This window comes from Paenarthrobacter sp. MSM-2-10-13 (assembly GCF_011605365.1).
GTDB lineage: Bacteria > Actinomycetota > Actinomycetes > Actinomycetales > Micrococcaceae > Arthrobacter.
The window spans coordinates 403,098-460,768 of the sequence record NZ_JAAOXO010000001.1 but is presented as its reverse complement, the minus strand read 5'-3'; the positions used below and the strand labels follow the sequence as shown (position 1 = coordinate 460,768).

The 57,671-nt window shown below is 60.4% G+C and carries 46 protein-coding genes and 1 pseudogene (1 of these 47 only partly in view); 20 read left to right on the top strand and 27 right to left on the bottom strand.

Annotated elements, in window-relative coordinates:
* The first annotated feature begins 88 nt into the window (after nucleotides 1–88).
* The 7 genes from HAV21_RS02155 (at nucleotide 89) to HAV21_RS02125 (ending at nucleotide 10,367) form a co-directional block, all read left to right on the top strand.
* Nucleotides 89–1,435 (top strand): hypothetical protein, encoded by a 1,347-nt coding sequence (locus HAV21_RS02155; RefSeq protein WP_142938577.1) that lies wholly within the window; start codon nucleotides 89–91, stop codon nucleotides 1,433–1,435.
* Nucleotides 1,436–1,577: 142 nt separating this feature from the next.
* Complete coding sequence (locus HAV21_RS02150; protein WP_223940533.1) at nucleotides 1,578–2,369, top strand: hypothetical protein; 792 nt, start codon at nucleotides 1,578–1,580, stop codon at nucleotides 2,367–2,369.
* An 84-nt stretch (nucleotides 2,370–2,453) separates the two neighbouring features.
* Complete coding sequence (locus HAV21_RS02145) at nucleotides 2,454–2,981, top strand: hypothetical protein (protein ID WP_142938662.1); 528 nt, start codon at nucleotides 2,454–2,456, stop codon at nucleotides 2,979–2,981.
* A complete protein-coding gene (locus HAV21_RS02140; RefSeq protein ID WP_166840147.1) occupies nucleotides 2,981–6,064 on the top strand; it encodes a chitobiase/beta-hexosaminidase C-terminal domain-containing protein in 3,084 nt (1,027 codons plus the stop codon). The genes HAV21_RS02145 and HAV21_RS02140 overlap by 1 nt, the downstream gene beginning before the upstream one ends.
* A gap of 213 nt (nucleotides 6,065–6,277) precedes the next feature.
* Entirely contained in the window at nucleotides 6,278–7,033 is a 756-nt protein-coding gene (locus HAV21_RS02135) for a glycosyltransferase (protein ID WP_223940534.1), read from the top strand.
* The gene (locus tag HAV21_RS02130) at nucleotides 7,030–8,058 is read left to right on the top strand and encodes a lysylphosphatidylglycerol synthase domain-containing protein (protein ID WP_142938574.1); all 1,029 of its coding nucleotides are present in this window, start codon (nucleotides 7,030–7,032) and stop codon (nucleotides 8,056–8,058) included. Before HAV21_RS02135 ends, HAV21_RS02130 begins: the two co-directional genes overlap by 4 nt.
* A 65-nt stretch (nucleotides 8,059–8,123) precedes the next feature.
* The gene (locus HAV21_RS02125; protein WP_166840145.1) at nucleotides 8,124–10,367 is read left to right on the top strand and encodes a YfhO family protein; all 2,244 of its coding nucleotides are present in this window, start codon (nucleotides 8,124–8,126) and stop codon (nucleotides 10,365–10,367) included.
* 239 nt (nucleotides 10,368–10,606) lie between these two features.
* Here the strand turns inward: HAV21_RS02125 and HAV21_RS02120 are convergent, their stop codons facing one another.
* The 7 genes from HAV21_RS02120 to HAV21_RS02090 all read right to left on the bottom strand — a co-directional run bounded on the left by HAV21_RS02120 (nucleotide 10,607) and on the right by HAV21_RS02090 (nucleotide 18,236).
* Complete coding sequence (locus HAV21_RS02120; RefSeq protein ID WP_142938572.1) at nucleotides 10,607–11,338, bottom strand: ABC transporter ATP-binding protein; 732 nt, start codon at nucleotides 11,336–11,338, stop codon at nucleotides 10,607–10,609.
* Complete coding sequence (locus tag HAV21_RS02115) at nucleotides 11,339–12,196, bottom strand: ABC transporter permease (RefSeq protein ID WP_165450180.1); 858 nt, start codon at nucleotides 12,194–12,196, stop codon at nucleotides 11,339–11,341. It lies immediately after the preceding gene.
* A 2-nt stretch (nucleotides 12,197–12,198) separates the two neighbouring features.
* Nucleotides 12,199–14,205: a glycosyltransferase gene (locus tag HAV21_RS02110; RefSeq protein ID WP_166840143.1), complete on the bottom strand. Its 2,007-nt coding sequence runs from the start codon at nucleotides 14,203–14,205 to the stop codon at nucleotides 12,199–12,201.
* On the bottom strand, nucleotides 14,202–15,386 hold the full coding sequence (glf, locus tag HAV21_RS02105; protein WP_142938569.1) for a UDP-galactopyranose mutase: 1,185 nt from the start codon (nucleotides 15,384–15,386) through the stop codon (nucleotides 14,202–14,204). The genes HAV21_RS02110 and glf overlap by 4 nt, the downstream gene beginning before the upstream one ends.
* 185 nt (nucleotides 15,387–15,571) lie before the next feature.
* The gene (locus tag HAV21_RS02100) at nucleotides 15,572–16,558 is read right to left on the bottom strand and encodes a Gfo/Idh/MocA family oxidoreductase (RefSeq protein ID WP_142938568.1); all 987 of its coding nucleotides are present in this window, start codon (nucleotides 16,556–16,558) and stop codon (nucleotides 15,572–15,574) included.
* Nucleotides 16,558–17,649, bottom strand: coding sequence for a DegT/DnrJ/EryC1/StrS family aminotransferase (locus HAV21_RS02095; RefSeq protein ID WP_166840141.1), 1,092 nt, complete (start codon nucleotides 17,647–17,649; stop codon nucleotides 16,558–16,560). The genes HAV21_RS02100 and HAV21_RS02095 overlap by 1 nt, the downstream gene beginning before the upstream one ends.
* Nucleotides 17,646–18,236, bottom strand: coding sequence for an acyltransferase (locus HAV21_RS02090; protein ID WP_024817358.1), 591 nt, complete (start codon nucleotides 18,234–18,236; stop codon nucleotides 17,646–17,648). The genes HAV21_RS02095 and HAV21_RS02090 overlap by 4 nt, the downstream gene beginning before the upstream one ends.
* Before the next feature lie 209 nt (nucleotides 18,237–18,445).
* On the opposite strand from HAV21_RS02090, the pseudogene HAV21_RS22540 reads away from it, so the two are divergent.
* The 3 genes and pseudogenes from HAV21_RS22540 to HAV21_RS02085 form a co-directional block, all read left to right on the top strand.
* Nucleotides 18,446–18,967 (top strand): annotated as a pseudogene (locus HAV21_RS22540) (FHA domain-containing protein); the annotation flags it as partial.
* Nucleotides 18,968–19,262: 295 nt separating this feature from the next.
* Nucleotides 19,263–19,472 carry a hypothetical protein gene (locus HAV21_RS22115; RefSeq protein WP_243753148.1) on the top strand — a complete coding sequence of 70 codons (210 nt, stop codon included), beginning with the start codon at nucleotides 19,263–19,265 and terminating at the stop codon, nucleotides 19,470–19,472.
* A gap of 416 nt (nucleotides 19,473–19,888) precedes the next feature.
* On the top strand, nucleotides 19,889–22,582 hold the full coding sequence (locus tag HAV21_RS02085) for an FtsK/SpoIIIE domain-containing protein (RefSeq protein ID WP_347877609.1): 2,694 nt from the start codon (nucleotides 19,889–19,891) through the stop codon (nucleotides 22,580–22,582).
* A gap of 38 nt (nucleotides 22,583–22,620) precedes the next feature.
* Here the strand turns inward: HAV21_RS02085 and HAV21_RS02080 are convergent, their stop codons facing one another.
* Nucleotides 22,621–23,001, bottom strand: a complete 381-nt coding sequence (locus tag HAV21_RS02080; protein WP_223942655.1) for a hypothetical protein — start codon at nucleotides 22,999–23,001, stop codon at nucleotides 22,621–22,623.
* A gap of 358 nt (nucleotides 23,002–23,359) precedes the next feature.
* On the opposite strand from HAV21_RS02080, the gene HAV21_RS02075 reads away from it, so the two are divergent.
* Nucleotides 23,360–23,608: a WhiB family transcriptional regulator gene (locus HAV21_RS02075; RefSeq protein ID WP_003804966.1), complete on the top strand. Its 249-nt coding sequence runs from the start codon at nucleotides 23,360–23,362 to the stop codon at nucleotides 23,606–23,608.
* Between the two features lie 110 nt (nucleotides 23,609–23,718).
* Here the strand turns inward: HAV21_RS02075 and HAV21_RS02070 are convergent, their stop codons facing one another.
* From HAV21_RS02070 to HAV21_RS02055, 4 genes are read right to left on the bottom strand one after another with little or no spacing between them, the layout of a single operon-like run.
* The gene (locus tag HAV21_RS02070) at nucleotides 23,719–25,188 is read right to left on the bottom strand and encodes a PAS domain-containing sensor histidine kinase (protein WP_142938564.1); all 1,470 of its coding nucleotides are present in this window, start codon (nucleotides 25,186–25,188) and stop codon (nucleotides 23,719–23,721) included.
* Between the two features lie 31 nt (nucleotides 25,189–25,219).
* A complete protein-coding gene (locus HAV21_RS02065; protein WP_166840137.1) occupies nucleotides 25,220–30,076 on the bottom strand; it encodes an NAD-glutamate dehydrogenase in 4,857 nt (1,618 codons plus the stop codon).
* Between the two features lie 57 nt (nucleotides 30,077–30,133).
* Nucleotides 30,134–31,447, bottom strand: a complete 1,314-nt coding sequence (locus HAV21_RS02060) for a chromosome partitioning protein (RefSeq protein WP_166840135.1) — start codon at nucleotides 31,445–31,447, stop codon at nucleotides 30,134–30,136.
* The gene (locus HAV21_RS02055; RefSeq protein WP_142938561.1) at nucleotides 31,444–32,085 is read right to left on the bottom strand and encodes an SAF domain-containing protein; all 642 of its coding nucleotides are present in this window, start codon (nucleotides 32,083–32,085) and stop codon (nucleotides 31,444–31,446) included. The genes HAV21_RS02060 and HAV21_RS02055 overlap by 4 nt, the downstream gene beginning before the upstream one ends.
* A gap of 155 nt (nucleotides 32,086–32,240) precedes the next feature.
* Between HAV21_RS02055 and HAV21_RS02050 the strand changes: the two genes are divergently transcribed.
* Nucleotides 32,241–32,462 (top strand): helix-turn-helix domain-containing protein, encoded by a 222-nt coding sequence (locus tag HAV21_RS02050; protein WP_142938660.1) that lies wholly within the window; start codon nucleotides 32,241–32,243, stop codon nucleotides 32,460–32,462.
* Here HAV21_RS02050 and HAV21_RS02045 read toward each other — a convergent pair.
* Complete coding sequence (locus tag HAV21_RS02045; protein ID WP_142938560.1) at nucleotides 32,459–33,046, bottom strand: hypothetical protein; 588 nt, start codon at nucleotides 33,044–33,046, stop codon at nucleotides 32,459–32,461. The two genes, HAV21_RS02050 and HAV21_RS02045, sit on opposite strands and share 4 nt — an antisense overlap.
* Before the next feature lie 149 nt (nucleotides 33,047–33,195).
* On the opposite strand from HAV21_RS02045, the gene HAV21_RS02040 reads away from it, so the two are divergent.
* Both HAV21_RS02040 and HAV21_RS02035 read left to right on the top strand, forming a co-directional pair.
* Nucleotides 33,196–33,969, top strand: coding sequence for a hypothetical protein (locus HAV21_RS02040; protein ID WP_166840133.1), 774 nt, complete (start codon nucleotides 33,196–33,198; stop codon nucleotides 33,967–33,969).
* 158 nt (nucleotides 33,970–34,127) lie between these two features.
* Complete coding sequence (locus HAV21_RS02035) at nucleotides 34,128–34,550, top strand: Rv3235 family protein (RefSeq protein WP_223940541.1); 423 nt, start codon at nucleotides 34,128–34,130, stop codon at nucleotides 34,548–34,550.
* A gap of 97 nt (nucleotides 34,551–34,647) precedes the next feature.
* Here the strand turns inward: HAV21_RS02035 and secA are convergent, their stop codons facing one another.
* The 8 genes from secA to HAV21_RS22110 form a co-directional block, all read right to left on the bottom strand.
* Nucleotides 34,648–37,389 (bottom strand): preprotein translocase subunit SecA, encoded by a 2,742-nt coding sequence (secA, locus tag HAV21_RS02030; protein ID WP_166840131.1) that lies wholly within the window; start codon nucleotides 37,387–37,389, stop codon nucleotides 34,648–34,650.
* Nucleotides 37,390–37,431: 42 nt separating this feature from the next.
* On the bottom strand, nucleotides 37,432–38,721 hold the full coding sequence (locus tag HAV21_RS02025) for a crosslink repair DNA glycosylase YcaQ family protein (protein WP_166840129.1): 1,290 nt from the start codon (nucleotides 38,719–38,721) through the stop codon (nucleotides 37,432–37,434).
* 29 nt (nucleotides 38,722–38,750) lie between these two features.
* On the bottom strand, nucleotides 38,751–39,479 hold the full coding sequence (gene raiA, locus HAV21_RS02020; RefSeq protein ID WP_142938555.1) for a ribosome-associated translation inhibitor RaiA: 729 nt from the start codon (nucleotides 39,477–39,479) through the stop codon (nucleotides 38,751–38,753).
* 142 nt (nucleotides 39,480–39,621) lie between these two features.
* The gene (locus HAV21_RS02015) at nucleotides 39,622–40,629 is read right to left on the bottom strand and encodes a phosphoribosyltransferase family protein (protein ID WP_166840127.1); all 1,008 of its coding nucleotides are present in this window, start codon (nucleotides 40,627–40,629) and stop codon (nucleotides 39,622–39,624) included.
* Nucleotides 40,630–40,713: 84 nt separating this feature from the next.
* Nucleotides 40,714–42,432 carry an LpqB family beta-propeller domain-containing protein gene (locus tag HAV21_RS02010; RefSeq protein ID WP_166840125.1) on the bottom strand — a complete coding sequence of 573 codons (1,719 nt, stop codon included), beginning with the start codon at nucleotides 42,430–42,432 and terminating at the stop codon, nucleotides 40,714–40,716.
* Nucleotides 42,429–44,417, bottom strand: coding sequence for an MtrAB system histidine kinase MtrB (gene mtrB, locus HAV21_RS02005; RefSeq protein WP_166840123.1), 1,989 nt, complete (start codon nucleotides 44,415–44,417; stop codon nucleotides 42,429–42,431). The genes HAV21_RS02010 and mtrB overlap by 4 nt, the downstream gene beginning before the upstream one ends.
* Nucleotides 44,389–45,063 carry an MtrAB system response regulator MtrA gene (mtrA, locus tag HAV21_RS02000; RefSeq protein WP_090818324.1) on the bottom strand — a complete coding sequence of 225 codons (675 nt, stop codon included), beginning with the start codon at nucleotides 45,061–45,063 and terminating at the stop codon, nucleotides 44,389–44,391. The genes mtrB and mtrA overlap by 29 nt, the downstream gene beginning before the upstream one ends.
* A gap of 226 nt (nucleotides 45,064–45,289) precedes the next feature.
* Nucleotides 45,290–45,559, bottom strand: a complete 270-nt coding sequence (locus HAV21_RS22110; protein ID WP_243753085.1) for a hypothetical protein — start codon at nucleotides 45,557–45,559, stop codon at nucleotides 45,290–45,292.
* Nucleotides 45,560–45,706: 147 nt separating this feature from the next.
* On the opposite strand from HAV21_RS22110, the gene HAV21_RS22105 reads away from it, so the two are divergent.
* The 6 genes from HAV21_RS22105 to HAV21_RS01970 are packed head-to-tail and all read left to right on the top strand — an operon-like array spanning nucleotide 45,707 to nucleotide 51,711.
* Nucleotides 45,707–46,672, top strand: a complete 966-nt coding sequence (locus HAV21_RS22105) for a hypothetical protein (protein ID WP_243753084.1) — start codon at nucleotides 45,707–45,709, stop codon at nucleotides 46,670–46,672.
* Nucleotides 46,669–47,358, top strand: coding sequence for a DUF4129 domain-containing protein (locus HAV21_RS01990; RefSeq protein WP_142938550.1), 690 nt, complete (start codon nucleotides 46,669–46,671; stop codon nucleotides 47,356–47,358). The genes HAV21_RS22105 and HAV21_RS01990 overlap by 4 nt, the downstream gene beginning before the upstream one ends.
* Nucleotides 47,355–48,548, top strand: a complete 1,194-nt coding sequence (locus HAV21_RS01985) for a DUF4350 domain-containing protein (RefSeq protein WP_166840119.1) — start codon at nucleotides 47,355–47,357, stop codon at nucleotides 48,546–48,548. The genes HAV21_RS01990 and HAV21_RS01985 overlap by 4 nt, the downstream gene beginning before the upstream one ends.
* A complete protein-coding gene (locus HAV21_RS01980; RefSeq protein WP_243753083.1) occupies nucleotides 48,545–49,618 on the top strand; it encodes a MoxR family ATPase in 1,074 nt (357 codons plus the stop codon). Before HAV21_RS01985 ends, HAV21_RS01980 begins: the two co-directional genes overlap by 4 nt.
* Before the next feature lie 32 nt (nucleotides 49,619–49,650).
* A complete protein-coding gene (locus HAV21_RS01975; protein WP_142938548.1) occupies nucleotides 49,651–50,943 on the top strand; it encodes a DUF58 domain-containing protein in 1,293 nt (430 codons plus the stop codon).
* Nucleotides 50,944–50,997: 54 nt separating this feature from the next.
* Nucleotides 50,998–51,711: a DUF4166 domain-containing protein gene (locus tag HAV21_RS01970; RefSeq protein WP_166840117.1), complete on the top strand. Its 714-nt coding sequence runs from the start codon at nucleotides 50,998–51,000 to the stop codon at nucleotides 51,709–51,711.
* Between the two features lie 11 nt (nucleotides 51,712–51,722).
* Here the strand turns inward: HAV21_RS01970 and HAV21_RS01965 are convergent, their stop codons facing one another.
* From HAV21_RS01965 to HAV21_RS01940, 6 genes are all read right to left on the bottom strand, one after another.
* Entirely contained in the window at nucleotides 51,723–52,757 is a 1,035-nt protein-coding gene (locus HAV21_RS01965; protein WP_142938546.1) for a hypothetical protein, read from the bottom strand.
* A gap of 3 nt (nucleotides 52,758–52,760) precedes the next feature.
* Complete coding sequence (locus HAV21_RS01960) at nucleotides 52,761–53,150, bottom strand: chorismate mutase (RefSeq protein ID WP_142938545.1); 390 nt, start codon at nucleotides 53,148–53,150, stop codon at nucleotides 52,761–52,763.
* A 122-nt stretch (nucleotides 53,151–53,272) separates the two neighbouring features.
* Nucleotides 53,273–54,979 (bottom strand): ABC transporter ATP-binding protein, encoded by a 1,707-nt coding sequence (locus HAV21_RS01955; RefSeq protein WP_142938544.1) that lies wholly within the window; start codon nucleotides 54,977–54,979, stop codon nucleotides 53,273–53,275.
* The gene (locus HAV21_RS01950) at nucleotides 54,976–55,989 is read right to left on the bottom strand and encodes an ABC transporter permease (protein ID WP_142938543.1); all 1,014 of its coding nucleotides are present in this window, start codon (nucleotides 55,987–55,989) and stop codon (nucleotides 54,976–54,978) included. Before HAV21_RS01950 ends, HAV21_RS01955 begins: the two co-directional genes overlap by 4 nt.
* 2 nt (nucleotides 55,990–55,991) lie before the next feature.
* Complete coding sequence (locus HAV21_RS01945; protein WP_142938542.1) at nucleotides 55,992–57,083, bottom strand: ABC transporter permease; 1,092 nt, start codon at nucleotides 57,081–57,083, stop codon at nucleotides 55,992–55,994.
* 129 nt (nucleotides 57,084–57,212) lie between these two features.
* Nucleotides 57,213–57,671, bottom strand: partial view of an ABC transporter substrate-binding protein gene (locus HAV21_RS01940; RefSeq protein ID WP_166840115.1) — the 3' portion only. It continues 1,170 nt past the right edge of the window; only the last 459 of its 1,629 coding nucleotides appear in the window; its start codon lies off the right edge, out of view; it ends in the stop codon at nucleotides 57,213–57,215.

Sequence of the window (57,671 nt, the reverse complement as noted above, 5' to 3'; positions counted from 1 at the left end):
GTATTGGCTGTTCAGCGCATTCGGGAAACGGGCTTTGTTTGGGGGCAAACGAAGGTCACCAATGCGCACAATCAAGGAGTGATCTTTCATGGCGTTTACCGTTTCAACGGCCAAGGTCAGCATTTCGCCGCCGCTTGACGTCAATCCCTACATGGCGGGGTACGGGACTCTCGACGGCGGCCGGGAGGCCACCAGCAGTGCACCCTACGAATCATTGTGGGTTCGTGCGATCGTACTGTGGGAAAACGGCTCCCCCAACCTGATCATGAGCGTGGACATTCTTGCCCTCCCCAGGTCTATCCACCAACGGGCCCGGCAACGGATCCTGGCGCTGGCGGGCTGGTCCAACGGCGACATCCTGATCCAGTCCACGCACACCCACAACGGACCGGCCGTGGTGGACACCCTGCATCCGTTCATGTGCTATGGGTTGTCGGATCTGTCCATGGTGGAGACGTACAGCCAGCATTTGGAGAACGATCTCGTACAGGCTGCCAGTGAAGCGCTGAACGCAGCCCAGACGCCGGTCACCTTGGACTACAAAGTCACCACTGCCAGCATCGCGTACAACAGGGTGGGATTGCCCTATCTTGAGAACACTGTTCCGGTCATCGTCGCGCGCAAGCCAAACGGCAACGCCGCTGCGGTTATTTTCAACTACGCTTGCCACCCTGTGGCCGCTGGTATGCGCACGCTTTTCGACGGCGATTATCCCGCCGGAGCATGCAACTACATCGAAAACACCAACCCCGAGTGCTTTGCCTTGTTCCTCCAGGGAGCGGCTGGAGACCAGAACCCCATGGGAGTGCCCAGCTGGGAGCTGAGGGATGAGTATGCCACCACCCTCGGCGCTGCTGTTGACCGGGCCATGCAAACACCGGGAAGGTCCATTGGCAGCCCCCTCCAGACCAGCTATCAGGAAGTGCAGATCCCGCTGGACATCACGCCCACGGCCGGGAACATGGCAGCGGTACGCGCCGCTTACGCTTCCCGTCTGCCCAATCTGGACGGAAACCCGGCGTGGTACGGCCGCCATGCCCAAGTCATGATCGGTCGAATCGATAGCGGCAGCTATGAGACGTCGGTTGTCTGCCCGTTCCAGGTGTGGAAGTTCGGGGGCAGCCCTCAGCTGAGGATCGGAATCGTCGGTGGAGAGCTGGTCAGCGGCTATGCCGCATACTTCCGTGGAAGATTCGGAGGCGCCAACGGAGTGATTGTTGGTGGTTACGGAAACGAGTCCTGCTACTACGTCCCCAGTGCGCAGTTCCTGCCACCCTATTCATCCGGGGGCAGCTACGAGGGCGGCTGGGATCCTGACCATCCGGGCATTGCGGGAGGCTCCATGACCGTTTACGGACACATCGGCCACTTCCGGGGTGGAACAACAGGCGTTGAAGCAACGGTCATCAACACCCTGAACTCGATGTTCGCCTGAAAACCATCACTGTGGAAGGCCCTGGTCCAAGGAGCAGGGCCTTCGACGGTTGCACCATTTTGTAGCGGTATCGATACCCGATTCCGGGGCAAATTCATTGACCGGCACTCGCGGTACGACAACCATGGAGGTGGAGGTCATCATGAGAACCTTGTACCCGGCCGCTGCGGCGCTGATACTGCTGATTGCCGGATGCTCCGGGCCAACAGCACCGCCCGCCCCTACCGCCCCTTCCTCCGCGTCGGCACCTCCGAGCTCAACTCCTTCATCGCCAGCGTCGGATCCCGAACCCACCACAGCAGCTAGTGGCAGCGGCCAGGGTGCCGGTGCCCCTGATGATTCGGGCCGGTTTCTCTATACGTGCTCGAACCTCAACGAGGCTGTTCCGGATGTTACGTACTCAAGCCTTGCCGAGGTGTGGGCTTCGACAGAATATGTGCGGCTGTCTTCATGCACCGCGAGCTTTGAAGGCCCCCTTCCCTTCGAACCCACTGAGGATGAAGCAAGGATCATCTCCCTGGCAAAGCCCGGCATTACTCCGTCAGAAGGTCTCGACACCTACCTGACGGCACTGGCACTATGCACGCGGGTCAGCGATGACGCTGCGTCAGAGCTTTTCGGACGAAGCAGCCGGCAGATGCTGCAGGCCGCCAGTGAGCTTTGCCCGAGGGCACCACAAGGAAGAATCATAGGGCTCTGGGCATCAGGCGAACGGGCTGCAGACGGCGAGTATGCAGTAGCCGACGGCGGCCTGGTTCCGGGGAAGTTCCAGCTCCGGAAGACCCCGCCCGAGGCCTGCACCTGGTCGGTCTCGGCCTCTGATGGCAGCAAAAAGGCCTCGGGCGGGGCAGCAGAAGGACAATCCGGAATAATCCTTGAAGAAAAAGACGTCCTAACTAGTGACAAATGCGGAATTTGGGAGAAGATGGAGTAATGCAGCCGGTAACGGCTGGGGCGAAAATCCAACTGCATGCGGAGCTGGGGAGCATCCGAATGAAGTGGGGATCCCTCGGTGGACATGCCAAGACGCGTTGTCGTCCAGCTTGGCCTAGCCGGTCTCGTTCTTACAGGCTGCTCGGTCAAGGTCGTTGAAAATGTTGAGCCATTCAAACTGGGCGTGACGAATGCCGGCGATGCCGACAAACCACGCGTCGAAAGACCTGAACCAGTAAAGCGCTATCAATTCGAGTGTCGCGGACCCAACGGGAATCCGCTCATCATCTTGTCGAGCCTTCAAGAGGTTTGGGCAAACACCCAATACAAAAAATTCTCCGACGTCGTAGTGACTTATGTGGGCCCTCAGCCCCAAGTATTGGAAGCGGAAGAAAATGCCGCGGTTAATGTCGCTGTAGAAGCCGGAGCCACCGGCGCGCGCACTGACATTTGTCTTGCGATTATCAAAGCCTGCACCAGAAACAATCCGCCAACCATCAGTACCGCACTCTATGGGCTTGGTGGAGTTCCCATTGTTAAGGGAGCGCTCACGCTGGCCCCCATGGCACCTCAGGCCGCAGTCCTGACCAAGTGGCTGAAGGAAGTGGCGTGATGGAACAGCAAAAAAGGAACGACGCCGGTTGGCGGCTTCGGGGACACAAGATCATCACAGCATTGGCTGCGGTTCTTCTGACGGTGGCAGGTATGTCGGCGGTGGTCTCAAGCACCCCAGCCCATGCAGACCAACAGAAACAAATCATTGGGATCGGGCTTACCAAGCCGGCGGGGACGGTGCTGGACCCGATTGGGCGGATGTGGGTTTCAGACAGCGTGGCCGGTTTCTGCCGGATGTCCGAACCAGTGAACGGAAATGCAGGCACCATTGAACAGGACACGTGCCTGGGCGGAACCTCACCCGATGCCGGGCCAGGACCCAAGGTTCCAGGAGTCTCCATCGTCCTTGATCCGACGCCTGGATCCATAGGCAACGGTGATGAGACAGCATTCATCCCCGACTCCGCTGTGGGGAGTTCACATCTTGTCCGGGCAGTGTGGAATCCGCCGCTGGACCTCTTCGAATACAGCAGTACGCTGACGGTCCTCGATGGCGACGTTCGTCCCAATGCAGTTTCCGACGGCCCTGACGGCAACATTTACCTGTCTTTCGCAAATGCCCGCTCCATCATCAAGATCGTTGATCCGACCATCATGCATCCGAGCATCGAATCCATCGCATCGGTCACCACTCGGGCGCTGGGCCTTGTTGCAGCAGGCTGGGACAGCAACGGACACGTCAGTGTCTATGTACTCGAAACCAGTGGCCTCCGGGCATTCTCCGCTCCGGGCAACGGTGAAATGACAGATTACGTACCGTTGACCTCCTACAACGTAGGCGTCGCTTCAGCGATCTTCTACGACTACGACGCCCACGTTATCTACACAGGGACGAGCAGCGGCACCACGGCGGGCGCAGACAAGGTATCGCGGCTAAACCTCAGCACCGGCGCAGTCGACAACCAATGGGCCTTGGGATTCAGCAAAATCAGCGGCCTGGGCATGCGTGGGGGTCAACTTCTGGTCCTGGACGATCCGGGACAACTGGGCTCAACCCCGGGTACCGGCCGGGGCAGTATCAGCATCCTTGGCGGCGCGGTGGCCAAAATTACCTCAGGACCCACGCTGGCCAACGGTGCACTGGCCCCCAACCCCGAATTCACCAATGACACCACACCAACGTTCGTTGTGACCGCTGAACCGGCCGGCAGTGCCTTGGAATGTTCAATGGGCGGCACGTGGGTGAACTGCACAGGCGGAACGTATACGTCAGCTGCACTGCTCAACGGACCCCAGACCTTCTCCGTAAGGCCTGCCCCGGGTGGAGTCCCGGTGTCCAGGAGCTTCACTGTGGACACGGTCGCACCTGCTGCGCCTGTCTTCACCGCTCCAAACAGTGGACAGGTAGTCAACGGTAAACCTGTCCTGGGTGCCACGTTCGAGCCGGGAACAGCGCTCACCTGTTCAGTCGACTCGACGGCCGACGCCGCTTTCCAGGCTTGTGTACCCGGAGACACTTTCACGCTCACCACAGAAGGTGCGCACACTTTGAGGATCCGCAGTACAGACCGGGCCGGCAACGTCAGCCCCGTTGCTGCACAAACAGTGACAGCTGATCTGACCGCCCCCCAGGTGGCCATCACAGCTCCGGCCAGCGGAGCTACCGTAGGTGCTGGCTACCAGTTCCAATTTGGCTCCAGCTCCCCGGACGTGGCGGGATTCCGCTGTCGCTTGGGAACCGATGCCTTTACCGCATGCACCTCGCCGAAGGTCTACGCGGACATCGCGAACGGACCAAAGAGGTTCGAGGTAGAGGCCAGGGACGGGGCAGGCAACACCACTGTTGCGGGCGTCAACTTCACGGTCTTCGTAGCTGACACGACTCCACCGACGGTGACAGCCAGTCCCGTAGGCGGAACGTACGGACCTGCAACCAAGGTCACGCTGACCGCGAATGAGCCCGATGCCAAGATCTACTACACGGACAATGGCACCACTCCCACCGCTGCCAGCACGCTCTACACTGGTCCCATCACCATGGGAAACAAGACCATCCAGTACATTGCCGTGGACGCAGCCAACAATGCCTCCGCACCTCAATCCCAGGTGTACGTACTGGACAACGTCGCCCCAACGGTGACTGCAAGCCCCTTGGGCGGAAAGCTCACCCTTGGTCAAAAGGTCACGTTGACTACGGAGTCCGGGGCGAAGATCTACTACACCACGGACAACTCCACTCCAACCGTTTCAAGCCCCTCCGGGACCACGACGGTGACAGTTACTCCGGCGTCCACTACCACGGTGAAGTACTTCGCGGTTGATGCTGCCGGGAACCAATCCGCGGTGGCCTCGCAGACGTACACACTTCCAGCGGCGCCGGCAAACACTTGGAAGGACTACAACTCCGACGCCAAGAATGACGTCCTCGCCAGGGACGCTGCTGGTACGTTGTGGCTCTATCCGGGCAATGGCACCGGCGGTTGGTTGGGCAAGGTCAACACCGGTACATCGTGGAACAACTACAACCTGATCATCCCCACGCGGGACTTCAGCGGCGATGGACGAAGCGATGTGCTGGCGAGGGATGCGTCGGGCCAGATCTGGCTCTTCAGGGGCAACGGCGCAGGTGGGTGGCAACCTGCGGAAGCTGTAGGTGCCGGCTGGAGCGGCTTCACGGCCGTGTTGGCACCGGGCGACTTCAGCGGAGACGGCAAATCCGATGTCCTGGCCAGGGATGCCTCCGGAGTGCTGTGGCTCTACAAGGGTGACGGACTAGGTAAGTTCAGCGCCGGCCGGACCCAGGTCGGAGCAGGGTGGAACGTCATGAATGCCATCTTCAGCACCGGCGACTTCAACGGTGATTCGAAGACCGATGTCATTGCCCGGGATACGGGCGGCGGCTTGTGGCTCTACCCAGGCAACGGCAGCAGCGGCTGGGGAACGCGCACGCAGATCGGCAGCGGATGGAGTGGCATGACGGCGCTGCTCGGACCTGGCGATTTCAACGGCAACGGCAAAGCTGATGTCCTCGCCCGGGATGCCAACGGCAATCTGTGGCTCTATCCCGGCAACGGTTCCGGCGGCTGGCTGGCCTGGGGCCAGGTCGGCAACGGATGGCAAGGATTCACTTCGCTCCCCTGATAGGGGCCGGACGTAGCTTGCTGTTTCGAGGGGTGCATCGGAGAATATCCGGTGCACCCCTTTTGTCTGCCATGGGCGGCGAAGCTGCTGCCCTTCCACAGAAGGCATCCAACAATGAACTAGACTGAGGGTTTGCAAGGAACTCGTGACACCAGCGTTGCGGGCTGCGGCTGGCGTTCAAGAATTCGTCGGCACGAACTACCGAGGAGAGTCTTGACTTTCGACCAGGCAGGCCAACCGGATCTCTCCGTTGTGATCCCGGTCTATAACGGAGAACGGATTTTGGCGGCAACAATGGCCCGTCTTTCCGGCTACTTGACCAGTGGCACCTCCGAGATCATCATCGTGGAGAATGGTTCTTCCGACAAAACACTCGAGGTCGCCCACAAGCACGCGGTGGACACTCCCCACGTGACGTTCCAGGTTCTCCAGAGCCAAAAGGGCATGGGAAATGCCTACCGCAGGGGCATCGAAGCCAGCTCCGGCCGCCGGGTACTCCTTACGGCCGACGATCTCCCCTTCGGCACGGATGATCTGGACGAAGACAAGAAACTAGCCACCAAACCACACGTTGTCATCGGTTCGAAGGCCCACAAGGACTCGGTCACTGAGCGAAGTGCAATCCGTGGAATCACCACCTTCGGCTTTAAGACCCTGCGTCAGGTCATCCTTGGATCCAAGATCGGCGACTCCCAGGGAACCCTGATTGTTGACGGCGAGTGGCTTCGAAGCATGGTTGACCGCTTCGACGATCCCGGGTTCCTCTTCAGCACCCAAGTCGTCTATGCCGCTGAAAAGCAAGGCTTCCAGATCGTCGAAGTGCCCGTCACTCTGGCACCCGACGACGAACCGGGCGAAACAACCATCCGGACTGCCGACGTCGTGAAGATGTTCAAAGGACTGGTGGCCATGCGTCGCCGCCGGCGGGAGTTCGCCGCGGCTCCCAGCGCGGGAACGCACGCCTCATGACGGATTCAATCGCAGAGACTCCGTCAAACGACAACGATCTGAACCAGGAACAGCCGCCTGCAAAGACCACGAAAGCCAAGCTGGTTGACTTCGCACGGCGCGCGCTGGTGGTCATCGTTTTCGCCGCCGCAGTGTACTTCATTGCAGTCCAATGGCCGCAGGTGCAGGCCACAGTTTTCGCCCTGCAGTGGTGGCAGGTCCTGCTGTCCCTCTTGGCACTCATCCCTGGTGTTCTCCTCGGGATGTTTATGTGGCGCGTCGTCATGGCAAGCCTCCTACGGTCAGTAGACATCGAACCCCAGGGCTTGGTGCTCAACCAGATCTACCTCGTCGGCCAAATCGGCAAATACCTGCCCGGTTCCGTGTGGGCGTTCGTGCTGCAGATGGAGCTTGGACGTAAGAACGGCATCGCGCGTGCGCAGGTGTTCGTTGCATCCCTGGTGAGTACGGGGATCACCATCGGAGCGGCATTGGTAGTTGGAGCTTCGGCTCTTCCGATACTGGTCCAGCGTCAGCCAAATCTGCAGTGGCTGTACGTCATACTCCCTGTAGTGATCCTGGCGATGAACCCGAACGTTGTGACGTTCCTGGTCAATATAGTCCTGCGGGTCTTCCGCCGTCCGCCGCTTCCCGAGCGTATTCAGGCCAACACCATGGTGAAGGCCTTCATCCTTGGCGTTCTGATGTACCTGTGCTTTGGCCTGCACTTGTGGATCCTGGTCGGCCACGAGGCCACCCTGGACCTCGCGACGTTCCTGGTCCTGACCGGCGCTTTGGCGCTTGGCATGACCTTGGGTGTACTCGCATTCCTGCTTCCTGCCGGCGTTGGTGCCCGGGAAGCCATCCTCATCCTTGCCCTGGCCGGAATGATGAGCGCCGGCGCTGCAACAGCAATCGCAGCCCTGTCACGAATCATGTTCACCATTGCGGACCTGCTGTGCGTCGGTATCGCTTTTGTTCACTTCCGGTGGCGGCAGCAGTCCGTCTCCAAGACCCCCGCTGACTCCACCGCCGAGGCCAAGTAGCGGGTTCCGGATGCCCCGGGCCAATATTCAGACTTATGCCGCGCGCTAAGGAGCAAGCCAAGACCATGACAGCAGGAACATCCGGGGCTACTGCCCAGCGCCCGCCGGTTGCCCGGCGGCGCTACTTCTTGCAGCACGACTGGCATTGGGGCATAGTCACTGCCGCCATAGCAGCCGTCGCCTCCATCATCCCCCGACTCTTCAACCCCACGTTCTATTACTGGGACGACATGATGCAGTCCTTCCTCCCTCTGTGGCGGCACATGGGCGAGGAAATACGGTCCGGCCGATTCCCGCTCATGGAGCCAGGCGGCTGGGTTGGCGGGAACATTGTGGCCGAGGTGGGCTACGGTATCTTCAACCCGGTCAACATCGTCAACTCTGTTATTGTTTCGAACTTCGAGAACCTGTCTCTGGCGAGCTATTTCATCATCGTCCAGTTCATCGCGTTGCTCGCATTTGGTACGTTCATGCTGGCCCGCGATTACGGTTCCAACCGGCCGCTTGCCTTGGCCGCCGGCGTAGCCATCCCCTTCAGCGGCTTCACGCTCTTCTACGAAGCAGCCCGCTGGCCGGGAGGCCTCATGGCCTTCGCTTGGATTACCGTTTTCTGGTGGTCGGTCCGACGCTACGCACGTCGCAACACCTCCCCGTTCCTGCCGTTCCTGTTGGGCTTCCTTACCATGACGGCCGGAAATCCCTACGGAGCCATTGGCGTCATCCTGGTCCTGGCAGCAGTCGCCGTCGAACTGATGCTGATGAGGCACTGGCGTCGGCTCATTCCAATCGTCATCGTCGGCGCCTTGGTGGGTCTGACCGCTGTCCTGGTCTATTTCCCCCTGCCACTCAGCTCCGCGGTGACCGTTCGCCAGCAGAACGAAATCCTGAATGACCTCTTTCTCGCTCCGGACATGTCATCGCTGCTAACGATGAGTACATCCTCGATGATGCCTCGGATCAACAACTTCTGGGCCCCCATAGACAACGTTCCCTCAAGTTACTTGGCGTGGTTCGTCCTGCCTTTGCTTCCGTGGCTGGATTTCCGCAGCTTCCGTAACCGCTCGCGCCAAATATTCAGCATCTACATCATCACTGGCATTTACTTCCTGCTGACCTTTGCCCCCTCCCAGGTGCTCGTCTTCCGCTGGCCCATCCGACTCATCGAATACGTCTACCTCGGCGTCATCGTCCTCGTCGCGGTGGTGGCCTCAGCCGGTTTGAAGACCTCATCCTGGAAGAAACGGTTGTTCATCACCGTCGCCATCCTCGGCTTTGGGACCTACCGGGCCTGGTCCATGGTGCCCGGCGGCGGCAAATGGCAGATTTTCACACTGTTCGTGACGCTTGTTCTGGTGGCTTTGGCTGTACTTGGATGGAAACGGTTCGGCTACCGGGGGCTGGCGGCAGTGATGGTGGTGGGAACGATCGCGACGCTGGGCATGCAATCCAGGCAGTTCATCCCTAACAATGCTGTTGCCGGGATCGGTTCCCCGGTGGATGCGGACACGCTCCGTGACGCCACCAGTAACTACAAAGGCAACACAATCCAGATCTTCAACACTATGAAGATCACTGGTCAGGAATTCACTGAGGGCCGCCTCCTCTACGGCAATCAGATCCTCAATGCAGACGTCAACAACAGCATGGGCCGCTATAGCGGAATCAGCTTCACTACATATGTCAATGCCTTGTGCATGAACTACCGGGGCGAGACCTGTCCTCTGGCCTACACTGAGCTGTTCAAACAGGCCTCCGGGGAAATCGACGTAACGTTGGCTGACGTTCTTCAGGTCGAGACGGTGTCCGTCCAAAAGACTCTGATCGCCCCTGACCAACTCACCGTTGCCCCGGGCTGGTCAATTGTGGCCTCGGATGAGACCAGGATCATCCTTCAGCGGGATAACCCGTTGCCCTATCCAGGCACCGTTTCCTGGGCTTCAGATGGCATCTCCGTCAAGGATTCCGTCAGGAACGGCAATGACGAACACATCACCTTGTCCGGAGACGGCACTGCGGGAAAGCTGACGCTTGCCCGTCTCGCATGGCCCGGCTACACCGTCACGGTTGATGGCGAACCGCAGAAGCTCACGCAGGGTCCCGCCGGAGTAATACTGGTGGATGTCCCGGCCAGCGCCACATCCGTGGACGTAACGTTCACGACGCCGGGCCTCACCATGGGTCTCGCCGCTCAGGGCGCTGCATGGTTCGGCATTCTGTTGTTCACGGTATTCCACTATGTTCGTCGGCATCGCCGCACGCGGTCAGAGGCAGACGTTTTACCGGTTTCAGCTGAGAAGGTCGCTGTCTAAGCGGCTGAAAGGCAGTAGAGCCACCCATAAGTCAGAAGAGCGTCCGCCCCAAAGGGGGCGGACGCTCTTCTTTGTGTGGACCCCTGGCAGGTGCCTTCAGCAGCCATTAAGTAGTGCGGCCGGGGCCCCGATCCCGCCTATTGCTACTCACATACGACAAAGGCCACCGCGCATCATACAGAGATGATGTGCGGTGGCCATATTACTGTCCACCGTAGGGTTCAAACAGCCAGTACCTGCTAGTTGCTATCGCGAAGCCATGCCACAGCCTGGTCAGCGGGGCCTTCAAACTGCACCGTGCCGGAGGCAAGCACAACTCCCCTGTCGCAGATGCGCGAGATCATGTCGAGGTCGTGGCTGACCACAACCAGCGTCCGTCCCTCATCCGAAAGCTGCTTGATTTTAGCCAGACACTTCTTCTGGAAGGGTTCGTCGCCCACCGCCAAAATCTCATCCACCAAGAAGATATCGGGCTGAGTGTGGACTGCTACTGCGAAAGCAAGCCTCAGGAACATACCGGAGGAATAGAACTTCACTTCGGTGTCGATGAACTGCTCTATCTCGGAGAACGCAACGATTTCGTCGAACTTCTCGTTGATTTCCTGCTCGGTCATTCCGAGGATAGCGGCATTGAGGAAGACATTCTCGCGACCGGACAAGTCCGGGTGAAAACCTGCGCCAACTTCGATCAACCCGGCAACGCGACCCTTCGTGCGGACTGTGCCTTTGTCCGGCAGGATAACGCCGGAGATGAGTTTCAACAGCGTGGATTTACCCGAGCCGTTGAAACCCAACAAAGCCACGGTCTCCCCTGGCTGAATCTCGAAGCTCACGTCATGGAGTGCATCGAACTTCTTGCTGAGGTCGCTTTTCCGGCCCTTCACCAGCCATACCAGGGTCTCCTTGAGGGAGTGCGAATGGCGGAGATTGAAGGTCTTCTTAAGGCCCTTGACGATTATTGCGGCGCTCATCTAGACCTCCTGCGCAAAGTGGCCCTCAAGTCGTCGGAAGACGAGTTGGCCGATGATAAGGAACAAGGCAGCCATGCCCAAACCTATCAATCCCGTCCACATCAGATGTGGAGGCAGTTCGACTGGACGGTCAACAGTGGGATACCAGAAGGCCCAGTGGAACAACTCGACAGCCACTGTGATCGGGTTGAGCTGGTAGATGAACAACACCCAAGGCGGTGCCAGCCGGCGGATCATGGTCCAGTCATAAAGCACGGGCGATGTCCACGTGACGATCATCATCAACATGTCGACGATGTTCTCAGCATCGCGGAAGAAGACATTGACGGCTCCGGCCAAGAGGCCCAGGCCGGTCGCCGTTACTGCCACAATGACGAAGCCCAGAGCAGCTCCAATGAGCTGCATAATGTCCGGTTTCCACCCGCTGAGCAGCGCAGCTGCCAACAAGACCACCAGTTGGGGAAGGAAATGAACCGCTGCCACCCAGACAGAGGCTACCGGGAACAGCTCCCTTGGCAGATAGATCTTTTTGACCAGCGCGGCATTCGACACGATTGATCTCGTGGCATTCGAGAACGCTTCCGAGAAGAAATTGATGACGATGACGCCGGAGAACATGTACAGCGCGTAATTGGGAATCTGATCCCCTACGCGAAGCACAATCCCCAAAGCGAAGAACAGCACAACGTACTGAACCAGAGGTTTGACGTAGGACCAGGCAAGGCCCAGGACAGAACCCCGGTACCTCACACGGAGTTCCTTACGCACGATCAATTTCAGGAGATAGCGGCGCCGGTAAACATCCAGCAGCCCCGCTCCTACCCCGGGAACAGCATAGGTATCAGTGGAAGTCGTCATCGCTACTTGCTGGGCTCCGAGGCTTCGAAGGTTTTCCGCCACGATTCCATGGAAGTAATCTCAGGAAGCGCCTCCTGGTACTGGGCCCGAAGGGTCTCCCAGTTGGAGAAGAGCTGCGCATGGAGCCTGGCGGATTCGATCAGCAGCTGCCGGGCCATCTTGGGATCCCGCAAATGCCAGGAAGCCCCTGTGCCGTCCGCGTTCGACACAACGGCACTGTCCAAGTGCGCCAAGCTCCACCATTTGCCATCCTGATGAGCTACATGCGCTTCAGGGTTGGCCTTCGCGGTATCACGGACAGGCGCAAGCGTCTGCTTAAGGACAGTCTTCACGGCCCAGGGAAGCAGGCCCAGCGCCCCGGGCTGCTTGTAGGATTGCGGCTTCTTCGGAGGACGCTTGCGGAAAACTTCCGGGAACGCAGCGGGGTCCGTCTTGACCTGGGAGTCCTGGAATTCCTCCCGCATGGCACGGAGCTGAGGCATGGTGGTGGGCAGTTGCTCGTGCAGATTGCCCGGTCCGGCAAGTACATCCCGGAGCGCCATAACGCGGGCCTGCTCGGGGTAATACTGCATTGACACCAGGTGCTTGACATCCGTGTTCAGGCTCTCCCGCAAGATGCGTCCGCCCTTGGGGAACGGCGAATGCAAGAGCGTCGCGATGAGACGATTGCGTTCGTGGTAGTAGGCCTGCCAGTCCACGGAGTCGTCCTTATCGGCCCAAGAGACATGCCAAACTGCAGCCCCGGGAAGGGTGACTGTTGGGAAGCCGGCTGCGCGGCCGCGGAGGGAATACTCCGCGTCGTCCCACTTAATGAACACCGGGAGGGACAGGCCAATGGTCTCCACAACCGTCTTGGGGATAAGGCACATCCACCAGCCGTTGTAGTCTGCATCCCAGCGACGGTGAAGCTGAGGCGTGGAACGCAGACCTGCATTGGAGAAGTCGTGATTACCGAGCCCTTCCACCGGGCCCCAGAGGAACCGGTAGAAGTTGACGACCTCTGAGTAGGCGTGCAGGACCGACTTGTTGTACATGTCGAACATGTGGCCGCCAACAATGGTCGGCTTGCGGCAGAGGTCGGCAAACGCCACCGCACGCATGACTCCCTCTGTTTCCAGCTCGATGTCGTCGTCGAGCAGCATGACGTAGTCGCTCTTGTCAGAAACAACCATTTCGTACATGTTCCGGGCAAAGCCGCCAGAGCCGCCCAGGTTACCCTGGTTGATGATCCGGAGTTGATCACCCATGGACTCTGCAACGGTGTCGAAGCCAGCTTCGTCAGCTACCTTCTTGTTGCCCTGATCCACGATGATGAGCTCGGCAAGGATTTCCCGGAGACCCGCGTCGGCATCGATGGACTTGATGGTCTCGAGGCAGTAATCGGCGCGATTAAACGTTGTGACGCCGAGCGTGACGCGGCCTTGTGCGCGACCCTCATCAGGGACGGCCCAATGAGCACTCTTGAGCGTCATGCCGTCGCCGCCGGCAATGAGATCAAACCAGTACCAGCCGCCGTCGCCGAAGGGAGCCAATGTCAGCTCGAAATCATTAGTGGACGAGCCCTCCACCAAAATCGAATCAACACGCTGGGCCGCACCACGAGCGTTGGAACGGTACACGATGACCGTTCCTTCGCCCTCGGTTTCAATGTGAAGAACGGTCTTGGTAGCAATAGTCCACTTACGCCAGTAGCTGGCAGGGAAAGCGTTGAAGTAGGACCCGAATGAAAGGCGCTCCCCACGGCGGACCTGGACGGAGCCGCGGCCCAGGATGTCTTCGGGGTGGAGCTTCCGTGCCATGCCGATGGCCTGTACATCGGTATTCCCGCCGCTCCTCTGGACCTTGTTGGTGTCAGGATCCACGTACAGCGGCAGAGTGTCGAGGTCACGGTTGGCGGGGAAAATTACGCGCTGGACAATCCGCAGGTTCTCTTCCGTCGGTGCCGGGGTTTCAGCGGCAGTAGTGCCCGTCATGGAGATCTCCTGGCTTTCGTTTGTTGTAGCGGTCATGCGTCCACTCCCCCGCTTTCAAGCTTGGCGCCGCCGGTAAAGTGCGGCTTGATCTTGTTGTCGTACATGGACAAAGCCGAACCGATGGCCATGTGCATGTCGAGGTACTTGTACGTTCCAAGACGGCCACCAAACAGAACCGATTTCTCGCCCTTGGCGAGGTCACGGTACGCCAGGAGCTTCTGACGGTCATCAGAGGTGTTTACGGGGTAGTAAGGCTCGTCGCCCTTCTCAGCAAAGCGCGAGAACTCACGCATGATGACGGTGGCGTCCTTGGTGTAGTCGCGCTCAGGGTGGAAGTGACGGAACTCGTGGATGCGCGTGAACGCGGCGTCAGCGTCCGGGTAGTTCATGACTGAACAGCCTTGGAAGTCCTCGATCGGCAGTACCTCTTCTTCGAGATCGATGGTGCGCCACGAGAGATCACCTTCGGTGTAGTCGAAGTACCTGTCCACCGGACCCGTGTAGATGACCGGCACCTGACCGAGGACAGATGACCGACCGTACTCGCCGTCGTCGAAGAAGTCCGTGTTCAGGACAACCTCAATGTTCGGGTGATCTGCCATGCGCTCAATCCAAGCGGTGTAGCCGTCTACCGGGAGACCTTCGTAGGTGTCGTTGAAGTACCGGTTGTCATAGTTGTAACGCACGGGAAGCCGCGAGATGATCTCTGCCGGCAGGTCTTTCGGGTCAGTCTGCCACTGCTTGCCCGTGTAGTGCTTGATGAAAGCCTCGTACAGGGGACGGCCAATGAGTTGGATGCCCTTGTCATTGAGGTTCTGGGGATCGGTGCCCGCCAGTTCGCCAGCCTGCTCGGCGATGAGAGCCTTCGCTTCCGTGGGGCTCATGGCCGAACGGAAGAACTGGTTGATGGTGCCCAGGTTAATGGGCATGGGGTACACCTCGCCCTTGTGGCTGGTGTAAACCTTGTGCTGGTAGCTCGTGAACTTGGTGAACCTGTTCACGTACTCCCATACACGTTCATTCGAGGTGTGGAAGAGGTGTGCACCGTAGCGGTGAACCTCGATTCCGGTCTGCGCCTCATTCTCGCTGTAGGCGTTTCCACCAATATGGTGGCGGCGATCGAGCACCGCAACCTTCAGCCCCAACTCGGTAGCGGCGCGTTCTGCAATGGTCAGGCCAAAGAAACCCGAGCCGACGACGACGAGATCAGCGTTCACAAACTCTCCTGTGTATTGGCGTGCGGGCACAGAAATGCCCACGTCTACTTGTCAAGGCTACCCGACGTTACGATCGTTCCCCGATTCGGCGGTACGTGGCAGCAAGGCAGCAATTGTCCGGAAAAAACGAACGGGAGGCTCGGCCCTCAGGCAGCCTCCCGTTCAATACTGCAAAAAGAACAACGCTAGAGCGAGATCACGGAGCCCGTATTTGCAGACTCCAGTACGGCCTCAGCAACTCGAAGTGTCTCAAGCCCTTCGGCCATTGTGACAATGTTCATGGACTTCCCGAGCACAGCGTCACGGAATGCCTCGTGCTCCATCTTGAGCGGTTCGCGCTTTGCCAGGGCAAAACGCGTTGACGAGCCCTCGGAAACACCACGGAATGCCGCGACGGAGTCCCAATCGGTCTGGAAAGTGCCGTTCTCGATGAAGGTCAGGTCAGCCGAGATGGTATCCGCGATGTAAGCACCCCGCTCACCCAAAACCACAGTTGTGCGCTCCTTCATGGGCGACAACCAGTTGACGATGTGGTTGGTGACTACACCGCTCTTGAGGTGGCCAATAGCGGTGACCATGTCCTCGTGCTCGCGCCCGCTCCTGGACGTAGTGTGTGCCACGACGTTCACGAAATTGCTTTGCGCAAGCCAAGCCGTGAGGTCGATGTCGTGAGTTGCGAGGTCCTTGACCACACCGACATCGGCGATGCGGGACGGGAACGGCCCCTGACGACGGGTCGAAATTTGGTAGACCTCGCCGAGGTCACCGTTGCCGAGCCGTTCGCGGAGGCTTTGCAAAGACGGGTTGAACCGCTCAATGTGACCTACCGCGCCGATCAATCCCCGTGAGTCGAAAGCCTCGGCAATTCGTCGGCCTGACTCGGAGTCGTTGGCTATGGGCTTCTCCACCAAGCAGTGCACTCCGGCTTCCGCCAATTGCAGCGCCACTTCTTCGTGCAGCACAGTAGGCACCGCGGCTACAGCCATGTCGATACCCTGCTCGATGAGCTGTTCAACCGAGCTGCAAACCTCAAGCCCACTGGCTACGTTGTGAGGATCACCGAAGGAATCAGCGACGGCGACGAGGTCCACGCCTTCAAGCTCGCGAATAACGCGGGCGTGGTGGCGGCCCATCATCCCCAGCCCGATGAGGCCTGCGCGCAGATTTGCCACTAGCTGCCTGCCTTCGCAATGGCGTTGACCGCGGAAACGATGCGGTCAAGGTCGTCCTGGCTCAACGAAGGATGCACCGGGAGCGACAACACACTGGCCGCGGCTTCCTCAGTGACGGGCAGGTCATCTGAAGTCTGGAAAGGTGCGAGGCGGTGGTTGGGGATGGGGTAGTACACGCCACAGCCAACGTTGTATTCCTCACGCAGTGCCTTGGCGAATCCATCACGGTCCTCAGCAATGCGAATGGTGTACTGGTGGTACACGTGCTCGTAGCCCTCAGACACCTTGGGAGTGACAACACCGTCGATGTTGGCGTCGAAGAAGGCAGCGTTCTCCTGACGGGTCTTGGTCCAGGCATTGATTTTGGTCAGCTGCACTCGACCGATTGCAGCGTGGATGTTGGTCATTCGCGCGTTGAAGCCAACAAGCTCATTTTCGTACTGGCGCTCCATGCCCTGGTTGCGAAGCAGCCGGAGTCGACGCTCGACGTCGGGCAGGCCGGTGCTGACCATGCCACCTTCGCCGGAGGTCATGTTCTTGGTGGGGTACAGGCTGAACATAGCGAAGTCACCGAAGGTACCCACCTTCCGGCCGTTGACTGCCGCACCGTGTGCCTGGGCTGCGTCTTCGAATACCTTCACGCCGTGCTTGGAAGCGACCGCGCCGATTCCGTCTACGTCAAAGGGGTGGCCGTAGAGGTGAACGGGCATGATGGCAGCCGTGCGGTCCGTGATTTTAGATTCAACGGAGGCGGGATCAAGGGTGTAGTGATCCAGGTCCACGTCAGCGAAGACAGGAGTCGCACCGGTCAAAGCCACGGAGTTGGCGGTAGCAGCAAAAGTGAACGACGGAACAATTACTTCGTCGCCGGGGCCGATGCCTGCAGCCAACAGGCCGAGGTGCAGACCGGAAGTGCCGGAGTTGACCGCCACGGCAGCCCTGCCATCGAGGAGGACCTGCGAGAACTCCTGCTCAAAGGACGCAACCTCCGTACCCTGTGCGAGTTGGCCGGAGGCCAGGACGGCCTCTACTGCCTTGCGCTCGTCATCACCGATGATGGGCTTAGCGGGGGGAATGAATTCGGGGCTCATGCCTCTACCTCTCGAAGGGTCTCGTTCTGTTCAACATATGTGGCGCCGGTCTCCGGGCATACCCAGTTCTCACCACTGCGCTGCAGCGGGAAACCAGCTTTACCGACCCAACCATGGCGTTTGGCCGGGACTCCGACCATCAGGGCAAAATCAGGGACGTCTTTGGCGACAACAGCACCAGCAGCCACTGTTGCCCATCGACCAATGGTCACTGGTGCGACGCAGACGGCGCGGGCACCGATTGATGCTCCTTCACGAATGGTGACGCCAACGGGCTCCCAGTCGTGAGCGCTCTTCAAGCCGCCATCCGGGCTAACCGCCCGGGGGTAAGTATCGTTTGTGAGTACCACGGCCGGGCCGATAAAGACGCCGGCCTCCAGTACCGCGGGCTCGTAGACAAGTGCATAATTCTGAACTTTGCAGTTGTCCCCCATCTTGACCCCGGTGCCAATATAAGCTCCGCGTCCTACGATGCAATTGACGCCTAATTCGGCCTGCTCGCGGACTTGGGCCAGATGCCAAATCTTTGATCCATCACCAATTACCGCCTTGTCTGAAACATCGGCGCTCTCCGCAACCACTATCACCGGTGAAGGTCCTTCCTCATTGAGCACACGCGACAACGAGATTCATCTTAGCTGAGACACCAAGCCGCGGTGTCAAGGATGCGCGTCGACGGGCTTTGCAAAAGTTGTCCACATAGGCCACAACAGCCCCCGCGCTTGAGTTCGCGGGGCCGTAGCGTGATTCGTATCAACCCCACACTTGATCACCGCCACGACATAGAGGGAGAGCCATGGCCTTGGAGTGCACCTTGGTACGCGCCCCTGGTGCTGCTGAAACGGCGGAGCCTGAAGAACTAAGCATCGCCGTCCCGGTGGGCGCATCCGGTACGCGGGTGCAGCAACTTCTCACCGACGCGCGTGGGACAGGCGTCCTGTCCGTCGGCGGACGCCTCCTTAGCTCTCTGACGGTGGGACAACCGCCTCTCATCACAGGGGCCGTCCTTGTGGATGATGCTCCGCCTCATCGAGGAGGGAGGATCCTGTTTAGGTCCCTGATGCTGCTTACCCACACAGGCCCCGGAGCGGGTTCCATCTTCCGGATTCACCGTGGCCGATACCGAATCGGAAGGGCGTCGCCGGACATTCCTGTGTCTGATCCCGCGATGTCCAGGGAACACGCCATTTTGGAAGTATCCAGTACAGCTCTCGCGGTGAGGGCGGTAAGCGGTGCGAATCCGGTGTTCGTGGACGATCGGTCCACCAATCGCACTTTGCTCTCTTCCTCATCAACGGTGCGATGTGGCAACTCCACCTTCACAGTCGCCATGGACGGCGGTTCTTACCCACCTATATCCGTCGACGCAGGGCTGTCGATTGAAGAACCGCTGGAAGTACGCCATACCCGCCGCCAAGGAAATCGCCGGGCCATGGCCTTGGCTGCCGGCCTGCCCTTGGTAGCGGGAATCGGCCTCTCCCTGGCTACGGGGATGTGGATGTATTTGGGGTTCACCGCCATTTCAGCAATGAGCATTCTCGTCCCGTTGATCGCAGGGCGGAAAGGGCGGCTGGCCGGCAAACTGGCCATATCGCGCGCCGTCCAGGACGACATTGAACGCCGACACCGATGCTCGCCATCGGCCGCCGAGTTGGTTTTGGCAGTTCATCACCCCTCCCCTGTGGAACAACTGGCAATGGAACCTGCCACAAGAGATCCAGCCGTCACCCGGCCTGCGGCTTCGGCGGCAGAATCCCACGCACATGGGCCTGATGTATGGCTTCGTATCGGAGTCACTCAAACAGTGGCAAACATTCGACTGACTCCTGATGATCCAGACTTTCGGCAGCCCACCATTGGGGCGGCGGCGATAACGTTGGACCCCAGGTATCCCGAAGTGGCGCTGTGCGGACAGCCGGACCATACAGATGGCTTGCTTCGTTTCCTATTGATGCAGCTAGCCAGTTTCCCCGCTGCCGCGGAAACGCCTGTCGTTGTTTTTGGACGAGCGGGAAGGTTGCCACTGAGTGCCCGGTTTCTCCCCCGCGTTACGCTGGCAATCAGCCCGGAAACCGTCCTTGCCGCCCTGCACCGCGGAAGCGGGAAGATGGGGGGCAGGCTCTTCATGGTCGATGATTTCCTACCTGATGACGCGGAATTATGGTCATCCCTCCTGAAAGCCGCACGATCCTCCGGGTGGCAGGTGCTACATTGCTGCGTTTCGTTACAACGTTCGGCGGTGGTGGTTGAAATTTCACCCTCGGGAAGTGCCGGCTATGTGGAGACGGATGGCGAGCGCCGATCGTTTGTACCGGACCTGGTGTCAGCGCAAGTTTTCGACAGGTTCTGCCGTAAGTCCTCCGCCACGTCCCTCGCTGAAGACCCGGGGCAGGGCGCAGTGATTCCGGAGGAGTGTTCATTGGCTGAGTTGCTTCCCCACGGGCAACGCAGGGTACTTCGTAAATGGACCGAGACGTCCGGGCGAAACGGGCCAATCGCGACGCTGGGTAAAGGTAACAGCGGCCCAGTGACCTTTGACTTCAGGCTCGACGGCCCCCACCTTCTGGTTGCCGGAACCACCGGCGCAGGTAAATCCGAGCTCCTGAGGACGCTGGTGTCTTCCATCGCGTTGAGCCATTCTCCGGATCACACAACTTTCCTGTTCCTGGATTTCAAGGGCGGGTCGGGACTGCAACCACTTGCTCGGCTTCCGCACTGCGTCGGGCTCCTGACAGACCTCAGCAGGCACCATGTGGATCGCGCTCTTGTTTCACTGCGCGGAGAGATCCGGTACCGCGAGGAGCTGTTCGCTGCCGCCAACGTGTCTGATCTTGCCCAGTATCGGCAAGCGGGCTCCGTCACCGACCCAAATATCCCGTATCTGGTCCTCGTGATTGATGAATTCCGGGTCCTGGTGGACGAGACCCCAAACACACTCCGTGAGTTAATGCGTATCGCGACTATCGGGCGGTCACTGGGCATTCACTTAGTGATGGCTACGCAGAGGCCGCAGGGAGCACTCACCGCAGATATCCGGGCAAATGTGACGTCCAGCATAGCCATGCGAGTGCAAACGGAAGCAGAGTCCATGGACATCATCAATACGAAGGCCGCCGCCTCCATACGGGTAGAGACTCCGGGGCGGGCATACCTTGCCAAAGCTTCGAGTAGCCCCGAAGAATTCCAGACAGCCTCTCTCGCGTTCTCCCCCGACGGTGAAGCATCCGGCGCAGGACCTAATGGTTCGCAGCAGGCCGTGCAATCGGCTTCGCGGGCCTTACAGCATTCCGACGTGCGGTATGCGGCCAATGAGCAAGGCTCTCCCCCGAATACCGGTCCCGATGGGGTCGTCTCAATAGTCCGCGAGGCTTGGCGGGTACTAGGCGAACCCTTCCCCCGGCGTCCGATTGCGGCGCCACTGACCACATCAATTCCGTGGCACGAACAGCTTCTTGTTGATGAAGGAGATGGGTCCGATGAGCAGGACCGTTGGACAGTCGGCCCCTTGGCGATGATCGATAGGCCACTGCACCAAGTTGTGGAACCGCTGGTGTGGTCGCCTTCCGAAGACGGACATCTGGCAATGATAGGCAGCGACTCCAGTGGCATGCGGGAGTCTTTCATCGCTGCGTCCGCGATGCTTGCTACCCGGAGACCCCAACCCTACGTCTATATCCTTGATGCGACGGGCGCGCTTGGGCACCTTGGTGCTGAGGGCCGGATTGGCGCCGTGGTGGGCCTGCACCAATTGCCCTTGGCCACGCGGGTCTTGAAACGCCTGGCCGAAGAAATGGAACGTCGACGAAGCGCTGGTGTCTTCGAGGCAGGCAATTCACCCTTGGTCTTGATCGTGGCCGGTTGGTGCTCGTGGGCTGCAGCAATCCGGAGCGGGCCCTTCGGATACGCAGAAGGAATCCTGCAGGACATCGTCAGGGACGGTGGTTCCCTTGGCGTCACTGTTCTCATTTCAGGGGAAAGGGAACTTGTCAGCTCGCGCTTTTTTGCTGCAATACAGAACCGCGCGTATTTCCCTTTGGGATCCACCGAAGAGTCGCGGTTCCACTGGCCGCGGCTCCCGGATGTGCAATCACATCCCGGGAGGGCCGTCGTCATGGGAAAGTTTGCCAAAGAAGACGGAACCGTGGCTCAGTTTCGCGGGGCTCCGTCCAACGGGCGCTGGCCGTTCGATGATCTCGAGCCTTCCGAACCGCCTTTTAGGGTGCGACCACTCCCCGACCTTCTTCACGTCAGGGACCTTCAGGCCCTAGTGGCCGCCTTACGCGCACGGGAAGTGCCGGGCGGATTCGGCGTCGCGGCTATAGCCCGCCCGGAGAGCGCACAAGCCGCCTACGGTCATTTGCAGGGCCCGCTATGGATCGGCGTCGGCGGAGATGAAGCCGACCCTGTGTCCATGCCTCTCCGCGAAAATGGGGTCAGCACTATCCTTGGCACGCCACGATCTGGAAAGAGCTCCACCTTGGCGTCACTGCTTGCTCTCAACCCTTCGTTTCCGTGGGTATACCCGCCGGACGCGTCGACGGCTGGGACTTTTTGGCTTTCGGTCGCGCGCAAGGCTGCAGCGGGTAGCTTTTCCGCCAACAGCATTCTGCTGGTGGACGACGCGGAGACACTGGATGCCCAAGGGCGCCAGGCTTTGGCTGGCTTGGTCGGAAAAGTCCGCGGCATCATCATGACAGCGACACCTGGGCCGTCCCTGCTTTTACATCTGCCGTTCGCTAAGGAAGCGCAGGCTTCCAGCATGGGATTGGTGTTGGCGCCCGGGACACCCCACGACGGAGATCTCCTTGGCGTCCGGCTTGAGGCCGATCGCGCCGGGCGTCCAGGGCGCGGGTTTCTGGTCAACGGGCAGCAGATAATCCCCTTTCAGGGCGTCTTCACTTCAGGTTTTCCGCCGTCTGGCAAAATGCATTGAAGCCGTAAGCACGCCGCACCGGAAGGGACCGCCGGTCATCACAGTGCCGCGGACGCTCCCCCGGTCCGTGAGGCATAAGCCACAACATCCTTCTGAAATAGGAAGACGATCGCAGCCAGTGCCGGGAGCAACATTGCCAGTCCCTGCCACACCAGCCCGCCGGTCATGGTGGGAAAGCCGATGGTGAGGACAAACAACTGGGCCACGAGCGCAGCCGCCCGCGTCCACCTATAGCCACGGTAGAGGAAGTGGCCTACGGCGAATAACCAGACGGAGAAGGCCAGCAAAAGCCCTAGAGTGAAAACTGCCCCCCAAAAAGTCAGTACAGGAGCACCACGCAGCAGTTCATATGCGTACCATGCGGCGGCACCGAGGAGAGCTAGTGCTTCGAGCAGTACAACCACTGAAATGATCACAATTCCCAACGGCGGTCGAGCTACGCCAGATGAGCTTGAAGCGTTGTTCCCGGTCGCGCCGGAATCATCGCTACCGTCCGGGCCGGACACGGGCTGGGCTGGGTTTTCGGGAGGTCTTGACACACTGGCACACTACCGGACATAGTCATCTAGCAGTGAGGGCACTGGCGGCTGATGTGATGCATCGCTCACGGATTCCGAGCATTTCGACCACTAACACCCCTTGTTTACAAGGCGTTAACATGAAACGCTTGACTCAGACGACCAAGGGGGCCCATGCGGGCCCCTTTCCTTTGGAGCCTCTCGTGAATGTTTTCACAAAAGGCCCTTCTAGTTCTCACGAATGGAGTGACTGATCAGCATGGATTGGCGTAATCGCGCAGCCTGCCTCGACAAGGACCCGGAGCTCTTCTTCCCAGTCGGCAACACGGGACCAGCACTTCTGCAGATCGAGGAAGCCAAGAGCGTCTGCCGCCGCTGCCCCGTTGTGGACACTTGCCTTCAGTGGGCCTTGGAGTCCGGACAGGACGCCGGTGTTTGGGGCGGCATGAGTGAAGACGAACGACGCGCGCTCAAGCGCCGCGCTGCACGCGCACGTCGCGCTTCCTAACCCACGGACCGAAAAAGGCCGCGGACCGTTTGGTCCGCGGCCTTTTCGTTGGCTTATTCGCGCTTCTCGTTGACTCCCGCCCCCGGGAGTCAGTCTCCTGCCCCCGGGGGCTAAGCCCTGGCAAGGTTGAGGACGATTTCGACGGCGGTTCCGCCCCCTTCGCGCGGGATCCACTGGATGGACCCTCCAAGTTCGCTTGTCACGAGTGTGCGAACAATCTGCAAGCCCAGACCCTCGGTGTATTGGCCGTCAGGCAGTCCAACGCCGTCGTCTGCAATAGTCACAGTCAGGAATTCGTCGTCTCCGTCCCCTTCTGCCCTGTCGGCCAGGAGCCATACGGTTCCTGTCCGCCCCTCGAGTCCGTGCTCAACAGCGTTGGTGACCAGTTCGTTGATGACCAAAGCCAGCGGAGTGGCGAAATCGCTGGGCAATTCGCCGAACATTCCTGAGCGTTCCGTCCGCACCTGTTGGGACGGGGAGGCTACTTCCGCAGAAAGCCGGAACTGGCGCCCGATCAGTTCGTCGAAGTCGACGCTCTGCGTCAGCCCCTGAGAAAGAGTTTCATGAACGAGGGCAATGGTGGCTACGCGCCTCATCGCTTGCTCGAGGCCCTGCTTGGCTTCGTCGCTGACCATTCGCCGTGATTGCATTCGCAGAAGGGCTGCCACCGTCTGAAGATTGTTCTTGACCCTGTGATGGATTTCCCGGATCGTGGCGTCCTTGGTAACAAGTTCCATTTCCCTGCGACGCAATTCAGAGACGTCGCGGCACAGGACAAGGGCTCCGAAGCGGTGCTGCTCATCGCGCAAAGGGATGGCTCGGAGTGAAAGGCTGACACCCCTGGACTCAATTTCGCTGCGCCAAGGCATGCGCCCCGTGACCACCAAGGGCAGCGTTTCATCCACCATGCGCCGGTCCTTCAGAAGGCCGGCCGTCACCTCCGCCAAAGAACGGCCTTCCAAGGACTCAACTTCGCCGAGTCGACGGAAAGCGGAAACGCCATTGGGGCTGGCGTATTGGACGATGCCTTCGGCGTCGAGTCGGATGAGGCCGTCGCCGACTCGAGGTGCTCCGCGACGCGAGCCCGTTGGGGAGGCAAAGTCGGGCCATAGTCCCAACGTACCCATCCGCAGGAGGTCATAGGCGCACTGGCGATAGGTGAGTTCCAGCCTCGATGGCATGCGTGAACTGGACAAGTCCATATGCGATGTCACAACCGCCAGAGTCCGGCCGTTGCGCACCATCGGCACAGCCTCTACCCGGAGTGCCATCTCGCTGCTCCAACTCGTTTCGCTGGAACGTTCAATCGACCGGCTGTTCCACGCCTTATCCACTAGGGGGCGCAGATCCGAGCGTATGCCCTCACCCACGAAGTCCGCGTGGAACACCGTATGCGATGTCGACGGACGGACGTGGGCGAGGGCGATGTAGCCAAATTCCGGGTGCGGAAACCACAAAGCGAGGTCCGCGAAAGCCAAGTCAGCGACCATTTGCCAGTCGCCGACGAGGAGGTGCAGCCATTCGGCATCCCCAGGCCCGAAATCAGCGTGTTCCCTGATGGGGTCTGTAAAGATTGCCACTGCACCTCCATTTGCGACGCCGGGACTGACCCTAGCGTCGAACGATTGACCTCAAGAGCCTTAATGCTACCGACAGTGAGGCCATGTCGTCGGCTTCCAGCGCGTTGACCTCGTCAAACATGGTCTTGGCGCGTGCCAGCTGCTCAGCATTTTGCCCTTCCCAGGCCTTAAGGCGTTCTTCAGCCACGGTGCCGGACTCCGTCGACTCAAGGACCGACATCGTCATGTCAGCCACTGTGGAGTACAAGTCGTCGCGAAGGGCTGCCCGTGCCAGGGCCTGCCAGCGGTCATCGCGGGGCAGGGAACTGATGCGTTCCAGAAGTGAATCAACGTGGAAGCGGTTGAACACCGTGTAGTAAACGTGCGCTACATCCTCGACGCCTTCGCTTCCGGTCTCGGCGATTCGCGCGATGTCCAAAAGCGCGTAACTTTCGAACAACTCCGCCCACCTTTTCGCGAGGTGGTCCGGAAGTTCCCAGCCACGGGCTTTGTCCAACCAGCCCGAAATGCGGACCTTGTCCTCACCCCGAAGGTAGTCCAGAAGCTTGGCCCTCAGTGGGGCCAACAAGGGCTTGAAGGATTCCACTACGTCCGAAATAGGCTGCGACGCCATCCCTTGCCCCAGCACCCAACGCACTGCCCGGTCCAGCAACCGCCGGATGTCCAAATGGACTTCACTCCAGTGTTCAGTCGGGAATGATGCGGGAAGCGCATTCAGCTCGGCCACCATCGGATCAAGATCGTAGATTTCACGCAGCGCAACGAAGGCTTTGGCAACGGCTACCTCGTTGGCCGAGGTTTCCTCAATGGCCCGGAAAGCGAATGTGATGCCGCCCAGGTTGATGATGTCGTTGGCAACTACTGTGGCGATGATCTCGCGCCGCAGCGGGTGCGTATCCAGCTCAGCGTCGAATTTCTCCCGCAGCTGTTTCGGGAAATAGTCACGAATAGTGTCCGCAAACCACGGATCATCGGCAAGGTTGCTATCCCGCAACGCTGCAGCCAGTTCGATCTTTGCGTATGCGGCCAGGACCGCAAGTTCGGGAGACGTAAGACCCTGCCCCTGTTCCAGCCTGGACCGGAGAGTCTCTGTGGTGGGAAGTGCTTCCAGATCGCGCTTGAGATCGGCGGACTTCTCCAGCCAGTCCATGAGCCGCTCGTAGCTTGGGCTCCAGTCCGCGACCCGTGTGCGGTCGTTCAGAAGCAAAATGTTCTGGTCAATGTTGTCTTGCAGGACAAGCCGTCCCACCTCATCGGTCATATCGGCCAGGAAGCCGGCCCTTTCCGCCGCGTCAAGCTTGCCGGCCGCTACCATCCGGTCAACGAAGATCTTGATATTGACCTCATGGTCGGAGCAGTCCACGCCGGCAGAGTTATCGATTGCGTCAGTATTCAGGATGACGCCTTGCAATGCGGCTTCGATGCGGCCCCTTTGCGTCAGGCCCAGGTTTCCACCTTCGCCAACAACCTTGACCCTCAGATCCCGGCCGTCCACGCGGATAGCGTCATTTGCTTTGTCGCCCACGGCAGCATGCGTTTCAGTGCTGGCCTTGACGTAGGTGCCGATACCACCGTTGTAGAGAAGGTCAGCCGGCGCCAGCAAAATCGCGCGGAGAAGCTCCGGCGGGCTTAGCTGCGTCGTTCCTTCGGGCAGACCCAACGCCTTGCGTACCTGCTCCGAGACCGGGATGGTCTTGGCCTGACGGGGGTAAACGCCGCCGCCTTCGCTGATCAGCGACCGGTCATAGTCGTCCCAGGAAGACCGGGGCAGTTCGAAGAGCCTTTGGCGCTCGTCAAACGATGAGGACGCATCAGGTGCGGGATCAAGGAAAATGTGGCGGTGGTCAAAGGCGGCGAGCAGCCGGATATGGCGGGAAAGCAGCATGCCATTGCCGAAGACGTCACCGGACATGTCGCCGACGCCAACTACTGTGAATTCCTCGGTCTGGGTGTCGAGGTCAAGCTCGCTGAAATGCCTCTTGACTGATTCCCACGCCCCGCGCGCGGTGATGCCCATAGCCTTGTGGTCGTAGCCCACCGACCCGCCCGAGGCAAACGCGTCACCAAGCCAGAATCCGTATTCGGCCGCCAATCCGTTAGCGGTGTCGGAGAACGTTGCCGTGCCCTTGTCTGCTGCCACCACTAGGTAGGAATCGTCGCCGTCGTGCCGGACAACGTCCGACGGCGGCACGACCCTTTCGCCGTCTGCTGATGTAACGAGGTTGTCCGTAATGTCCAACAGGCCTCGAATGAAAGTCTTGTAGCTCTCGATTCCCTCGGCCATCCAAGCTGCCCTGTCCGCGGCCGGGTTGGGAAGCTTCTTGGCGAAGAAGCCACCCTTGGCACCTGTGGGGACGATGACGGCATTCTTGACGGTCTGAGCCTTGACGAGTCCCAGAATCTCCGTCCGGAAGTCCTCCCGACGGTCGGACCAGCGAAGGCCACCGCGGGCTACCTTTCCAAACCGCAGGTGCACGCCTTCAACTCTCGGTGAGTAGACCCAGATCTCGTACATCGGGCGCGGGAAAGGAAGACCATCGATCGATGTGGGGTCCAGCTTAAAGCTGAGGTATTCCTTGTTCTGGTAGTAATTGGTCCGCAGAGTCGCCTCAATAAGGTTCACGAAAGTTCGCAGGACGCGATCGGCATCCAACGTGGCCACCTGCTCAATCGACTCCGCAAGGGCTGCCCGGGCTGCAGCTTGGCGCTCGGGCCGCTGCTCTTCAGCAACTGTGGGATCGAACCGCGCGGAGAAGAGTTCGTTGAGCCCCCGCGCAACATCAGGATTGCCAAGCAGCGTATCGGCGATGAACCCAAAGGAGTTGGTGTTGCCCATCTGCCGCATGTATTTGGCGTAGGCGCGGAGCACCACCACTTGACGCCAGTGGATTCCTTCGCGGAGTACCAGCCGATCGAAGTTGTCCGACTCGACAGCGCCGGTGATGGCTGCGCCGAAGGAATCGCTCAGGAGATCTCCCGTGGCCAACGGGTCTACACCCACGGGGTACTTGAGTCCGAGATCGTACAGGAAGAAGTCGCGGTGATCCGAGGTCTCAATCTCGAAGGGCCGCTCATCCAGGACCTCAAGGCCGAGATTGTGGAAGTAGGGAAGGATCTGGCTGAGGCTCTTGGGCTCCATCAAGTAGAGCTTGACGCGGGCATCCTCTTCCAAGGCCTCACCGGCGCCCTCAGGGAGATACACATGGACGCCAGGCCTGATCTGCTTGGTTACCCGGCCTGCCCGCTCTGCCTCCGCTCCATATTTCTCGAAGCGCTCAATGTCCTCAAGAGCGTCTTCCACTTCGTAGTCAACACGGTAGCCTGCAGGGAATGCCTCGGCCCAGAGTGCTGACAAAACGTCGGCATCCGCCGAAGACCTGTGCTCGCGGAGAACCTCTGAGATACCTTCACTCCACGATCTGGAGGCGCGCATCAGACGTTGTTCCAACTCTTTTACGTCCACTTCCGCCAGTTCAGCTGTGCGGGGCAACCTGATCCTGAAGAAAACACGGGCCAAGGCAGATTCAGTGATCCGGGCCTCGTAGTCGATGCTCTCGGCATGGAACGTTTCGCGAAGCTCCTGCTCGATTCGGAGACGAACACTGGTGGTGTAACGGTCACGAGGCAGGTAGACCACTGCGGACATGAAGCGGCCGTAAATGTCCGGGCGCAAGAACAGCTTGGTCCGCCGCCGTTCCTGGAGCCGTTGAATTCCGGTGGCCGTGGAGGCAAGGTCCGGAATCTCGATCTGGAAGAGTTCGTCGCGGGGATACGTTTCGAGGATTCCCAGAAGGTCCTTGCCGGAGTGGGAGTCAATGGGGAAGCCGGCGTTACGAAGAACAGCGTCCACCTTGTCCCGAACAATCGGGATGCTGCGCACGGATCCGGTGTATGCACTCGTGGCGAAGAGGCCGATGAAGCGGCGTTCCCCGTTGACGTTGCCCAACGCATCAAAGCTCTTGACGCCGATGTAGTCGAGATAGGCGGGTCGGTGCACAGTGGAGCGCGAATTGGCCTTGGTGATCACCAAAGCACGCTTTTCCCTTGCACGCTTCCGGCCCGCATCCGTGAGGTGCTGGACTTGACGCGTGGTGTCTCCGGCACGCAGGAGGCCCAGGCCGCTGTCTTCCCGGAGCTGAAGAACGTCCTCACCGTTTTCATCCACAAGGTCGTATTCGCGGTAGCCCAGGAACGTGAAGTTTCCGTTGTCCAGCCAACGCAAAAGGTCTTGTGCCTGCCTGAGCTCAGCCACTTGCTCGGGGTGCGTCACGCCACCCAATGCCTCGGCCAGCTCGAGCGCCTTGCTGCGCATCTTGGGCCAGTCCTCCACTGCCGCCCTGACGTCGCCGAGGACACGTTGGAGCCCTGCGATCAATTCTTCCCGCGCGTCGTCACCTATCCGGTCAATTTCAACCGCGATCCATGACTCCATGTGGGAAGCGTTATCGCCATCGCCCAGCAGATGGGCCACGCTGGGGAGTGCTGCGGTGTCGCCACTGGAAATGCCGACATTGGAGGGGACCCTGGAGATACTGGTGAGCTCGCCGGATTTGCGATCACGGGTGACCACGAACAGAGGGTGCATGACCAGCCGGATGGCGCAGTTCTGGCGAACAAGCTCTGCATTGACGGAGTCGACCAGAAACGGCATATCGTCAGTGACGATGTAAACGACACTTCGCTCGGGCTCACCGGCGATTTTGACGACTGCATTCCCAGGTAGACGGGACTGGGCGATGTCCCTGTGCTTTGTAGCCCGCGCAATCAAGAGTTCGGGCGAATACGCACGTGAATCCTCCTCTGCAAGGTGTTCATAGTAGTCACCGAAGAACCCTTCACGGACAACTGCTGCATCGGACCGATCCTCCACGCTGGATCCTGACGACATCGACAAACGCCTCCATCACATGTTGATTGCTGCGACTCTGCAGCCCACATGGCGAGCCTAGCGCTTTGGCAGACGCAAAGCTCTGATAGTTCGGCCAAAGGAATCCTGTTTTTGCTGGACAGGTGCACAGACCAGCCCTACTATGGCCTTTCGCAGGGGCGAGTCGGGTGCTACTTCCAGTAATACTGAACCCGTGAGTAAAGCCGCGTCACATGCCACGGGGTCAGCGGGAAGGTAGGCGTCCACGCCCACTCCGGGGCCGTATCGGTCCCACGCATCGTTCAGTTGTTGCCGGGGCGAATGGCCAACTGCCGAGCGCTTCACCTTGTTCAACACGACCCGGGGAGATACCTCCGGGACCGCAGCCTCAAGCTCCGCCAGTCCCCGTACCAAACGTGGCACTCCAATCGCGTCGGCGGAACCAACGGCAAACACAACATCAGCCATTTCCAAGCTCCGCAGGGTGGCGGCATTCCGACGCGGAGCCATAGTGTCGAAGCTAAGCTCTTCGTCTGATTCAAGGCAGAAACCTGTGTCCACCACAACATGATCCGCTAGTTGCCGCGCCGCATCCAGAACCATCGCGACGGCTCCCGCCCTGAGTTCGGTCCATCGATCCGCTCTGGTTGTACCCGTCAGCACCCTAAAAGTTCCTCCCTTGGTGAAGACAGGAATCGCCACCGCCCTGAGGGCTTGACCATCCAGCAGTCCCTGGTCCGCCAGTCGGCAAGCCTGGGCAAAACCAGCCGACTCCTCCAGAAGGCCGAGCACCGCCGACATGCTTGCGCCGTAGCTGTCCGCATCCACCAGAAGGACTGATTTGCCTTCCGCGGCCAACTCCGCCGCGATGTTGGCAGCAAGGAACGTCCTTCCGGGGGCGCCGATCGGCCCCCACACGGCAATGATCCGGCCGCCTCCCTGCGGAGTCTCTTCATCCCTGCGGTCCGATTCCGGCATCGAGCGCAGCTCTGCCCCAGGATCGGCAAATCCGGTGTCTCGGGCGGAGGCAGGCAGGCTTTGCCGGCTCCCCCTGCCAACGGCCTCAGATATTTTGGCCGCCAAGTCACCGGCTTCGATGCCCGTCATAGCCGGTAAGGCACCTATGGAGTGCAGACGTTTGGCCTCGGCTGGATCGTCCGTCAGGGCGATGATTGAGACACCCACCGCCCCAAGACGATCAACCAGCGTGGTGGTGAGTTCCTCGCAGCCCTCCGCTACGACGGCGGCAACCGCGAGGCCGCTTTGGCAAGCAGCAATAAGCTCAGCAAGCTCCGAACAACGGCGCACAACCGTTACGGGACCGCGGAGGCGCTCCAACCCGCCCACTACAGCTTCCTGAGCGGAGCCGACGGTCACTACAGGAATGCTCATCGAACAACGCCCGTGGGGTTCCACACGACGGAGACCTTGGCCCTGTTCGCCTGGGCGCCCAACAATTTCGGCATTTGTTCATCCGTCACCAGCACCATCACCACAGTTGTTCTGGCCGAGCCCAACGTAGTACTCCCAGGAGTCACCGCGGCAATTTCTGCGCTCGGCAGGAGCATCTCCGGCGCGTCAAAAGCGCTGCTTGCACCCGGCATGGAGACCCACACGTCCACCCTGGCGCCTGGAACGGCCTGCGGGGGGAGTTCTTCCTCCAAGGCAATCGCTACAGGTTTGCGGTCCAACGCATCGGCGACTCCCAGGCTTGCCCGAGGGATCAACTGGTTCTTTGCCATCCGCTGCAGTGCCACGCTGCTCTCCGCAAGCCCTTGTTCCACAGTGATGTAGCCGGCCTCAACGTCATCCAGACGAACTTTGACAATGGAGAGGTCCGCCTCCGTGACCACCTGACCTACCGCGATGTCTTCCCGGGCGGCGAAGACCTGGGTTGTCCTGTCTGCGGTGCCCACCAAGGCAATGACGCCTGCGACGGACCCCAGGACCAGCAAAAGACCGATAAGAAGCCGCGGATCTTTCCATGATGGTTTCCTTAGCCTCGCGGCCACGCCGATACTTTCTCCCATTTTCCTGCTTCCCCGCTTTGAGTTACGGCATGGTGGAAGCACCTGCCTCCTCATTCTTACCGGCGCATTTTCGCGGAGCCAAGGCCACCGGCCTCAAATGGGCCGAAACTGTGGATAACTACACCAAACATCAGCAACGGTGGCAAAATGAAGCCATGCCCCGATTCCTGACTCTTGCGGACGTCGCAGAACAACTACAAATCAACTCGCCACAGGCCTACGCGCTGGTGAGGAGTGGCGAGCTGAAGGCCATTCAAGTGGGTGGCCGAGGACAGTGGCGTATTGAAGAGAAGATGTTGGAGCAATATATCGAAGACCGCTATGCAGAAGCTGGCCGCATGATCGAAGAGGCCAAGGCCAAAACCAACCGGTCTTAGTCCCCGCCGCTCCTGAAGTCCTGGTTACCCGCCGAGCAAAGCGCTGCCAACGAACTGAAGGGAATGGTCATTACCGCAGCCACCCTGCCGGGCCGGCGCGATTCACCGTTCTGAACCACCGCAAGGTCAAGGTAGTCCCGGCCGACCCTGTCTATTACTCCTTGCAGCTCATATCCATCACGTGCCGCTACTTTCAGATGAACCACCAGCTCGGCACGATCGCGTGCCAGTGCCCTCAGTGCTGAGGCGATGCCCAGCGACTGCTGTATCCGGGACGCAGGTTTCAGCGCTACCCTCCCGAGTCCTTCGTATGTCACAACGGAGGGATAGGGCAGTAACCACTCCCGCGCTCGCTCCGTCAAGACCAGCCATTCGCCGCCCACGTGGCTCAACCGTCCTCGTATGACCCTGCCGTCAATCAGAACGACCTTGATGTCCGCTCCGAAGGCCCCACGCAGACGGTCAGCCAATTCGATGCCCGCCAGCTCAACCCTTGCCCGCTCTGTGATCTCGAGTTCGGCTTCCAAGGCGCGCCCCGCCGAGAATTGTGCTTCCAGATCGCTAAAGAGAGAGTCCCATCTCATGTGGTCAGACTAGGCTGCATGAAGGATGTGCGACGAATCGGAGAGGTACATCAGGGTTGCAACTGGACAAGGCACTGCAAACATGTTCAGAATGAGTCAAATAGATCAAACCGCATCAAATTGCATCAAAGGGAGCATGGGGGCTTTTAGTGGCAAAAGTATTGCGTAGTGACTCTGCCCTGGCAGCGTTTGTTCTTGGGCTGGGACTGTCCTTGGTACTTACGGGAAATGTGCTGCTTACGCAGTGGCAGGCAGCGGAGCGGCATGGTCAGACCCTTACCTTCGAACATCTTCTCGGCTTCTCAGCCAACGCAGTGGGACTTTCTGTTGTCATCTGGTGGGCACTGACGTTCTTCATCGCTTTCCTGGCATCGTTGTTGCATCGGGTTGGGCACAAGAAGAGCGCCCATCTCCTTTCACGGTTCAGCCCCGCCTTTATGTTGCGGCTCGCGGTGGCCGTCATGAGCCTGAATCTCATGGGCGCGGGAATAGCCCAAGCAGATGCCGCACCACCGGAACCTGGCTGGCAAAGCGCCTCTCCTCATAGGGCGCCGGGAAAAGTGGCGTGGACTCCGGCTTCCTTGGACCGCGCGAGTTCCATCCCGCGATCTGTAGACGATGCCCATGCTTCAGCATCCCGGCCTCATGACCCGCGCTGGCAACCCCGGCCCCCCGTGGTTGACCCGGGGTTGCTAAGCCGCCAGTCCACACGTTCAACCACCCCAGCGGGAGAAGCCGCCGTTGTTGTTGAGGATGGCGACTCGCTATGGTCGATTGCGGCCTCCCGGCTCGGACCCTTTGCAACCGACGTGGACGTCGCGTTGACGTGGCCCAAGTGGTATGCCGCCAACAGGGCAGTCATCGGAGGGGACCCCACCGTGCTACTCCCGGGGCAGGTTCTTCAGCCCCCGGCACCAAGCTAGTAAGGCCGGGACTTCAGTGCCCGCTTCCTCCATAAGGACCGTCCGCTCAGGGACAACCTTCACATCTCAAAGCCAATCCGTAGTGTCATCCCAGCAGAAGCCAATGAGTAAAGCGTCCCCACGCTGCAACTCATGTAGTGAATGCCAGAGGTATGACCATGACCCTTGCAACGAAAACCCGGCCAGCAGGCCCTCGGAGCACGCAACATACGGCACCAGCATCCGGCCAAAGCGGCTCGGACATCGACGTCCGGCTTGTTGCCCGAAGCATCGCGCAGGCAACCTTGGAAGTACTGGCGGGAACCCGTCCCGTCCAGCAGCTCTCACGCTCGCTGGACGCCGAGTGTTATCTGTCGCTCCAGCATCGGGCAGCATTGACCCGAAAACACTCAGCCAGGAGCCGAGGTACTGCCCAACCGCACCGTAGTCCCATGGTGCGTTCGGTTCGGGTCTGTTCCATTTCCGAATCAATCTGTGAAGCAAGCATCGTCGTCGCTGAGGAGCAGCGTTGCCGTGCCGTCGCCATGAGGCTGGAGCGGCTGGACGGTGTTTGGCAGGTTACCGCCCTGGAAATAGGGTAGGCCCAACCGATCGTGCTTTGAGAGAAAGCAAAAAAGGTGAAGCCTGGACGTTCCGTCCGGGCTTCACCCTTTGCTGTGACCTCGTTACGGAAACCGCTTAGCGACGCTTCTTCTTTGCCTGTTTCCGCTGATCCTGACTTGCTGCTTTAGCAGGATTTCCGGACCGGCCCGATGCCCTACCCTCAATGCGCGTCTGGGTCGCTCCGTCTTCTCCGGGCGCGGTGTACTGCAGCTGCGCGGGCTTCTCCGGCGCCTGAAGGCCCGCCGCACGGATCTGAGGATCGTGGTGCTCTGTGTGTGCGCCGGAAGCCGAATCGTCTGCCACCACTACGTCTTCGGCTGGTGTTACTTCGACTTCCAGATTGTAGAGGAATCCGATACTTTCCTCACGAATGGCTTCCATCATGCTCTGGAACATGACAAACCCTTCGCGCTGGTATTCCACCAGGGGATCACGCTGGGCCATGGCACGAAGTCCGATTCCCTCTTTGAGGTAATCCATCTCGTAGAGGTGTTCCTGCCATTTACGCCCAAGGACCGAAAGCACAACCCGCCGCTCAAGCTCACGCATGCTCTCGGCGCCGATGGATTCTTCCCGCGCCTGGTAGACAAGCCGGGCGTCAGAGAGGATTTCCTCCCTCAGGAATTCTGCCGTGACCCTGGACTTACCGCCGGCTTCGTCAATGATTTCCTCGGCGGTAACCGTTGCCGGGTACAGGGTCTTCAGGTTTGCCCACAGCTGGTTGTAGTCCCAGTCGTCACCTGACCCCTCGGCCGTAGCGGCATCAATGAGTGAGTTGATGGTGTCTTCCAAGAAGAACTGCACTTTTTCGTGCAGGTCATCGCCTTCGAGGATGCGACGACGGTCGCCGTAGATGGCTTCACGCTGGCGGTTGAGGACGTCATCGTACTTGAGGACGTTCTTGCGCTGCTCGGCGTTGCGACCCTCTACTTGGCCTTGCGCCGACGCGATGGCGCGGGATACGAGCTTCGACTCCAGCGCTACGTCGTCGGGAACGGAGCTGTTCATCAGCCGTTCGGCCGCACCTGAGTTGAACAACCGCATGAGGTCGTCCGTGAGGGAGAGGTAGAAACGGGATTCGCCAGGGTCACCCTGACGTCCGGAACGTCCGCGCAACTGGTTGTCGATCCGGCGGGATTCGTGGCGCTCGGTGCCAAGCACGTACAGTCCGCCGAGGTCCAGAACTTCTTCGTGCTCGTCCTTGACGGCCTGCTTGGCTGCAGCCAGGGCCTCGGGCCATGCGGCCTCGTACTCTTCCGAGTTTTCCTCGGGATCCAACCCACGTTTGGCGAGTTCGGCGATGGCAGTGAACTCGGCGTTGCCGCCGAGCATGATGTCAGTGCCTCGGCCCGCCATGTTGGTTGCTACCGTAACTGCGCCTTTTCGTCCGGCCTGGGCAACGATGGACGCTTCCCTCGCGTGGTTCTTGGCGTTCAACACCTCATGCCGGATGCCTTCTTTGGCCAAGAGCTTCGAGAGGTACTCACTCTTTTCAACGCTGGTGGTACCCACCAGTACAGGCTGGCCGTTTTCATGCCGTTCAGCGATGTCCTGAACGACAGCATCAAACTTAACTACCTCGTTCTTGTAGACGAGGTCCGGTTGGTCGATGCGCTGCATGTCGCGGTTTGTGGGGATGGGAACGACGCCGAGCTTGTAGGTGCTCATGAATTCTGCGGCTTCGGTCTCAGCCGTACCGGTCATGCCAGCGAGCTTGGAGTACATGCGGAAGTAGTTCTGCAGCGTCACCGTAGCGAGCGTCTGGTTCTCTGCCTTGATCTCTACGTTTTCCTTGGCCTCGATGGCCTGATGCATGCCTTCGTTGTAGCGACGACCGGCCAGGATACGGCCGGTATGCTCGTCAACGATCAGCACCTCGCCGTCGAGGATGACGTAGTCCTTGTCCCGCTTGAACAGTTCCTTTGCCTTGATCGCATTGTTGAGGAAGCCGATCAACGGCGTGTTGGCAGATTCGTAGAGGTTCTGGATGCCGAGGTAGTCCTCTACCTTCTCAATCCCGGCTTCCAGCACGCCCACGGTTCGCTTCTTCTCGTCCACCTCGTAGTCGACGTCAGGCTGCAAGCGGAGGACAACTTTGGCAAATTCGCTGTACCACCGATTGGTGTCGCCTTGCGCAGGACCCGAAATGATCAACGGTGTACGTGCTTCGTCAATCAGAATGGAGTCCACCTCGTCCACGATCGCAAAGTTGTGCCCGCGCTGGACCAGTTCGCTGGCATCCCAGGCCATGTTGTCGCGCAGGTAATCGAAGCCGAATTCGTTGTTGGTTCCGTAGGTGACGTCAGCGTTGTACTGCTCGCGGCGTACCGTGGGATCCTGGTTGGACAGGATGCAACCACTGGTAAGGCCAAGGAAACGGTAGACCCTGCCCATGAGTTCGGACTGGTATTCGGCGAGGTAGTCGTTCACCGTGACAACGTGGACACCCTTGCCGGACAGCGCATTGAGGTATGCGGGAGCTGTGGCAACGAGGGTCTTGCCTTCACCCGTTTTCATTTCCGCGATATTGCCCAGGTGGAGGGCTGCGCCACCCATGAGCTGGACATCGAAGTGCCTCATTCCCAGCGTTCTGGAGGAGGCCTCACGGACAGCGGCAAAGGCTTCCGGGAGGAGTGCTTCCAAGGTTTCGCCGTCCTGGTGGCGCGACCTTAGCCGGTCCGTTTCCTCGCGGATTTCAGCGTCCGTGAAGGACTTGAAAGTGTCTTCCAGGGCATTGATGGAATCGGCATAGTTCCGCAGTGTCTTGAGTGTCTTTTTGTCACCCGTGCGGAGAAGTTTTTCGATTAGTGATGCCACGTGAAATTGCTCCCAGTCTCATGCTGCCGAATTCTGGCTGTTTCAGTCTACGGGAGAGACCAGCGCCACGTTGCCGGGTTCACCTCTGAGCGGACTGCCCGGCTGGACGTATTCTCCCGGGGCAGGACCATCGTTCGCCAGGGCTTCGGACAACGCTCCGGCGAGGTCCCCCGCTGGCCAGACGACCACCTCCTGGAGGCCGAGCCACGTTGCCATGAGCCTGAGTTCCGCGGCAAGTTCGACGGCGGTATCCGCTGGCGCGTCCATCTCACCAAAGGCGGAGCGCACCAGAAGCTGACGGGATATCCGATCGGCTTTCAAGTCCACTCTGGCAACGATGGCTTCCCTGAGCAGGAACGGCAAGACGTAATAGCCGAAACGTCTCTTGGCGGCAGGGGTGTAGATCTCAATCCTGTAATGGAATCCGAATAACTCCTCCAGCCTCCGTCTTTCGAAGACCAGGGAATCGAATGGGCTCAGGAGGGCCCTGCCTGCTGCTTTTCGCGGCAAGGTGGCATCGACGTGTTGGAAGGTTTCCCTGTCCCATCCCCGAACACTAACGCGTTCAAGACGGCCCGCGCGGACCAGGCGTTGCACCGAACCCGCGCCCGCCTTCAAGGGCGTCCGAAAGTAGTCGGAGAAGCACCTTACCGTGCCAATTCCGTGGGCTCGCGCGGCTGCATCCATGAGCCGGTCAAGGGACGCTTCAGCATCGCCTTCGGGCGGTTGGGCGTCTGGAACAACCCGGGAAGTGAGGGTGTATTTTCGCTCGAACTGCGCTGTCCTGGAAGCGGCGGAAATCCGGCCTTCCTCGAAGAGGTGCTCCAGCACCCGTTTGACGATATTCCAGTTCCAGCCCCAGTTATCACGGTCCGGGTCCTCGTCGTGACCGAGTTCTGCAGTCAACTCGGATGCAGTCATGGGAGGCCCTGAAGTGAGCGCAATCAGTATGCGGTCTTCCATGTCCTGCCGTACGGCCGGATCAAGACGGTGTGCGCCCACCCACGCCCGCTTTTGCCATACGAGCAGGTCCTGGAAATGCTCCGGCCGGATAAAGCTCGCCTCGTGTGCCCAGTACTCCATCATTTTGCGTGGCTTGCGGCTGGCCATCGATTGGAGGATGAGGGGATCGTAGTTGCCAAGCCGGGAAAAGAATGGAAGGTAGTGGCTTCGCGCCACAACGTTGACTGAATCGATTTGGACAAGCTGGATCCGGGCAAAGGTCCGGCCCACCGCCCGTGAAGTCACGGGGCCGGTGGGCCGGACCTTCGCTAATCCTTGAGCTGCCAATGCGATCCGCCGTGCCTGTGAAAGGCTCAGCGAAACGGTCATTGAAGTCCCTTCGTACCTAAGATGAGGCTTTACTTGGCTGTGGCGGCCTGATCATCGGAGCGGTAGGCGTGGATCTTCTCTTCCACGGCTTCCTCGCCGGGCTCGCAGTTGGAGTCGAGGGTGATCACGCCATAGGTCCAGCCACTGCGCCGATACACAACCGACGGCGCGTTCGTTTCCTTGTCCAGGAACAAGTAGAAGTTGTGTCCAACAAGCTCCATGTTGTCCACAGCATCATCGAGGGTCAGCGATGCTGCGGGAAATACTTTCCGGCGGATCAGGACAGGTGAGTCGCCTGCCGGAATGTCGTTCTCGATGTCGTAAGGAGACCGCTCATCTACCGCCGGTGCGGACTCATGATGATTGCTTGCCTCGACGTAAAGCGGCTCACTCGTACTGGCTGGTTCAAGTGTGGCCGTGGCTTCGCGCACAGCCTTGGGTGTGTGGCGGCCGTGGTGCACCTTCTTACGGTCCTTCGCACGACGAAGCCGCTCAAGCAGCTTGTTGTACGCCAGGTCGAAGGCAGCGAACTTGTCGGCGGCTGTGGCCTCGGCACGGATAACGGGGCCCCGGCCCAGGACGGTGACTTCTACGGTGAGCTCGCCAGGCGTCTGCCTGGGGTTGGTTTCCTTGGAAACCTTTGCGTCAACCCGCTGGACCTTATCCCCCAGCGATTCAATCTTTGAGATTTTTTCGCCGGCATATTCGCGAAAGCGGTCAGAAACTGTCAGATTTCGTCCGCTGATCATGAACTCCATGGTGCCCTCCAATAACTCAGGTGACACGACAACGGCGCTGTTGGGGGCTTGTCTGACGGACAGTCGAGCCCCTTTCCGAGCCGCTATCGACAGGTACATCTTTTCTTGGTACCCACAACCGACGTTAGTTCATCGCCACCGGTTATTCATCCTTTAGCCACTTATTTTTTGATTGAGTCTTAAGGACCGAACCGGGGTGGTCCATGGCCGCTGCGGAAGCGTAGGCTGGTGGCCTCGTGGCTGCGAGTACAACAGCGCCTGATATTAGGCCACCGGCAGCCGTGACCGCCCTTGCCGCCTCAGCGAGTGTGGCACCAGTGGTCAGGACATCGTCAACAAGTATGCATTTGCGGCCTTTGAGCTTGTCCGCTTGTCCCCGCCGTACTCTCATGGATCCTCGGACCCGGCGGGCGCGCTCACCTCTTCCGAGCCCCTTTTGACCTCCGCCTCCATATCCACCGGAAGCACGTCCCAGAACTTCGTCACCAAGGCGGGCCGCTCTCTGCCGGACAGCGTCGGGGCCCGCCACAAATACGCTCCACTCCCCCGACTTCTCCAGCACGTCAAGAATGGGGCAATGGAGCAGCATTCGGCGGATTCGGAGGAAAAAGAGCAGAAGGTGTACCGGGCTGAATCCTCGCCTCCGGAACGCCTTACCACTACTGGGAACGGGCACCAGGCAGTAGCCGGAGCGGCCCCCGATGGCAGCATCCACGGCTTTGGCCAAACAGGGAGCCAGAACAGAGGCAAGGCGCCATTGGCCGTAGCTCTTGAACGATAGGAGGCAACGGGCGAGCTCATCCCGATACGGCCCGGCCGCCACCACCCCGATCTTCGCTGTTCCATTGATGTCAATCAAAGCGGGTGACTCAAGTTCGGCCCGAAATGGCTGCCTGCACAGCTGACGGATTCTTCTTGCGCAACTGCTGCAAAGCACCGCATCTTCCGTCTCACAGCAGACGCAGTCCACAGGGATGAGCACTGCCAGCAGGTCAACCACAGTGCCATGCAGGGCGGCGATGATCCGGCCCGTTCTTCCTCGAAAAGGGCCACGACGCCGCGCCCCGGCAGTTTCAGGAACACCGAGGTCGGGATCGATACGGCGGAGGTACTTGTTACGGAACCATGGACCAAGGGAGGAGAACGTCATTCTGGCAGTTTGCACGTGATGTTCGCCTTGAAGAGGGCACGAGGGGAGCTATGTGGATAAAGGAGGGAAACTGGCACCGGGCGCTCAGCCCGGGAAGGCTGGTTCGGTAGGTCCCTTGAGCTGGAGCTCCCAGCCATTTCCGACGCGTTGGAAGATCCCTGCAGCCGACTGTCCGTAAATTTGCTCGGCGCCGTTTCCGACGCTGAGGCTGGTCAGGCCATCCCAAGGGGCCAACTGCTGCGGTTCACCGGATGCCAGCGACAGGAGTTCCGGAACCACTGTTGAAGTAGCCGAGCCGGACATCACCGCCACCGTGGACCCGTTGACCCAGGCGCCTTGATCGGCAGCACTATTACTGAGCAGTGTGATGGGAAGCGTGAGGTCCTTGGGAACACCGTCCGGGTTGCGGACGATACCCGTGATCTGCACGGCGGATTTACCGTTTGCCTCGGAAATGACCAAGGCCCTGGTTCCCTCGCGGGAAACCCTGAAATCCTTGACTGTTCGTCCCGTGAGCCAGGCCGGCGTCATGGTGACACTGGGAATCGCGGCACCTGGAGCTATCCCTGTGGGTTTGTAAGCCACAACTTCGGCGGCACCGGTTGCACCGGGCCCCGCTGTCCAGACCCAATCGTTCGGACTGAAGGAGGGTCCGGTAAGAGTGCTTCTGGTGGTTAGCTGTCGCGCTGCCTGCCCTGGTTCGATGGAGTAAAGCGTCGTCTTGTCGCCGTTGAGGAAAGCAGCGGTCTGGGAGACCGGCGACTCAGCGGGCGAGTGGGGACCAAGCCCGGCAACCGACTGTATGTCCGGCAGCGGAGTGACCCTGTTGTTCTCGTAGCGCACCAGATCGCCATTGTTCACTGCGATCTGGCGGGCAGGAACACTCTTGTCCAGCACCGGGGGCAGAACTGTCCCGTTGTCTTCAACACGCACCAGGTCCTGGTCGGCACGGAGCTGAACGTTAATGACATCGGGCTGACTACGGAACGTCAGTGCCAACTGATTTTGCATCCTCTGCCGGTCCTCGGCGGAGGCGTCAAAGAGTTCCTTGGCTGAGAGGTCCACCTGAGCTGCGCCGGAAACAACCGGCACAGATTCCCGTGCGAGCTTCATCCCCGATGGGAAGGCGCTGACCACGGCCCCTCGCAGGTAAGGGGCCGGCCCGGCAAGCAACGCGCTGGTCATGGACTTTACGGTGTTCTTCTTGATGAACCATCGATAGTCCGGCACCGCGTAGGTAAACGTCGGGTCATAGAAGTAGATGGGGTTGGCCCCGTAAATCACTTTGAACGTCTCTTCGGGGATGGCGGTGCCATCGGGCACCTTGGAAATACGCCATTCGCCCTCCACCTGCTCGAGCGTCAAGGGGATGGTTTCCTTGGTTCCGGGAGGGAACTGCGTTGCAACGCCGTCAGCATCCACTGAATAGGCAACGTCGAGCTCGTAAAGGTATTCGTTCTCCCCCGCTGCCTTGACTACCCGTTGCTCGCGAAACACCAAGGCGCGTTTGTCCGGTTTCCACGTCACCGACTGCGCCTGCGTCAGGAACTGGCGTGCCACGGGGTAGTCATCCTCATAACCGCTACCTGCCATGTAGAAATCCTCGATCACGGTCTCCGGGCTGGAACCTGCACGCGGAGCGGCAGGGAAAAAGACCGGGGCGTTGGGATTGCCGGCGCCCTCGTCCTTACTCTTGCCAACAGGCCCGGAGCGGGGAATTTGGGCGCAGGAAGCCAGCAGAATCATCAGCACGGCAAACAATGCGACCACTGCCCTGCCGCGTTGTGACCTTCCCGCACTCATGAGATCTCCCCTGTTCTGCCCTCGCCGGGACCGGGATCTCCCCCGGCGGCTTGGGGTTGCGCCGGAGTGTTGCCGGATTCCGGGGCCAGTACAAGCATCTGCCGTTCGCTTGGCGACCCGGGAAATTTAATGTCCGCAGGCTCCAACTGAAGGGGAGACTTCACAATGGTGCCGCCTTGCCGCAACGGAAGTGTCAACCGGAAGTTGGAACCGGCGCCCTTTCGCCCCCATGCCTGGAGCCAGCCGTTATGGAGCTTGGTGTCCTCGGCAGCGATGGAGAGGCCCAGTCCGCTTCCACCGGTGGTCCGGGCCCGTGCAGGATCTGCCCGCCAGAACCGGTCGAAAACCCTGGCAGCCTCAGCCTGGGTCATCCCAATACCGTGGTCCCTTACTGACACCGCTACAGCATCATGGTTGGCCGCAACGGAGATGTGGATTGGCTTTCCCTCGCCGTGTTCCAGGGCGTTGAGCAACAAGTTACGGAGAATCCGGTCGATCCTGCGCGAATCCATCTCCACGATGATGCTCTTCTGGCGGGCGTTCAGTCGCACTTCGGAGCCGTACTCCGCAGCAACCGGTGCCGCACCCTCCATGACGTGCGAGATCACTTGGAAGATGTCCTGCGGTTCTGCATCAAGGACGGCGGCTCCAGCGTCAAACCGCGAAATCTCCAGCAGATCCGACAGCAAGGACTGAAAGCGCTCAACCTGGTGGTAGAGCAACTCTGCCGACCTCTTGTTCATGGGATCAAAATCTTCGCGGGCATCGAACAGAACCTCGGCCGCCATGCGCACGGTGGTCAGTGGGGTACGCAGTTCATGGGATACATCGGACACAAAGCGCTGTTGCATCTGCGACAGGGTGGCCAATTGGGTGATCTGTTCCTGGAGGCTTGCGGCCATGTGATTGAAGGACGCGCCCAATCTCGCGACCTCGTCTTCCCCCTTGACCACCATGCGTTCCTGCAACTGGCCGGCAGCAAGCTTTTCCGACACCACGGCAGCATGGCTTACCGGGCTGACGACGTTACGGGTCACGTACCAGGCGATGGCACCAATCATGATGACAAGTGCCGCACCACCCGCCCACAGGACGTTCTGGATCTCGTCCAGTGTCTGTTGGGCTGTGTTGAGGTCGTAGATCAGATATAGCTCGTAGGCTGTTCCGTTGAATGTGACAAGGTTCCCCACGGCAATACCGGGTCTGTCCTCGTTTCCCACCGGGAACTGTGTGGAGGCCCAAAATTGCTGCTTGCCACCGCTTTGCACGGCCTTGCGCAGCTCGGGGGGAATGACGCGGACCGTTAGTTGGTCCGAAGCACGTGACTCGACCCACCGGTTACGGGGTTTTGTTTGTTCCGGGGCGGCTTCAAAAACGTATCTACGCTGTATAACCGAGCCGCGGCCTTCCACGGCAGTCAACGTGTCATAGACCAGGGTGATCACGCTTGACTGGTCGGTGACCTGCGCGCCGTCGAACGTGTCCTGTACTTGTTTGACGTTGAACCGTGACTCGGATTCCGCCTGGGCCAGCCGTTCCTGGAACAGGTTGTTGGCGATTTGGTTGGACAGGTATGCGCCCACAATGGCGAATGACGTCACTGCCAGAAGCAATGTGGTGAGGACCGTGCGGAACTCCAAGGACCGGCGCCAACGCCGCAACAGTGAACGCCAGACGAAGCGCAGTCCTGGCCTGATTTGCCTCATGCCAAGAGACACAAGGCGCGTAATCCGAAGGACGAGAATCAGGCCGCGGCGTGTCCAGATCCGTGCCCGGGACAGGAGCCAGGAAAGACTCTTGGTGTTCCTGGCGGGCCGCTCGTGGGTGGCGCCCACTGGCTCAGGGGAAGTTTCCGGGGACTCTGACTGTGCCGGGGTCACATGCTCGACTCCGGCCGCGCCGGGATCCTTGGCCCCCGGGTTCTCGCCCTCCGCGCCGGTCTTTCCGACCGGCGACTCAGGAACCTGCTTTATATCCGACACCACGCACCGTCAAAACGACCTCGGGCGCTTCGGGATCACGTTCAATCTTGGAGCGCAGCCGTTGGACGTGGACATTGACCAGCCGCGTGTCGGCGGCGTGGCGGTATCCCCACACCTGCTCAAGCAGAAGTTCACGTGTAAACACCTGCCACGGCTTGCGGGCCAACGCAACCAGGAGATCAAATTCAAGGGGAGTCAGCGAGATCCGCTCTCCGCCCCGGGTCACCAAGTGACCTGCAACGTCAATAGTGACATCGGCAATGCGCAGGGTTTCGGGGGCCTTCTGGTCCCCGGGCCGCAACCGCGCACGAACCCGCGCTACAAGCTCAGCGGGCTTGAAGGGCTTGGGCACGTAGTCATCGGCGCCGGATTCAAGGCCACGAACCACATCCGAAGTATCAGATTTTGCGGTGAGCATGACGATGGGAACGTCCGACTCGCCGCGGATTTGGCGGCATACCTCGATCCCGTCCGAGCCCGGGAGCATCAGGTCCAGGAGCACCAGGTCCGGCTTCGAGGAGCGGAAGATCTCCAAGGCCTGGCCGCCGTCTGCGCAGAACACCGGCTCGAAGCCATCATTGCGCAGGACGATGCCAATCATCTCTGCGAGTGCTTCGTCGTCGTCAACTACCAGAATGCGTGCCTTCATAGTTATATATTCCCTTATCGCCAAGTCTTTGTCCCGTTGGGCGCAGCGCACGGCATGGCGCCCCCGGGGCACTTCCACCGTACTGCACTGTTATTCACCACGCTCCGTGATGGCCGCGCGGGCGGCAGGCTATGAGGGACGACGGCGGGACTATAGGCTGGGTGCGAAGGTCCGTGTGGGGGACGTCGGGAGTCGGCGGGCCGGATCTTATGGGGAGGAAATCGTGTCACAGCCAGAGCACGGCCAGAATCCACCGCCGGGTGGTCAGCCCGCGTGGGGTAACCAACCACAAGGCGGCAATCAGCCACCGTGGGGCGGCCAACCACAAAACGGCAATCAGCCACCGTGGGGCAGCCAACCACAAAACGGCAATCAGCCACCGTGGGGCAGCCAACCACAAGGCGGCAATCAGCCGCAGTGGGGCGGCCAACCACAGTGGGGCGGCCCCCAGGCTTGGGCTGCGCCGCAGGCTGGCGGGCAATATCGTCCAGGTCAACCTCCTGGCGGCTGGCCTCCAGGTCCACCCTACGGGCAACCCTTTTATGTCGCGCCTCCCAAGCCCGGAATCATCCCCCTGCGTCCGCTGCAATTCGGCGAGATCCTTGATGGCTCGTTCCAGACGATCCGCCGCAATGCCGCTTCCATGTTTGGCTCCGCGCTGATCGTGCAAGTCCTCGGGGCAGTCCTGATCGGCATTGTCACGGTGGGCATGGTCCAGTTGTCCACGACCTTTGAATCCGTCAGTTCGGAAGCGGAGTTTGCCGACGCGATGGGTCCGTTCTTCGCGTTCATGGCCGGCACCCTAGGGGTTTCGGTGCTGATTGGGTTCCTGGGATCCGTCCTCCAAGGTGTCCTGGTGGTGCCCGTCTCCCGTTCGGTGCTCAACCGGCGGACAGGATTCAAGCAGATGTGGAAACTGGCGGGCCCCCGGATAATTCCTCTGCTGGGCGTTGCTGCGCTGCTGACGCTGGGCGGCCTTCTCGCCGTTGCCGCGGTGATCGGGATTGCGATCTTGCTGTTCACCGCCATGGGACCTGCCGCGCTGCTGATCGTCCTGCCTCTGGGGCTGGGTGCAGTGGTGGCCTTTGTGTGGATCGGCCTGAAGTTGATGCTGGCCCCTGCAGTGATAGTGGTGGAGCGGACCGGAGTTTACGACGGACTTCTCAGGTCGTGGAAGTTGACCAGGAACAACTGGTGGCGCATTTTCGGCATCACGCTGGTGGTAGCCATCATGGTGGGAATCATCGCCCAAATTGTCCAAATTCCCGTGTCCTTGGTCTCCGCCGCCATCGGTGGAGTAGTGGCCCCCCACCCCGACGCGGAGTCGATGACCTCCACGCTGGTTCTGACGACCGTGATTTCCACGGCGATCGGGGCACTGGTGGGGTCTGTAACGTTCGCCTTTCAAGCGTCCGTTTCCAGCCTGATCTACATGGACCTACGCATGCGGCGGGACGGTCTGGATGTTGAATTGATGCGGCTGATGGAAACGGGTTCCGATCCTGAAGGGATCCCCGGCGGACCATCCAATGCGCCCGCTAACACCGCCTGGCCACCGAGCGAGGGACAGTTTCCGTCCGCTCCCCCAGGGCAGCAACCTCAGGCATGAGGGCAGCCGCGATCGATGTATTTTCGTCATGGGCATTGATGGAACCGCCTGTGATCCCGGACCGGGACGAAGCGCGACGCTGGGCCGTTGAGGAGCTATCTAACCCCCGGTACCCGGACGCGACGCCCGGCTGGCTTGAACAGATGTGGCGGGATTTCATGGATTGGCTTTCATCCTTGGATGGTGGATCCGGTGCCGGGCCCAACATCGCTGTTCCGTTGATGGTGGTTCTGGCTTTGGTGCTCATCATCGCCGCCATCTTCTTCGTGAGGCCGAGGTTGAACGCCCGGAGGGCTAAAGAGGCGGAAGACCTCTATGGAAACGACCGCACAGTCGACGCAGAGGGCTACCGTGCACGGGCGGCGACAGCAGCCGACGGCGGCAACTGGCCGGCCGCCGTCGTCGATCAGTTCCGTGCTCTTGTCCGCTCCGCGGAAGAACGGGACATCATTGATGCTCGAGCCGGCAGGACCGCAGACGAAGCCGCCGCTCAATTGGGCGGGGTTTTTGGTGCGGCACAAGCCAAGCTGATCGCCGCTGCCGGTGTTTTCGATGCCGTGCGGTATGGCGACCACCCGGCAACACGCGCGGACTACGAGTCAGTCCGCCAGCTGGATGCTGAACTTCTTGCGCTGAAGCCTGACTTCGCAGGACAGGCCAACGCTGGATTCGCGGTTCCCCGATGACCACGAACGAACATGTGGGCCAGGAGGAAATCACTACCCCAGGTTTCCCGGCCGGCGGGAGGTTCAAAGCCTGGTTCCAAAAACACCTCGTGTGGATTGCCTTGGGGGCCTTGCTTGCTGGTTTGGTAATTTTCCTGGCTATTGACAGCGTTGCAGGCGCCACCGACTCCCGGCGCTTGTCAGCGCGGAACCCGGCACCGGACGGCGGAATGGCGGTAGCCGAGATCCTGGGGCGCCACGGCGTGTCCGTCACTCCGACCGAGACGTTCGAGGACACGTTGGAGGCGCTATCAAACAAAGATGACGCCACGGTATTCCTCTTTGACGCACAGGGCTTCCTTGATCGGTCCCAGCTTGAGGACATCACAGCAGCAGCAGACCGTGTAGTGGTGGTGACTCCACGCCTCAGGACGCTCAATGGCCTGGCTGAAGGTATCCGCCCTGGCGGCGTGGTTCCGGAAGCCGTACAGGTCATTGAACCGGGTTGCGAGCAGGACGATGCCTTGGCAGCGGGCCGCGTATCGGCGCAAGGATCCGTCTTTTCAGGACCCGTAGTTTGCTACGCCCCGCGAGGGAGCGGACCCGGGTTGTACGCGGAATCAGCCGATGGCAGGGTCATTGTTTTGGGCAGCAGGGAGCTCTTGGACAATCAACACGTTGCGCTGGAGGGAAATGCGGCCCTCGCCCTCCGAACGCTGGGCAACAACGCGGACCTCGTGTGGTACCTCCCCGGGATCGGAGATATCCCTGCGTCAAATTCAAGCCCCACGCTCAACGAGCTCGCGCCGCGATGGCTTGCCTTCACCGGCCCCTGGCTGGGCTTCGTAGCCCTGCTGGCCATCGTATGGCGGGGCCGGCGCATGGGCCCTTTGGTTTTCGAGCCACTGCCCGTGGTGGTCAAGGCCGCCGAAACAGCAGAAGGGCGTGCTCGCCTGTACCAGGACTCACGTGCTGTGGAGCGGGCCGCCCGGAATTTGAGGGCAGGAACCCTGTCACGGCTGGCCCGGCACTTCAACCTTGGAGCTGACGCCACCACCGAAGCAATTCTGGATACAACAGCCCGCCATGTGAAGCTGCCGGCCACGGAAGTGCGGTCCGTCCTGATCGACTTCATGCCCGAAAGTGAAGGACAGCTGGTGCAGTGGGCACAACAGATTGAACGAATCGAACAGGAAGCGATCGCCAGATGAGCAGCCACACGGACAGCAACAGCCACTACGCGGATACAACGCCCCAGCAGGAAGCCCTGCAGAACGAGGCGTCGCAGCACGAGGCGCCGCCTTCAGAAAACGGGCAGAGGCACCCCCTTGAGGATCCGGCACGGCAGTCGTTGCTCAATGTCAGAGCCGAAGTGGGCAAAGCTGTAGTCGGTCAGGACTCCACGGTTACCGGCATGCTGATCGCCCTGCTATGTGACGGACATGTCCTCCTCGAGGGTGTTCCCGGCGTGGCCAAGACCCTTTTGGTCAGGGCTTTGTCCACCGCTCTGAGCTTGGACACCAAGCGTGTTCAGTTCACTCCGGACCTCATGCCCGGTGACGTCACGGGCTCTTTGGTCTATGACTCCCACACGTCCGAGTTCACTTTCCGTGAAGGCCCGGTGTTCACCAACATCATGCTGGCCGACGAGATCAACCGAACCCCGCCGAAGACCCAGGCTTCACTCCTGGAGGCAATGGAAGAGCGCCAGGTTTCCGTGGACGGCGTATCGCGTCCACTGCCAAGTCCGTTCATTGTTGCGGCCACCCAGAACCCTGTGGAGTACGAGGGAACCTATCCCCTGCCGGAGGCGCAGCTGGACCGTTTCCTCCTCAAGTTGACCATGCCGCTGCCCGGCCGGGCTGAGGAGATTGAAGTCATCCGCCGCCATGCCAGCGGGTTTGATCCCCGCAACCTTTCCGCAGCCGGCGTGCGCCCGGTGGCTGGCGCCGTCGAGCTTTCCAACGCCCAAGCAGCCGTTGCGCACGTGGCTGTGGCTCCGGAGATCCTCGCGTACATCGTTGACGTTGTTCGCGCCACAAGGTCTGCGCCCTCATTCCAACTCGGCGTTTCGCCGCGCGGGGCAACCGCGCTGCTCAAAACCTCAAAAGCGTGGGCGTGGTTGTCCGGCAGGTCCTTCGTCACCCCGGACGACGTCAAAGCGTTGTCCTTGCCGTGCCTGAGGCACAGGGTAGGTCTGCGGCCGGAAGCCCAGATGGACGGCATTGTGGTGGACGATGTCTTGGGCAGTATTCTCGCCTCCGTCCCGGTACCGCGATGATCGCCGGGGCGACGTTGGCCGAGGGGGCTTGAGTGGCCATAACGGGTCGTTTTGTGTTGCTTTCTCTGCTGGGTCTGGTGCCGTTGGTGGCTTTTCCCGCGTGGAGCACTGTCCTGTTGGTTGGCGCGGGGCTGGTTCTTGTGCTGGTGTTGGATCTGGTGCTGGCGGCGTCGCCCGCTCAGCTTGCCCTGGAACGCGTCCTCCCTGGAAACGTGACGCTCGAGGGCAAAGCTGACTCTGTAGTGACCATCACCAACCCCACCCGGCGCACATTGCGGGCGGAAGTCAGAGATACCTGGCAGCCCTCAGCGGGGGCCGTGAACTCTGCGCAATCCCTTGTGGTCCCGGCTGGTGAGCGCCGGCGCATGACAGTGACCTTGGTCCCTCGGCGACGCGGCGACCTTACAAGCCCCCATGTGACCATCCGCTCCATGGGTCCCCTGGGAATGGCGGCGAGGCAGCGCACACGCGTCCTGCCTGGCCAGTTGCGGGTCCTCCCGCCGTTCCACTCGAAACGTCATCTCCCATCCAAACTCCGGAAGCTCCGGGAACTGGACGGCAGGGCCGCCGTGCAGATCCGCGGGGCAGGTACCGAATTCGACTCGTTGCGTGACTACGTCCGCGGTGACGACGTCCGGTCCATCGACTGGCGCGCTACCGCACGCCGCACATCGGTGGTGGTGCGGACGTGGCGCCCCGAGCGCGACAGGCGCGTGGTGATTGTTCTTGATACTTCCCGGACGGCGGCAGCAAGAATCGAAGATGAACCGCGGCTCGATACTGGAATTGAGGCCGCTCTGCTGCTCGCCGTGCTGGCCGAGCGCGGAGGCGACCGTGTGGATTTCCTCGCCTACGACCGGAGGCTCCGCGCACGGGTTGAGTCGGCGTCGAAAGGAAATTTGCTGGGTCAGCTCGTTCAAGCCATGGCTCCCTTGGAGGCTGAACTGATCGAGCTCGATTGGCAGCAGGTTCCTGCTCAAGTGCGTGCCGTCTCGGCGCATCGCTCCATGGTGGTGCTGTTGACGGCGCTTGACGGCGGCGCCCCGGAAGAGGGCCTCCTGCCTACCGTTGCCCAACTGGCACGCCAGCACGTTGTGGTGGTGGCATCCGTCCGGGATCCCTTGCTTTCTGCCATGAAGAAAGAGAGGACTACGGCGAGTCAGGTTTTCCGGGCAGCGGCGGCCGAACGCGCGCTCTTGGAACGCTCAGCGGTGATGGCTCAGCTCCGGCAGCTTGGAGCCGAGGTGGTGGATGCCGAACCCCACGATGTTCCTCCACTGCTCGCTGATACGTATATTCGCCTCAAAGCAGCCGGCCGGCTCTAAAGCAAAGCTCCAGCCTAAGTACGGCTCCGATGTTGTGTTCAAGGAAGGACTGCCATGAATAGCCCCATCTACCAGCTGGCGCTGGGCGAGGATTTCGCCCGGCTCACCCCGGAACTCCAAAAGTATTTCTCGTTGGCGGCCGGATCGGGTTTCTATGGAATAGGCGAAGGCGTCTTTGACGTGGTGGGGTGCCGGCAGAAATGGTTGCGGCCGCTCCTCGCATTGACAGGAGGCGAGGAAGCCTTCTTTCCAGAGTACGGCGAGGGAATTCCGTTCCGGATCGAAAACCACGCCCATGTGGATCCTTTCGGACGCCCGGCACTAACAGCGCGCCGGGAGATCTACTTCCCGTCCGGAACACGGCTCTTCCACGATACGACCAGCGCCATCCTGCCTGGCCATGGGGATCGAAACGCCCGCTTGGTGGACCATGTAGGCCGTTACCGCCGACTGGTCACGGACCTGGATGTCAGCGTCACCTCCCAAGGCCGCCTCCGTGGTGTGTCCCAGGCGAGCAGGCTCTTCCTGGGCCCCCTGCGCATTCCGCTGCCGGCAGCCCTCGACGCACGAGCGTATGCCGAACAATGGTGGGACAACGACGAGGGCAAGCACCGCATTCAGGTCAAGGTCATCCAGCCACAGATCGGTCTGGTTCTTGTCTATGCAGGACGCTTCGACTACCGCCTGGCACCGTACTTGCCAGGAATGGCCCCCGGTAACTCCCTCCCCCGCTATGCCGAACCAGACCGCTGGGAAATGAGAATCTGACTTCCCTGAGGTCAGCCCTGAGCCAGCTGGTCCAGTCCGTCAGCCACTTGTGTCAGTTTCGTCAGAACGTCTTTGGCCGTTGAAGGAGTGAAGTCTGCCAGTCCAGTGGAGGGTGTGACGCGCAGTCCCGCCAAGCCGGATGCAGGAAGGCCCAGCTGGCGCCACGGTTTCCAGATGCTTTCAACTACCTCGGCCGTACGCGGTAGTTGCGCCCGGGGATCGCTGGTGGAAAGCGCCCCTGCCCACACACGCTTACCGTCCTCCACGGCTGCGGCCAGCTGTTCCCACTGGCGTGACGTCAGGGCCTTCAGGGGAACTGCGACGCCATCAGCACCGGCGGCGAGTACCCTGTCGATGGGCGCTTCAATTTCCGGTATGGAGACCACTGTCTCCATGACGCCAGCAGATTTCAGGGCGTCGATCACCAGCTTCCAGGCACCTGTGACTTCCTCACCGGAGATGGACCTCAACGTGCGGTAGCCACTGGCTGTTGGAATGGTCCCTGCCATGACGGAGGCAATGTCCGGTTCGTCTATCTGGACCACCAACCGGGCGCCCGGGACACCGGCGGCAATGCGGCTGAGGTGCTCTCCCACGCCTGCGGCCAAGGATTCAGCAATGTCCCTCCGAGCGCCGTAGTCCAAGAGTGCCCGTTCGCCACTGTGCAGGTGAAGATTGGCCGCGAGACTCATGGGTCCCAGCACCTGGATCTTGAACTCCGTTGCTGAAACATCCTCGGCGCCGGCGACGTCGGCCAAAATGTTGATGTCGGTCAATAGTGCCGAGCTGGCGCGACGGGCATCTTTACCGGGCCTGTCCACCAAACGCCAGCCGTGGGGTTGGACGTCGAGTGCGAGGTCAATCAGCAGGGAACCTGTCCGCCCAACGGCGTCCGATCCCACCCCTCGCTCCGGCAGTTCGGGCAGGAACGGAAGATGGGGGTCTCCCAACTCGCCCCTGATGATCCGGTTGGCTTCCGCGGGATCGGTGCCGGGCCACGGCCCTAGCGCGGTGGCGCTGGCGCGTACGCTTTCCACTTCTGTCACGGGTTAGGCCTGCTGGCTGGAGATCTGGTGATCCTCGGCGATGGCCTCGTGATGGCGGATCACTTCACTGATGATGAAGTTGAGGAATTTCTCTGCGAAGGCTGGATCGAGGTGCGCATCCTCGGCGAGCCTGCGCAAGCGGGCGATCTGGGCGGATTCGCGGCCCGGATCTCCGGCGGGAAGCTTGTGTGTGGCCTTCAGGATGCCAACTTTTTGGGTGGCCTTGAAGCGTTCAGCGAGCAGGAAAACAAGTGTTGCGTCAATGTTGTCGATGCTGGACCGGATGGACAGCAGCTCATCCATGACGGCACGGTCCACGTGGCCGGCCAAGGAGCTCGCTGCCGGGTTGAAGGAATCGGCGTCATGGGGAAGGGCGTTGTTCTGCTCGGTCATGCACCCCAGTCTATGGTGTGAGGTTGTACCGCCGTGGGTGTTACCTGACGTGATGGCGAAGGCACGCCCTCCGCAGATGAGGGGGCGTGCCTTCGCTTCTTACCAACGTCCTTTCGAACGGTTTAGCCACCCAGCAGCGATCGGTGGGCATCCCGCCGTCGTGCTTGTTCATCCGGGTCCGGTACCGGCAGGGACGCGATGAGCCGCTTGGTGTAGTCGTGTTGCGGTGAGCCCATCACTTGGTTGCCGATCCCCTGCTCCACCAGCCGGCCCTTATACAACACGCCAACCCAGTGGGACAGCATGTCCACCACTGCGAGGTCGTGGCTGATGAAGAGAGCCGCGAAACCGTACTGCTCCTGGATGTCTTTGAACAGGTCCAAGACTTTGGCCTGCACCGAGACGTCAAGGGCGGATGTGGGTTCGTCGGCGATCAACAGGCGCGGATTAAGCGCCAGGGATCTCGCCAGGGATGCGCGCTGCCGCTGCCCGCCCGAGAGCTCGTGCGGGTAGCGTTCGGCGTACGACGCCGGCAACTGGACTGATTCGAGCAGCTCACCTACCTTTTTCCTCGCCTCAGCGGCGCCCGGCCGGGTGTGGATCAGCAGCGGTTCGGCGACGCATTCGCCAATGGTGAGGTGCGGGTTGAAGGACGCCGCCGGATCCTGGAACACGAAGCCGATTTCCTTGCGGAGGGGTCGGAAGGAACGCTCCTTGAAGTCCAACATCTCGTACCCAAGGACCTTCAGGCTTCCCCCTGTGGTCCGGGTCAGGCCGGCTATCGCTCGTCCAATGGTTGACTTTCCGGAACCGGATTCACCCACCAACCCGAAGACCTCGTTTTCGGACACCGTAAAGCTGACATCGTTCACGGCCTTGAATCCGTGCCTGCCGAAACGGCCGGGGTATTCGATGGTGAGGTTCTTTGCCTCCACCAGGATTTTGCCATCTTGGTGGAGCCGGCCTCGGGCACCCTCGGAGGCGGAGTTCCGTCCGAGGTGCGGCACAGCGGCCAGCAGTTTCCTGGTGTACTCCTGCCGGGGTTCAGCAAACAGGACCTTGGCCGGGGCCTCCTCCACAACGTCGCCCTGGTACATCACCACTACACGGTCGGCCAGATCTGCCACGACGCCCATGTTATGGGTAATGAGCACGATCGAGGTGCCGTAGTTGTCCCTCAAATCGCGCAGGAGCTGGAGGATTTCGGCCTGGACTGTCACATCCAGGGCCGTGGTGGGCTCATCGGCCACGATCAGTCCGGGATTGAGTGCCAACGCCGCGGCTATGACCACGCGTTGTTTCTGTCCGCCGGAGAACTGGTGAGGATAGTAGTTGACCCGCGTTTCGGGGTCCGGGATGCCAACCTTGCGAAGTGCCTCGGTTGCCCGTTCCTTGGCTTCCTTGGCGGAGATGCGCCGTCCGTCAGTGGAATGCGCCCTGATGCCTTCGGCAATCTGCCAGCCCACGGTGAAGACCGGGTTGAGGGCTGTGGAGGGCTCCTGGAACACCATGGCCACATCGCGGCCGCGGATTGTGCGGAGGGTGGATTTGCTGACGCTGATGACGTTGTTGCCGTTGATCACCACGGCGCCTGAGCTGATGGCTGTTTCCGGAAGCAGGCCGAGGATGGTCTTGGCCGTCACGGTTTTACCGGAACCCGATTCGCCCACAATGGCAACTACTTCTCCGGCTCCAACGTTCAGGCTTACGTCTTTGACGGCATGAACGTCGCCGCCGTCAGTGGCGAAGGTGACTTGGAGCCGATCAATGGTAAGTACCGGCTGTTCCGTGCCTGTCCCGTCTGAGAGGTTTCCAAGGTTGGTGGTCATGACTTTCCTGCCTCTGCCGGGTTTACCGACGATTCCGGTCCTGCCGGTGTACCGGGTACTGGTGTTCGACCCGCGCGTTTGCGGCCACGGATCCTGGGGTCGTTGAGGTCGTTGATGCTCTCGCCCACCAGGGTCAGCCCCAGGACGGTGAGGACGATCGCGATGCCGGGGAAGACGCCTGTCCACCAAATACCGGAGGAGGTGTCAGCCAAGGCTTTGTTGAGGTCGAAACCCCATTCGGCCGCGGACGTGGGTTCGATCCCGAAGCCAAGGAATCCCAAACCGGCCAGTGTCAGGATCGCTTCGGAGGCGTTGAGGGTGAACATGAGCGGCAAGGTTCGGGTGGCGTTCTTGAAGATGTGCCGCCCGATGATTCGCACACTGGACGCCCCGAGGACCTTGGCCGACTCCACGAAAGGCTCGGCCTTGAGCCGGATGGTCTCTGCACGGATCACCCGGAAGTACTGCGGCACAAAGACCACAGTGATGGAGAAAGCACAGGAGAAGATGCCGCCCCAGAAGCTGGACTGGCCGCGGCTGATCACAATTGAGATCACAATCGCCAGGAGCAGTGTTGGGAATGCGTAGATGGCGTCCGCAACGACGACCAAAATTCTGTCCAGCCATCCGCCGAAGTATCCGCTGAGAAGCCCCAGCACCACGCCGAGGAACAAGGACATTGCCACGGACACAATGATGACTGTCACTGCCGTTTGGGAACCCCAAATCACTCGAGACAGGACGTCGTAGCCACCAACGGTCGTTCCCAGCAGGTGTTTGCCGCCAGGGGCTTCCTGGGTGGGAAACGAGCCGGAGGCATCGCTGAGTTGGGAGTAGCCATAGGGAGCAAGGAGCGGGGCGAAGATGCTGGTGAGAAGGAATACTCCGCTGAGGACAACACCCACCACCAGCATGCCTCGCTGGAGGCCTACGCTCTTCTTCAGGTGGCTGATCACGGGAAGCCGTGAGAACAAGGGCTGCTTGGCCCGGGTCAATTGAGGGGTGCTCATGGTCAGTACCTCACTCGGGGGTCGATGAGCGCGGCAATGATGTCCACGATGAAGTTGGTGACGGCCACGATGATGGCCAGCAGCACCACGATCCCTTGGACGGCCACGAAGTCGCGGGCATTCAAGTACTGCACCAGCTGGTAGCCAAGGCCTTTCCACTCAAAGGTGGTTTCGGTGAGGATCGCGCCGCCCAGCATCAGGGCAATTTGCAGGCCCATGACGGTAATGATGGGAATCAGCGCGGGTTTGTAGGCGTGCTTGGTCACCAGGCGGAACTCGCTGACGCCTCTGGAGCGCCCTGCCTCAATGTAGTCCTTTCCCAATGTTCCGATGACGTTGGTGCGGACCAGGCGAAGGAACACACCTGCGGTGAGTAGGCCAAGGGCGACTGCCGGAAGAACTGCGTGGGACGCTATGTCACCGAGGGCGGTGAAGTTTCCGCTTCGCAGCGCGTCGAGCCAGTAGATACCGGATGGAGCAGCCAAAGCGCTCATGGTTAGTTCGGTACGGGTGGAGGCGCGGCCTGCTACCGGGAACCATCCGAGCCATACGGAAAACGTCAGCTTGAGGAGCAGCCCTGAGAAGAAGACCGGAGTGGCGTAGCAAAGGATGGCGAAGAACCTCAGCAGGGCATCGGGAGTCTTGTCCCGGTGTTGGGCGGCAATCAGCCCGAAAGGGATACCGACTGCGAGCGCCACGATCAGCGCGTTGATGGAGAGTTCAAGGGTGGCTGCGCCGAAGGTGGTCATCACCTCAACTACAGGACGCCGGTCAGTGATGGTGGTTCCGAAGTTCCCGGTGATCAGCTGGCCAAGGTACTCGAAGTACTGAACCAGGACCGGACGGTCGTACCCGGCATCATGGATGCGTTGGGCCAGGACGTCCGGGGGAAGCCGTCCGCCTTGTGATGCGGTGATGGGATCGCCGATGACCCGCATCAGGAAGAAGACCAGTGTTACCAGGATGAAAACGGTGGGAATGATCAGGAAGAACCTGATCACGATGTATCTGCCCAGCCCTCCCCCGGCTTTGGACTTGCTCTTGGGAGCGACGATGCCGGGTTCAGCCTCGGGAACCTCAATAAGTGTTGTCATGTGCTACCTGCATTTCTTGCCCGTGGATTACGCGGGACTGTCTGATGCGTGCCGGCCACGTTGGTGGTCAGCAAAGGAGGCGGAACACCGGATCAGTGTCCCGCCTCCCTTCTCTTCACAAAGGTGCGGTTACTTGGAAATTACGCCCAGACGGAACTTGAAGGACGGATCCAGGGTCTTGTCGACTCCGTTGACGCCGCTTCCGACGACCGCCACCTGCGCACCCTGAAGCAGGGGCAGTGTGGAGATGTCCTTGGCGAGGGCGTTCTGGACTTCCTTGATGGCTGCCTCACGCTTGGTCTTGTCCGCTTCGGTGAGCTGCTTGCCGATGAGTTCGTTGACCGTGGCGTTGTTGTAGTGGTTCTTCAGGAAGCCGCCCTCGGGGAAGAACGGGGTGAGGTAGTTATCGGCATCGCTGAAGTCCGGGAACCAACCAAACTGGAACAACGGGTATTCGTCAGCACGGCTGGCCTTGCTGTAGGTGACCCATTCGGTGGACTGCAGGTTCACAGTGAAGAGCCCGGACTTTTCCAGCTGCTCCTTGACCATGGCGTATTCGTCTCCGGAGGATCCACCGTAGTGGTCCGG

What these genes read in the sequence shown, in the direction of transcription:
- HAV21_RS02155 (WP_142938577.1), top strand. Translation starts at nt 89, where the DNA reads ATGGCGTTTACCGTTTCAACGGCCAAGGTCAGCATTTCGCCGCCGCTT.
- HAV21_RS02150 (WP_223940533.1), top strand. Translation starts at nt 1,578, where the DNA reads ATGAGAACCTTGTACCCGGCCGCTGCGGCGCTGATACTGCTGATTGCC.
- HAV21_RS02145 (WP_142938662.1), top strand. Translation starts at nt 2,454, where the DNA reads ATGCCAAGACGCGTTGTCGTCCAGCTTGGCCTAGCCGGTCTCGTTCTT.
- HAV21_RS02140 (WP_166840147.1), top strand. Translation starts at nt 2,981, where the DNA reads ATGGAACAGCAAAAAAGGAACGACGCCGGTTGGCGGCTTCGGGGACAC.
- HAV21_RS02130 (WP_142938574.1), top strand. Translation starts at nt 7,030, where the DNA reads ATGACGGATTCAATCGCAGAGACTCCGTCAAACGACAACGATCTGAAC.
- HAV21_RS02125 (WP_166840145.1), top strand. Translation starts at nt 8,124, where the DNA reads ATGACAGCAGGAACATCCGGGGCTACTGCCCAGCGCCCGCCGGTTGCC.
- HAV21_RS02120 (WP_142938572.1), bottom strand. Translation starts at nt 11,338, where the DNA reads ATGAGCGCCGCAATAATCGTCAAGGGCCTTAAGAAGACCTTCAATCTC.
- HAV21_RS02115 (WP_165450180.1), bottom strand. Translation starts at nt 12,196, where the DNA reads ATGACGACTTCCACTGATACCTATGCTGTTCCCGGGGTAGGAGCGGGG.
- HAV21_RS02110 (WP_166840143.1), bottom strand. Translation starts at nt 14,205, where the DNA reads ATGACCGCTACAACAAACGAAAGCCAGGAGATCTCCATGACGGGCACT.
- HAV21_RS02095 (WP_166840141.1), bottom strand. Translation starts at nt 17,649, where the DNA reads ATGAGCCCCGAATTCATTCCCCCCGCTAAGCCCATCATCGGTGATGAC.
- HAV21_RS02075 (WP_003804966.1), top strand. Translation starts at nt 23,360, where the DNA reads ATGGATTGGCGTAATCGCGCAGCCTGCCTCGACAAGGACCCGGAGCTC.
- HAV21_RS02065 (WP_166840137.1), bottom strand. Translation starts at nt 30,076, where the DNA reads ATGTCGTCAGGATCCAGCGTGGAGGATCGGTCCGATGCAGCAGTTGTC.
- HAV21_RS02060 (WP_166840135.1), bottom strand. Translation starts at nt 31,447, where the DNA reads ATGAGCATTCCTGTAGTGACCGTCGGCTCCGCTCAGGAAGCTGTAGTG.
- HAV21_RS02055 (WP_142938561.1), bottom strand. Translation starts at nt 32,085, where the DNA reads ATGGGAGAAAGTATCGGCGTGGCCGCGAGGCTAAGGAAACCATCATGG.
- HAV21_RS02050 (WP_142938660.1), top strand. Translation starts at nt 32,241, where the DNA reads ATGCCCCGATTCCTGACTCTTGCGGACGTCGCAGAACAACTACAAATC.
- HAV21_RS02045 (WP_142938560.1), bottom strand. Translation starts at nt 33,046, where the DNA reads ATGAGATGGGACTCTCTCTTTAGCGATCTGGAAGCACAATTCTCGGCG.
- HAV21_RS02035 (WP_223940541.1), top strand. Translation starts at nt 34,128, where the DNA reads ATGACCCTTGCAACGAAAACCCGGCCAGCAGGCCCTCGGAGCACGCAA.
- HAV21_RS02025 (WP_166840129.1), bottom strand. Translation starts at nt 38,721, where the DNA reads ATGACCGTTTCGCTGAGCCTTTCACAGGCACGGCGGATCGCATTGGCA.
- raiA (WP_142938555.1), bottom strand. Translation starts at nt 39,479, where the DNA reads ATGGAGTTCATGATCAGCGGACGAAATCTGACAGTTTCTGACCGCTTT.
- HAV21_RS02015 (WP_166840127.1), bottom strand. Translation starts at nt 40,629, where the DNA reads ATGACGTTCTCCTCCCTTGGTCCATGGTTCCGTAACAAGTACCTCCGC.
- HAV21_RS02010 (WP_166840125.1), bottom strand. Translation starts at nt 42,432, where the DNA reads ATGAGTGCGGGAAGGTCACAACGCGGCAGGGCAGTGGTCGCATTGTTT.
- mtrA (WP_090818324.1), bottom strand. Translation starts at nt 45,063, where the DNA reads ATGAAGGCACGCATTCTGGTAGTTGACGACGACGAAGCACTCGCAGAG.
- HAV21_RS22105 (WP_243753084.1), top strand. Translation starts at nt 45,707, where the DNA reads ATGTTTGGCTCCGCGCTGATCGTGCAAGTCCTCGGGGCAGTCCTGATC.
- HAV21_RS01990 (WP_142938550.1), top strand. Translation starts at nt 46,669, where the DNA reads ATGAGGGCAGCCGCGATCGATGTATTTTCGTCATGGGCATTGATGGAA.
- HAV21_RS01985 (WP_166840119.1), top strand. Translation starts at nt 47,355, where the DNA reads ATGACCACGAACGAACATGTGGGCCAGGAGGAAATCACTACCCCAGGT.
- HAV21_RS01980 (WP_243753083.1), top strand. Translation starts at nt 48,545, where the DNA reads ATGAGCAGCCACACGGACAGCAACAGCCACTACGCGGATACAACGCCC.
- HAV21_RS01970 (WP_166840117.1), top strand. Translation starts at nt 50,998, where the DNA reads ATGAATAGCCCCATCTACCAGCTGGCGCTGGGCGAGGATTTCGCCCGG.
- HAV21_RS01960 (WP_142938545.1), bottom strand. Translation starts at nt 53,150, where the DNA reads ATGACCGAGCAGAACAACGCCCTTCCCCATGACGCCGATTCCTTCAAC.
- HAV21_RS01955 (WP_142938544.1), bottom strand. Translation starts at nt 54,979, where the DNA reads ATGACCACCAACCTTGGAAACCTCTCAGACGGGACAGGCACGGAACAG.
- HAV21_RS01950 (WP_142938543.1), bottom strand. Translation starts at nt 55,989, where the DNA reads ATGAGCACCCCTCAATTGACCCGGGCCAAGCAGCCCTTGTTCTCACGG.
- HAV21_RS01945 (WP_142938542.1), bottom strand. Translation starts at nt 57,083, where the DNA reads ATGACAACACTTATTGAGGTTCCCGAGGCTGAACCCGGCATCGTCGCT.